Consider the following 57,671-nt stretch of genomic DNA (forward strand, 5'->3'; position numbering starts at 1 on the left):
GGAACTTTCATTGAAAAAAACGTCAGAATATCTGTCGAGTTTTGAAAGTTCAAATGCGATTCCGTTTGATGAATATGAAGATATTGAAGGTGAGCTGAAATTGATGCTGATTGAGAATTACCGTCTGGAAAACAGTGCTTTCATCAAAATAAAAACCATCACGGAGCAGATCGGAAGATTACAAAAGTTCTTCCCTACCATGCCGGAAACATTCCCTACATTATTGGAAGAAGTTTCTGTATTGGAATTCAAAAAGGAGATCATCGATAAGGTGGATAAGGTATTCAACCGTTTTGGTGAGGTAAAAAACGAGGCTTCTCCTGCTTTAAAAGGGATAAGAACTGAGATCCAGCATGCTAAAAAAGCGATTCAGGAAAACTTCAACCGAGCTTTGACTACGTATGGACAGAGTGACTTTTTGGATGATATACGAGAAACAATTATTGATGACCAAAGGGTTTTAGCTGTAAAATCTGGTTTTAAGAAAAGAGTTCCGGGAAGAACCCTGGGAATTTCAAAAACCGGTTCTATCACCTATATCCAACCAGACAGTGTAGTAAAACATTACTTTAAGCTTCGTGAAAACGAGGAGGAAGAGAAAAAAGAGATTGATAAAGTCCTTAGAAAACTTACTGCAGAATTGGCAGAATTTCAACCTCAGCTTTGGAGGTATCAGATCTATATTTTTGATCTTGATCTGGTAAGAGCTAAAGCTAAATTTGCAGAACTCATCAATGGAGTACTTCCTAAGATCAACCATCATAAAACATTAAGGCTAAAAGATGCTTTTCATCCTTTGCTATGGTTGAGAAATAAGGTTGAGAACAAAATCATTCACCCACAGACCCTGACTTTAACGGATCATAACAGAATCATCTGTATTTCCGGGCCTAATGCTGGTGGTAAATCGATTACCTTAAAAACAGTTGGATTGCTGCAACTCATGATCCAGAGTGGTATTCTTGTACCTGTGCATCCGAAATCTGAGATGTTTTTCTTTGAAAAGATCATGACTGATATTGGTGACAATCAATCCATTGAAAATCATCTATCCACTTATTCTTCGAGATTAAAGAAAATGTCAGGAATCATCCGCGAGGCTGATGCCAATACGCTTTTACTGATTGATGAGTTTGGAACAGGTTCTGATCCTGAACTGGGAGGTGCTTTGGCTGAAAGTTTTATGGAGTTTTTCTATGATAAAAAGAGTTTTGCGATTATTACGACGCATTACACCAATATTAAATTGGTTATAGAACAGCTTCCGAATGCTCAGAATGCAGCAATGCTTTTCAATGAAGAAACTCTGGAGCCAATGTATAAACTGGAAGTAGGACAGGCAGGAAGTTCATTTACTTTTGAAGTGGCTGAAAAGAATAAAATTCCAAGATTTATCATTCATTCCGCTAAGAAAAAAGTGGAACATGATATTGTGAATCTGGACAAAACGATTGTAAAACTGCAGCAGGAGAAATATGAGGTTGAAAAACTAAAAACTGATCTGGCCGAAAGAAAAGAATCTGTAGAAGACAAACGTGATAATCTTCAGAAACTGAATGATCAGCTTCAACAGAAGTTATTCAATTTTCAGAAGTTATATGAAGAGGAACACCGTAAACTTCAGTTCGGAAACAAGATTGAAGCTTTCATAGACAGCTATACGAAAGGAAAATCCAGAAAAGATGTGGTAAAAGATTTTGTGAAGCTTCTTGAACAGGAAAAATTCAGAAAACTTGGTGCCGATAAGGATGAGTCTAAGCGTCTTCAGGTTGTTAAAAGAAAAATCACACAACAGCTTAAAAAAGAGGATGTGATTGAGAAGATCGCGGAAACCAACGAAAAACTGGAAGAAAAACGCAAGAGTGACCGTGCAATCTGGATGAAGATTGGCCAACGTGTTCGTATTACAGGAAGTACCAGTGTAGGTACCATTGAAAAAATCTCCAGAAATAAGGTGATTGTGAACTACGGGACTTTCAAAACGACGATTGATGCGGATGAATTAGAGAGAATCTAATCAATTTGAAAATGTATTAATTTGAGAATTTGAAAACAAATTGTGAATACAATAAGGGAAGAGAGTGTCTGCGGATACTCTCTTTTCTTTTGTGCATTATCAATATAATTTTTCTTACTTTTAACCAAAACAATAATTTATGAAACCATTAAAAGTATTATCTGATCTTATTCCGATACCAAGTTATACCGTTATTATACTATGTTTTTTCTTTCCTTTTTTCCTGATAAAATGTGGTGATACCACTTTGATGTCTATTAAAGGAACAGATCTCGTAACCGGTGTTTCCAAACAAACGATGAATGACCGCATGAAGGAAAGTTTGAAAAAAAGTTCTCCTTTTGGTTCGGCTTTCGGAAATGATTCCAATGATCAATCCGCCAATTCTGACAGTGAGTACTCGCCACTGAATGACTCCAATAATAAAAATGACAAAGAGAATATTCCTCCAAGTCCGTTTATTATCATTGCTTTTCTTGCAGCTATTGCAGGAATTATTATTCATGTGATAAAAAGTATTAAGAAAAAATATATCTGGCATATTACTATTTCCCTGATAGGCGTTATTTCTTTGTTAACTTTTTATCTTACTTTTCAATCCAAGATGGAAGGCCTTGGAAATAATAAAGTTGGAATGGGATTAGGAGGCGGAGTGACCATCAGCTATGGTTTTGGAACGGCTTTTTATATATGTGGAGCATTATTTCTGCTTGTACTATTATTTTTCGGAGTATTTTCTTATTACCTTAAAAATGATCCAAAAGCTATTTATGACTCGTCTAATCAGAGATCAGAATCTTAGTACAAGATTTGTAGATAAATAACTATTCTGATATGTACAAAATATATCGGTCAGTATTTTTAATTGGAATTTCCAGTATTTCGCTTTTTGTAAATGCACAGCATAAAACACCAAATCCGGAACACAAATTCAATACGATAAAAATCGATGATATTTCAAAGGAAAACCTAATTATACCTACTTATGAGACCCTGGTTTCCTATGCCAAACAAAAGCAGCCAGTCAATGGAATATTTTACAACGTAGTATATAGTCCTTACACCAATAAACATATTGCTGAGTTGAAAGACAAAGCTGACAGCATTATTCCGCTAACTACTTATGAGTTCAAGGACGGAATAATCAGCTTTATTATGACTGGTAAAAGAGATACACAAAAGTACACAAGAACAACTGAAAATACAGGATATACCCAACAGTTTTCTAACTCATTTCAGACCCAAATTGACTTTTACAAAAATGGTTCAATTCATACTATAAGACATTTTGGATATGGAGTAAAAGCTGCCGGTTATCCTGTAGGAATATGGTATGCTTATTCTGAAGACGGAACATTGCTACAGAAAATAGATCATGACTCTCATTTCAGAATGAATTTTTATGAGGTTCTGGCTATAGCGGATTCATATGGATCTCCCTTTATAGGTATTGACAGATCTTTTAATGATATTCATTCCTATTGGTATATTTTACTTTCTCCGCATCCGGAAGACAGAACAACAAAAGTGATAAGGAAATTGGTAGATGATAAAACAGGGCAAATAATATACAGTATCGTCGATGAACAACAAAAATATTTAAAAACCAAGGCCTATGACAGTCTAAATCTTAGCAAAGAATCCCTGGAATGGTTACAGGAGAATGACAAGCATCAGGTTCCCGATGAAGAACTTTATAAGTTATTCAGGGGATATTGATAATTTCAATAAATACATTTTTATTTTCCTCATCCAAAAAGCATTTAATTTATATATTTGGGAATCTAAAATTTGTTAAGATGATTTCAGTAAACAAAGCATTGTACCTATCTGCTTTCAGTATTTTTTCTTTAGCCTTCGTTAAGGGTCAAAATAAAGTTCCTTTTGGTGTTGTAAAAGCTGAAGAGGGATATGCCAATGTGCGTGTTCATAAAGACAACTACAGAAAAATTGTAGATAAGATCAGAATGCGTAAAGGTGATGTATTTGTTTTTGTAAAGCCTGCTCCGGGAGAAACGGAGTGGATCTGGATCAAATATCCTGAAAAGCAGGATGAAGACAAACCATTTGTACGATATGAAACTCTTGACAAAGAAGGAATGGTTAACAAAGAACGTATTGCCTTTGTGGATCAACTTCCCGCTTATACTCCTTCTAAATCTAAAAACGGAAGATCATTGATCTTCACTGATAATTCTGATCCCAAAATTCCTACTGCACAAAGGAGCAAAGTTGTCATTGATGTATATCCTTCTAATGCCGGTTACCGTAAAAAAGAAAAGGATGCGGAAGGAAAGCTTCTTACCATTGATAAAGTTAAACCTTGGGGAATTGGCAACGAACTTCCTGAAGGGATGACTGAGATCAAATCTATCAGACTTCAGCAACCCGGAAGAGGTTCTGTTTTTGTAAGAGAAGCCATCAAAAATATGTTCCAGCCTACCATGGATTTCAATAATGTAGGAGTAACTGCATTGGACAATGACAACATTTTCCTTTATATGATCAATGGTTCGGGAGAATATAGATATACCACTTTATGGACGATCAAAAAGGGAAGAGTAATCAGTCAGATTATTTATCATAATCCGGAATAAATTCATTAATTTTGCAGCCGAAAAAGTTTTAACGCTTATTCATCATAGAAACTGGTTCTGTATAACCACAGATTAAAAGGGAACCGTGTGAAAATCACGGACTGTCGCGCAACTGTAAGTAACTGTAATCTTTATCAAAGATCCACTGTGCGAGGCATGGGAAGGAGATAAAAGATGTTACAAGTCAGGAGACCTGCCACTTTCTTAAACAAGAAACTTTCGCGATTTGAAGTTTTATTGATCTGATGGATTGTTTCAGGAATTTCCAACGTTCCTGTCATTATTCTGTTGTTTTGATACTATTTCATTTCGCCTTAATTAATAATGAAATATGACTACAGAAGAAAGAATTGAAGCTGCCGAAACCAGAATCTTTAAAGCGGTTTTCCCTAACACAACCAATCATTACGATACTCTTTTCGGAGGTACTGCCATGCAGCTTATGGATGAAGTAGCCTTTATTGCTGCAACCCGTTTCGCAAGAAAAAGAGTGGTAACAGTAAGCAGTGACAAAATTGATTTTAAAAAACCTATTCCTGCAGGAACTATTGTAGAATTAATCGGAAAAGTTTCATACGTTGGAAAAACAAGTATGAAAGTAAATGTTGAAATTTACACTGAGCAGATGTATTCTTACGAAAGAGAAAAAGCAATCGTAGGTGATTTTACTTTTGTAGCGATTGATGAATTCAAGAAACCAATCCAGATACTATAAATAGAAAAGTTTCGGGCGGCCTTTGGCCGCCCGAAACTTTTTATGATATATGTTTTATTCTAAACTCCGAATAAAATATTTCCGTTTTTGCGAATGATGGAAAAGCTAAACGAATGGCTCCCAAATATATTATAGAGTAACAATAACGCCTAGCCTCCCTCTTCCAGCTTCCTCACTTAGATTATTTCAAAACTTTTTCTGTTTCAAGACTCTTGCTTAACAACAGTTCAAAGGCCTCTCCCATCTCGTCTGACGCTCTTGTAATAGCATTTTCAAGCATATTCCTGATCTGTTTCTCCGTTACACCAGCTTCCGTCCAGCTCTTTCCCGAAGTATAAGAATTCAGAATAAAAGGCATTATTCGATCGATAGAACAGGCAAAAACAGCATCCGGAGTAGCCTCTTCTTCAAACTCAAGCCATAGATTGAAAAATTCTGTACGTAAAGGTTCATCCAGAATTCCAAAGATCTTCTGTGCGGAAATCTTTTCTCTTTCAAACTTTCCTACCATAGCTGCTTCATCAAAAAGAAAAGTATCTCCTGCTTCAATTTCCACAAGATCGTGAATGGATAGCATTCTTATGACTCTCAATAAGTCAATATCCGCACGGTTTTTCGCATAAGGATAAAGGATTTGTGCCAGAATAATGATCTGCCAGGAGTGCTCTGCCGTATTTTCTCTTCTGGAATCATCCGCATTGTAATTTCTTCTCTGTACATTTTTCAAGGCATCTACAGCCAGGATAAAATCGATTTCTTTCTGGATTTTCATTTTACTTTTCTCTATTATATTGATCTGATGGATATACCTTAGTTCTGGTCGTCCACTTATTATTCTTTTTTTCTTTGATGATAACTTTCACATAGCCATCTTCGCTTTCGTCTTCTTGTTTTTCAAGCACTTTATCGAGTCCTTTATTCGGAATGACTTCATATTCTGTAGTAAAAAAATTACAGCATCCGGATTTTCCAAAGGCAATAAGGCGTTTACGAACCGGATCTGTTTCAAAAAAATCAAAATTATCTGATCCCAACTCTGTAAGTTCTTTACTTTTTACAAACGACATTCTGGTACTATTGAATACGTATACATCATAAGACGCTGAACTGTAATTCCCCATATTACCATTTCTTATCGCCAGATCATCGGTTCCATCAAAATTAAAATCACCAAAAATCAAAGGGCTTTGCTCTTTCGCTAATGGGATTATTTTCCCGCGTTCCAATCTCTGTCCCTTTCCAAGATATAACACCAGATTATCTGATGTAAAGGTTTGTACTTTGCTGTTCTTATTATCAAATAATTCCACTGTTCCTTTATCCATACATTGATCATCAAAACAATTATTGATGGTAATAATGGCATCATAATTTTTTGAAGCATCTTTTACCTCAAACTGATATTGCCCAAAACATAAAGGGCCTAATAATATAAAAGCAGATAAACTCTTGTAATAATTTAAAATATTCATGTTCATAGTAATATAGGATTCAACTGTTTTGTAAACGTTCAAACAAAAATACGAATCATAGTTCCTATTTCAAAACTCAAATGTGGTGAGACAAGTAATAAACTATGAGTCAACAGAAGCTGAAGTTATAAGCAAGGCTCTTGATTTAGATACCAACTATACAAATGCTTTTCACAAATAGCACAATAATCTGAGGAAATTAATAAAGTAGAACCATACAATGTTGTCTAATACTATTTTCACTCCTGCTTTGTCTAAATCTATCCCAGATCCCCCTTAATCTTTCTGCTATTTCCACCTTAGATTTTACAAACTTCAACAATTATTTACACTTTTTTAAAGACTTTTTCTCGAAAAAAACAAAATTCATAAAATTGATCAAAAATTTATTACATTGATTATCAATATTTTAATCATTTTATTTTCAAAATTTCACTACTTTGTATTGCATAATACCATTTTATTTACATATCTTTGTAATGTAAAATTAGAAAAGGCTCAACTAGCTAGGGGCATTTTTCTAAAAATATAACCTAATTAACAAAACTTATCAAAGATGAATACTGAAAATACCAAAGCGCAAATGCGAAAAGGAATTCTGGAATTCTGTATTCTAAGTCTCATCAATCAGCGTGAAATGTATGTTTCTGATCTTATTGATGAACTGAAAAAAGGAAAACTGGATGTCGTGGAAGGAACCCTCTACCCTCTTCTCACAAGACTTAAAAACGGAGAGTTTCTCTCTTACAGATGGGAAGAATCTACAGGTGGGCCACCCAGAAAATATTATCAGATCACAGAAAAAGGCAAACTTTTTCTGGATGAACTTCAAAATACGTGGAATGAGCTTACCGCCTCAGTAAACCAAATCACTCAACAACATTAAAAAACAAAGCTATGAACAAGACACTCTCAATAGGACTCGCAGGTTTTTCTTTTACTATAGAAGAACACGCATATATAAAGCTCAGCGATTACCTGAACGCTCTTAGAAGCTCACTAGATGCTTCAGAAGCTGATGAGGTAATGCATGACATAGAAATAAGAATGGTGGAGATCTTCAGAGATTCTCTAGGAAAACGTGAAGTAATAAACGATACCGATGTAGAAAAGGTAATCGCACAGATCGGAACTCCTGAGAAAATTGAAGAGCAGGAAGAGGCTTATTTTTCTGAAAAAAATACAAATAAAAAAACCAATACAGGAACTAATTACTCAGATAAAAAACAATTGTTCCGTGATCCTGAAAAACAAAAAGTTGCAGGTGTTTGTGCTGGTTTAGCTCAGTATGTAGGAATGGATATTACAGCAATGAGAGCAATCTGGCTTGGAGTTTTCGTATTAGGAATCTTCACAGCAGCCATCTCCTCTTCATTGATTGGACTTCTTTATGTAATTCTTTGGGCCGTACTTCCAAAAGCCGAAACAGCAGCAGATTTCCTGAAAATGCAGGGAAAGCCTATGAACTTCGACAATCTTAAGAATGAGTCTAATAAATTGGTACAATTTGCCAATGAATCTACTCAGAGGGTCGGAGAGATCTACAACGAAAATAAACCGTACATCAACAATGCCGGGAGCGGAATCTGGAATGTACTGAAATACATTGTAGGCGGAATCTTTGTCCTACTGGCTGTAAGCAGTATCATAGGAGTCTTTGTTATCTTTGGACTTTTCGGAACAGGAGTAGACTTTCCTGGAGCGAATAAAATAGAATTTTACATGGGCGAAAATGGCCTTGATAAAGTTTTAGTTGCAATAATGGTTCTTGGAAGTTTAATTCCGGCAATTATTTTCAGTTTATTAGGAATTAAGATCTTTTCACCTAAGACAAAACTAAGAAATATCGGATGGGTACTAGGAGGAATATTCCTTTTACTTCTTGGATTAGGAGCTTATTTTGGAGTAAGCATGGCTAAGAAAAATCTAATCTACAAAGGCAGCAAAGAAGATATAGAAAATGTAGCCATCAATACGACTTCAGATACTGTTTATGTAGATATTAAGCAGGTAACTATTCCTCAAAACTTTAAAGCTTATGACGATGACATCTATTCCGATAAGAGAAGTGTGTATGAAGAAGACTATATTTCAGTAGATGTGATAAGAAAAACAGACATTAAAACACCTTATCTGATTATCAAAAAAGAAGGAGACGGATATAATATCCCTGTTCAATTAACAGTTCCGGTAGAAATAGTGAACAACAAAGTAATGCTTCCTAATTTCATCAAATATCCTTATGACCAAAGGTTTAGAGATTACAGAGTAAATTATGAACTTGTAGTTCCTCAGAAAACCATTGTAATTCCTGTGAAGAAAGACCACATCCATTTTGATGGAGACCTGAATGGAGATGGAATGGATGATAATGACCAGGATGAGTATGACAACCATAACGGAATCAGAATCGAAAAAAATAAGATTACGGTAAATGGTTCCAGCATAGAATACAACTCTGATGATAAAGACAGCATTATCATTAATGGTAAAAAAGTTCCTAACAACCAGGCTAAGAAAGTTATTGATTCCGTAGCATCTGATATTAAAAAAATCAACAAAGATGTGGACATCAAAATAAAGGACGGAAAAAACGAAATATCCATACAAACTAAATAATTAACTACAGAGAGTGGTAGAAGGTGTGGATGGAAAGCAACCGTTTGAAATTCACACCATTCTTCTCTCAGAAATGTGAAAAAAACTAATTTTTAGTTCTCTATGTGAAAAAATTGTTTTAATTTCGTATAGCAAAAATTTAATAACCAACAAACACTAAAAAACACTCTTATTATGATACAATTTGCAATGGAATTCGTAATGAAAATCGTAGATTTAATCAACGGTTTATTTTAAGAGCAATAATATTTCAATATATTTGTAAAAGTATAACCAAATTGGTTATACTTTTTTGTTTTTAATCCCAAGAATCTATGAAAAAGCTGATAGGCAAACTGATGTTAAAATTATTAGGATGGAAAGTCGTTCTGCAAGGCGATGTTAACGTCCTGAACCGATGTATCCTGGTGGTAGCCCCACATACCCACAATATGGAATACATTTTAGGAAACTTTGCCTATTGGTCTCTGAATAAACCTTTAAAAATCATTATTAAGGACGCTCATACCAAAGCATGGTACGGAAGTGTTGTAAAAGGACTTGGAGGTATTGGTATCGACAGAAGCCAAAAGAATGATCTTGTAAATTTCGTGGCCAACCAGTTTGCCAAAGAGGATTTCAGTCTTGTTATTACTCCGGAAGGAACAAGAAGCTGGGTACCAAAATGGAGAAAAGGATTCTATCACATGGCTATGGCAGCAAAAGTTCCTATTGTACTGGCTGCAGGAGATTTTAAGAGAAATATTGTATACCTGGGCTACACTATCCCTTATGAAAGAATTGCATCCGTTCCTTTTTCTGAGATCATGCAGGAAATTCAGGATTATTACGTGAAAAACGATATCGTGCCTAAAGTTCCTGAGAACTGGAATCCTAATATTATGGGAACTGGAGAATAATCAATTATCATCTATCAATCATCATTTATCTTTATAAAAATGAAAGGTCAGACTAAAGAAGAAATATTAGCATTCATTAATGACTGGGGAGGTGAAACCCTGGCTAAAGCAATGGAAATAAAATTCATTGATATCGATCTCGAAAATGAAACCCTTACCGCTACGATGCCCGTACTGCCAAGAACGCATCAGCCTTTCGGAATCATGCATGGAGGAGCAAGCTGTGTACTGGCTGAAACATTAGGTTCAAGCCTGTCCAATATCTTCATTGATGGTGATAAATATTACGGTGTAGGAACCAATATTAATTCCAATCATCTTAGAAGTAAAAAAGATGGCATTGTAACCGCTACTGCACGTTTCATCAGAAAAGGGAAAACAATGCACGTTTCTGAGATTGAGATCAGGGACGAAAAAGGAACTCTTATCAACCATACTACAATGACGAATAACATCATTCATAGATAAGTTGAATAAACATAGAATTAAAAGCTCAAAAAAATTTGGGCTTTTTTTATATCCTTACTGCAACCTTTTTATTTTTTTGCATCTTATAAGAAACTAACAACCATGAAAATTCAAATTTTAGCTTTTTTAGCGGCTTTCTTATTCTGTATCTCCTGTAATAATGACGATTCAACTCTTCAGGAAAAAACAGCATCTTACGACGTTTATCTTGGCGGTGTAGATGAGTTCAAAGCATGTTATTGGAAGAACGGACAACAGACTTTTGTGCAGGGCGGAGAAAATCTGATGGGAACCAAAATTATCGTAGACAATAATGATGTTTATCTTTTCGGTACAAATGTAGACAAGATAGATCCGAAACCAGCATGGTATTTCTGGAAAAATGGAGTAAAACATAATGTAGCAGAGTATTTAAACGCAGGAGCTGATGATGAATTTGCGATCTACTCTGACATGATCGTTCATAATGGCGATATCTATTTTCTGGGAAAAGCTACTAATCCTTCTTCTACGTCTTCACAGGATAAGTACCAGTATTGTTATTGGAAAAATGGGATAAAAACGGTTTTAGAAACTTACGGATCAGGAAGTTCAGTAAGGCTAAGCGGAGGGATAGAGGTTTTTAATAATATCGTATATACTTCAATTCGTAAAAATATTGATTTATCTAATTATCCCACCGTAACATGGGATTTAGGATATTACAATAACAATACTTATTATACATTGTTTAATACGGATAAGCTCTTACCTCATAAATTTATTAATGATCCATCCAATCCTTCCCAAATTTATATGATCACTAAAACTAATGCTTATACTCTTAGTATTTCATCTATTAAGAATATTACCTCCGGAAATGATATACAGATTCCGGCAAATATTGCTCAAAATGGAATCAGCCAGGTCTATTTTGAGGGATCTGATAAATATTACATCGGTAAAGATTTCTATTACAAGAACAATACTTTAGTTTCGATAAATAATGCTAATGGATTTAATGATATTGGGCAATTCACTGTAAAAGATCAAAATATCTATACCACCAGATACAATCCCAATCAGACCTCTGTAAAGTTTTATATCAATGATGTAGAAACACAAAGTCTGCCTAATATAATGAGAGGTTGCTTCAATTCAATCTTTGTTGTAAAAAAATAACACAATTGATGATAAAGATGAAGGATTGAGAAATCTGCAAGGTATATTCCCCAAAATTTTTTGGGGATATACTGTTTTTTATTATCCTTATTACTTTAACATCTAATAAAATAACACTTATAGAAATAACTTTACTTTCAGGAAATAAATAATCATAAGACTCATGTTAGAGGTAAGATCATCCCTATCATGACCAGCTAAAATTAATACGATTGATAGTAAAAACCAACGACTGGCAAAAAATCTACAGTATACATTCCCCTAAACTTCTGGGGATTTGCCGTAGATATGTACAAGATCTTCATACAGCGGAAGATATTCTTCAGGACAGCTTTATAGCTGCCATCCAAAATATTCATCAGCTTAAAGATGAGAAAATGCTTTTTGCCTGGTTAAAAAAAATTGTAGTCAATAATGCATTACAACATCTACGAAAAAGCAGTAAAGAAACTTTTATTACGGATGAGTTACCAGAAATCTCTGAAACATCATTGGCCATGAGCAACAGTGAAGAAAAAGACTATGTTCTTGCTTATGATTTCACACAGGAAGAGCTTCTTTCTTCTATTGATATCCTTCCCCACCATCATAAATCAGTTTTCAATTTATATTGTATTGAAAACTATTCCCATGCAGAAATAGCCCGTGAACTAGGAATCACAGTCAATACCTCGAAATCACACCTTTTAAGAGCAAAAAAGGCGATACAAAACCATTTGCTTAATACAGTACAACCGAGTACTCCAAGAAAGAGAAAAAAGCTTACTCAACTATTGATTTTCCTTGGTTTTGGTGGTTTATTATGGGCACAAACCTTCAGAAATAAATTTTCAGATTTTTCAATACCAACATCAAAAATATTAGAAATACCAGAAAATTCATTTCCCCAGAAGTATACAATTCCTACAGGTATAGGATTTATTTCAAAAAAAATGGGACTGCTCACAGCAGGCGGTACTCTTTGTATCATCACCTTTGTATCAATACTTCTGTTCAAACCTATAAGCAATGGTACATACGGAAATTACATAACTCCTGAAACAATAGAAAAAATAACACAATCAGAAATTGAAGCTAAAGATCTTCAACATTCAAATCCCAATGCTGATCAACACCAAAATAATGAACAGACAAACATTGGAATAGAAAAAACATTCATTCCGGAAGAAAAAGCAAGCAATATAAATGCTAAGGGGCATCAAATAACAATAAAGGACAGTACCCACGAAGATATCCCTAAAAAAATCATTGTTGTAAAGAAAATCATACAAAGAGACACCATATATGTTGAAAGATAAACTAATACCTACCATGTTTTTAAGAAAATTAATTTTTATCCTGTTACTTGCTCTTGTACAAATCCTCAATGCCCAAAGAAAAAAAGCAGACACTCTGTATGTTTATGAAAAAGTTATCATTTATGATACTATTTATCTTGAAAAAGCAATAAGAATACAACCCAAGGGACTTTCTCTTCATTCATCACCAATAATAACAGGGAAAGAACTTCTCGATATGGGGTCTTTTAAAGATGAAACAAAAGGAGTACCTGTTTACGTTAGAAAAAAATTTCAGTTTGGAGCAGAGATTGGAAGTGGTTTAAAAAATAGCAGCTGGGCTAAAGATCCTAACAAAAGTAATTCTCAATTTGGAGTGAATATCGGATTATGGGCTTCAAGGCCAATCATTCATAATTTCTCATTAATGCTGTCTGCTCATGTATATCATTGGAGTTCTACTTTTGATCTGGATGCCAATAAAGAAGACACATGGCTAAATGGATATTATTTTACAAAGGATTCTCAGCCTTTGCTTTTTCAAAGATTCAATAATAAACATTTTGAATATGCTTTGCAGCTGAAATTATTATACGAATGGAAAAACTTCCATCCATTTATCGGTCTTTTAGCCAATAAGAACAGTTATAAAATGCAGTTTCTAGCACCCGAAAACCATATTTTGAACAAACAAGAGGATTTTACCTCCAATCAGTTCAATTTCGGATATGCTATGGGAATTCGGTATAAAGCACTGAAGAAATGGATATTGTCTTTAGAATATCAGGAATATAAAATGGACAATGTTTCCTTAAAAAACAGCTCATATAATTTTGACATCTTTAAGACTAATAATACCTTTGCAGAAAGGAAAATCAACTTCGGGATTTCCTATATTATTTCCGGTTGATGATTTTCAAAATCTGTTCATAACTAATGATTTATTTCAAATTTCCCTTCAACGAAGGATTGCATACTGTAGAGGAAACAACCGATAAAAACGCTGTCAACTTTTATTCTTATAACAGCCTTCATCAAATCAACTTTAATGGAAACATCATCAAAGTTGATGTTTCAAGTTTGAATGATCTTTCGATTACCAATGAATCCTTAACAAAGGATGCTACGGGTTTTATAGCAGAAACTAAAGAAGAATACTGCAATACTTTACAACAGGTCATTGAAGTTATTAAAGAAAATGATCTTCCCAAACTGGTTTACTCAAGGAGAAAGATCTTTACTGATTTTAATACGATTGATTATAAGGCAAGTTTTGATAATTTATGTCAAACCTATCCCAATGCCTTCAGATATCTGTTTAATGATGGTGAAAATGCCTGGATGGGAGCCTTTTCAGAAGTATTGGGTAAGTTCAACAAAACGACTCATGAGTTTGAGACCATGGCATTGGCAGGAACCCTTCCGACCTCTGAAGAATGGACAGTAAAAGAGATTGAAGAACAAAAACCGGTTACCACTTATATTCAGAATATTCTTAAAAACTATTCGGGTCAGATTCAGCAATCTGAAACGTATGATCATGTTTCCGGAAATATCAAACACCTGCGTACAGATTTTAAAACCACAATAAAGCCCAATGATCTTGACAGCCTTATTCAGGATCTCCACCCTACTCCGGCAGTTTGTGGGATTCCTAAAGATTTTTGCAATGAAAATATCCGAAAATATGAGAAATTCCCCCGTGAATTCTATGCAGGTTATATCAAAGTGGAAACTGAAGAAAGCATTCTTTATTTCGTGAATCTTCGATGTGCAAGACTTTACAAAGATTCTGTACATGTTTTTGTAGGGGGGGGAATTACAGCTCAGAGCAATCCGGAAAAAGAATGGACTGAAACAGAACTGAAATCTGAAGCTATTTTAAAGAATCTGGCTGTTTCTTAACAGAAAGGATTCTATTCTTTTACCATAGATTTTTTGATATTATACACAAAATAGCGAGAGGATAAAAAGTAGTTTAGATTCTTTCAGAATGGCAAATTGCATGGTTATCAAATCTGCTTTTAATCTTTGTTGCATTCGTGAAACTATTTGTGTTTTAATATTAGGTTTTGGCTAAAGCCGATGAATTGGTTTATTTGGTTTATTGAGCGGCCAGGCTAAAGCCCGCCCCTATTGATGTTGATATCCTCATGCATATGTACACAGATAAAAGTTGTTTAACGACAAGATCTTTTATCTTTTATCTTTTATCTTTTATCTTTTATCTTTTATCTTTTATCTTTTACCCATAAAAAAACCTCCTTCGAAACGAAAGAGGCTATATCTATATAAATATTTCATTTACTTTTTCACACCGATTCGGCTCCAGGTATCCATTACGAAAAGCAGGATAAGACCTATTGCAGCGGCAGATGCAGAAAATACAAACTTAATGTTATCTTCATCAGCGATAAGGTCATTCTGCCAGTTGATAGCATACAAATTAATAGCGATGAAAACGATGAACAGTATTAAAAATACTTTATAAAACTTCTTCATAATTTTTAAAAATTAACATAATTCAGCACCAGTTGGGCAAAATTAGCAGTGAATAATTTAATTGAAATCGCTAAAAGAATAATACCGAAAACTTTCTGAAGAATCATCAAAGTAGCATCTCCAATTTTCTGCTCCAACCATTTCGCTGATTTCAGCACCAAATATACGAAAATTGTATTAAGAATGATTCCGCAAATAATATTAATATCATGAAATTCAGCTCTGAGGGAAAGTGCTGTTGTTAAAGTTCCGGCACCTGCAACTAATGGAAATGCGATGGGCACGATAGATGCTGCCTTTGCTTCAGTTGTTTTATTGATCTCAATTCCTAAAATCATTTCCAGAGCTATGACAAAAATCACAAAAGCTCCGGCGATGGCAAAGGAATTTACATCCACACCAATCAGTTTTAGAATTTTGTTTCCTACAAATAGGAAAACAATCATAATTGCTCCGGCAGTAATCGCAGCTTTTCCAGCTTCAATCTTTCCAAACTTCTGCTGTAAGCTTACTATAATAGGAACAGAGCCGATAATATCGATAACGGCAAAAAGAACCATAAAGCTGGTAACGATCTCTTTAAAAGAGAAACCCTCAAAAATTTCCATCTCTTTGTAATTAAAAATTTCGCAAAAATATGAAAATAAACTGATTATTTGCTAATTTGTGAATATAAATTAACAATTGTTTTCAAAAGTTCCTCTATACCATCATGAGATTTCACAGGAGAATATTTCTCCATCTGAATTTTCTGCTGCAATTTTCCATATTCTTCAGCAATTGAAGAACCTTTGTGCTTTTCAAGAAAAGTCTTAAACTCAGCAATAGAGCCTTGGAAATACTGGTTTCTTACTTCCTGATCCAATTCTTCCAATGTCGTAAAGAACTTTTCATACTCACCATTATCTTTAAGGTTTTCAAGATACCCAAAATAATCGTTGATATCCGTTTTCAGCAACTCTCTGATTTCTTTTTCCGTTTCCGCCACAGAACCCAAAGGTTTTTGAGATACAGTTTCTCTAACTAATGTACGTTTTTTTTGCCAAGTCTTAAATAACAGATATACAACAAATAAGCCTAAAAGGATGGCGATATTGGTTAAAAGAATATTCCAGTGAAATTTACTTTTCTCTTTTACCTGAAACGAAGTCGTTTTTAAAACTGGTGTATTAACAGTCTCTAAAAGGTTATTGGTATACTCATTTACCTTTTCTACCGTAGAACGGGATTCCATTACCTGATCGTGGGAAAGAGCATTTACATTCAATGTCTTTTGCCCCAGATCTATATATTCCCTATTTTCAGGATCAAAGAATGCAAACTGCTCTGTTTTGATAGAAATAGCTCCTGATTTATTAGGAACAACTACATAACTGGCAGAAATTTCACCTTTCATACCTGAAGATCCCGGAGAAACTTTTGAAGTGATTTTTGGTGCAAAAACTTCATAATCTGGAGAGGAAGCAATTTTTGGAAGTACCATATCAGGTAAATTACCTTCTCCTGTTACTTTCACTACCACATTCAGTGGTTTTTTAGCTTCTGGTTTCTCTTTGCTGGCATTGTAAACGTTTACCTTAAAATTACCTACTGCATTATTAAAATATTCGGGAGCTCCTTCAGGAAGCTTTCTTACATTAATCTTTACCTTATTGGAAACAATTTTATTTTTATTCGAGTAGGTGCTTACTGATGCTGATACTCCTGGCACTTCAACATATCCAGCCTCATTCGGAAATACCATAAACATGGCCAGAATCTGGGAGGCCATATTTCCGTTACCGGATGGGTCGATTTCAGATTTTGTAAAGTTAATAGGATGTACATTGATGTTATCTTGCTGAGGAAGACGTATATTTTTCACCTTTCTAAGGTTATCCATATTCCTGGAATACACTTTCAGAACAGCAATGGTAGGCTGATCCTGATACACATCCCTGTCTTCAATCTCCATATTCAGATACACTTCATTGGAAGTATTACTGGCTAAAGATTTCTTTTCAACAATATCCCGGATATTGACGTCGAAAGGTTCGGTTTTGTAGATTTTATTATTAACGGTAACCAGTACGGATCCGATTTTAATCTTTCCTTTTTTCTTAGGCTCAAGAGCAATTCTGGAAACTTTTTGAGTAATAAGTGTATTAGTAGCTGGGTCAATCACCGTATTGGTTACAGATCCGCTGCCTATAATGTTGAATTTTGAAAGATCCGGAAGCTGAAAACCTGTCTGTTGAACAAGGTCGCTTCCGTTAAGTTCAAGGATGATAGTAAGGTTTACGATATCCTTTCCGCCGTACTCGGCTTTATCTGCATCAAGAGATAGATTTACCTGTCCGTAAGTAATTACGGATGCTAAAGTAAGCAATATGTAAATCAATCTGTGTTTCATCACCAATCTTTCTCGTTGCTGGTAGGCATCGAATAAGAATTTTTGTTTAAAATTCTTCTGGCGGTTTCTTTTTCTTTTTCGTTAATTTTATCTAAGAGCTGATTTTCAAGATTTTTTGGCATTCTATCCTCGTTGTTCTTATTCTGCTGAGGATTGCCCTGGTCACTTTTACCTTCGTTTTGCTGGCCATTTCCCTGGTCTTGCCTTTGGTCTTTATTATCGCCTTTCTGATCTTCCCCTTTATTCTGGTCATTACCGCCACCGCCTTTTCCAGAGTTATTCTGCTGGCTTTTATTTTGTTGCTTTTCTTTTTCCTTCAGCTTAGCAATCTCATAATTTTTACGGGTTGCTTCGCTATAAGGGTTTTGTTTAAGCGATTTTTTATAGTAATCTGCCGCTTTTTCCGGCTGATTCATCTGCATATAGGTATTTCCTAAATTATGAAGGGCAGCCGCCTTATCGGGAAGAGTCTGTGAAAGCTGCTGAGCCTTTTCAAATTCTGCTTTTGCTTCCTCATACTTTTTGCTTTTGTACAAAGCATTTCCCATATTGTAATGAGCGGTAAAATCTTTATCATTGGATTTCACTGCATCCATATATTTGGAAGAGGCTCCATCATAATCTTTACCGTCAAATTTTTGATTGCCTTCATGTACCAAAGTTCGGTAGTTTTCCTGCCCAAACAAAAAGCCTGAGAACGAGAAAGCAACTATAAACGATAAAAATATGATTTTAGTATTCATTACTTGCAAAAGTATTCCTTTATATGTTAAGAAACAGAGTTTTATTTGTTAAAGTTCGGTTAAAGTAGCCACTATCATCCATATCAATAATAAGAGGAACTACAGATTAAAATCATTTTTGGGATTAAAAATATAAATTAAAAAGAAAAACAGAATAGATACTGCTAAAAAATATTGATAATAGTGGTTTGCATTCTGTGATTTCACCAATGTTTCCGAGCCGGAAGACTTTTTATTGATCGCATCTATAATCCTGTCCGGAGCTTCATTGATATTATTTCCTTCGATATATGTTCCTCCTGTAGAGCCGGCAATTTTGTTTAAGGCTTCGGTTTGTCTTTTGGAAATAACTGTATTTCCGTTTACATCCGTTTTATATCCCATCAATTGTCCATCATTGTATACAGGAACCGGTGCTCCTTCATCTGTTCCTATTCCTACAGATGTAATGGTTATCCCTTCTTTATTAGCAAGTCTTATGGCTGCATTATCATTCCCTTCATTATCCTCACCATCACTCAGCAATATAATTTTTCGGGATCCTTTGCTTACATTTTTAAATTTCTCTGTTGCAGCCTGTATCCCTTTCAGAAAATCTGTCCCTTGAACCTTCATAGACGTAGTTTCAACGCCACTGATATAGGTTTCGGCAGAATTGTAATCTGTGGTTAATGGCATGATAGACATTGCCTGCCCGGCAAAAATGACAATTCCAATCTTATCATTCTTCATTTTAGCCATCGTTTGTATCATCAGATTTTTTGCTTCTGTGAGACGGCTGGGCTCAATATCTTCTGCATTCATGGAGTTGGAAACATCCAACATAAAAATCACATTATTCAATCTCTGATTACTTTTCACTTCTTCGGAACCATTCAGAAGATCAATGATTGAAAAGATCAGGAATAATGTACCCAATAAATATAATGCAGGAAAAAATTTTGTAAATCCTGAACTTTTTTCAAATAAACTATCGTGAAACTGACTGGCCGCAAAAATTTCTCTCTTTTTCTTTCTCCATTTTAAAAAACGAATCAAGAAAGAAGCTAACAGCGGCAGAAGCAACAGCAAAAATAAATACCAAAAATTTCCTAAAGACCAACTCATCAGCTTAAAATTTTATAAAACACCCATCTCAATAATGCATCCAACACCAACATTGCTAATGTAATCCACAAGAAGATCTTGAAATACTCCTCATAGTTGTACAGCTTCGATACCTTTACATCTGTTTTTTCCAATTGATTGATCTCGTCATATACTTCTTCAAGACTACTGTTGGAAGTAGCTCTAAAGTATTTCCCACCTGTAGTTTGGGCAATTTCTCTTAATGTATTTTCATCAATGGTTACCTGAGCTTCGGTAAAAACAAGATCCCCAAAGAAATCTACAGCTGTTGGCATCAGTGCATATCCGTTTGTTCCAATTCCAATGGTATATACCTTTATATTATTACTTTTCGCCAATTCTGCCGCAAGTTGTGGCGGAATTGCATTTTCAATATTACTTACCCCATCGGTCATCAAAATAATCACTTTACTCTTTGCTTTGCTTTTGGTAAGGTGGTTCACCGCTACAGAAAGTCCTTCTCCAATGGCTGTTCCAGGTTCAAGGCCGTTAGAATTAAGGTTTTTAATTTCATCAATCACTACCTGATGATCGGAAGTAACCGGAACTTTGGTAAATGCTTCTGCAGCATAAGCTACAACTCCTATCCTATCATTGGGACGTTTCTGAACAAATTTAACGGCAATCTCTTTAAGAGCAGTAATACGATCAGGATTCAAATCTTTCGCAAGCATACTGAGTGAAACATCAATAGAAAGCATAATATCTACTCCTTTGGTATCATCTCTGTCCTGTGAAACCGTAAAGGTTCTCGGCCTCGCCATAGCTATGATGAGCGCTGAAAGAATGATATACTTTGATATCTTTAGTAAAAAAAGAACCCCCTGTATTCCATTGCTGGGGTTCATATTATTTATGGTAGGAACTTTTATGCCTTTTCTTTTCTTTTTACCCGCATCTTTTATCAAAAGGGGAATAAATAGCAAAAAAAGCAGTAAAAACCACGGACTGTAAAACTCAAAATCAAACATCCTTTCTCAAGTTTTCGAATTCTAAATCTTTGGATGATCTCTTTACAAAATCTCTGATATTTGCAAAATCCTTTTCCATCATTGTCTGATCCGGGAATGTCTTGGCAAATTTCACCAAATCCCCTCTCAGAAATACTTCTTCTATAATTTTCTCATTATCCTGAGAAATGGTATTGTTCTTCTTCATGACATCAATAAGATCATCTGTTAAAAGAACATCCGCAGGAAGGTGATACTGTTTGGTAATAAAATTTCTTGATATTTCGATCAATTCCACATAAAATGAACGGAAATTACCCCCTTCGATATATTTTTTCTTCTTTAGAGAGTCTAACTCTTTCAAGGTTTGATTGGTGGCTACTACCGGAGAACTTTTTGCTTTTCTGCCCCATTTTACAATCATAATAATCGCAACGATAAGAGCAATCACGGCCAATGCCGCTAAGATATAAAACTTGTATAATTCCCAATAGTCTTTAGCATCAAGCTTCACTTCTTTATTCTTCATGATATCATTGATCTGATCAGCTTTTTGAGCTGTATTAATGACATCTATTTCATAAGGGATTGTTTTAAGAATCTTACCTCCTACTTTAAATTCCAGTTCCGGAATGGTAAATTTTCCTTCTTCAAAAACAGCAAATTCTATATTTCTTTCATAGAAATTAGCATTTTGACCAATACTGTCTTTGGTTTCTTCAAAGTGAAATGGTAATAACTCGTTTTTGGGCGCAGAACTTACCTGCTCATTATTAAGATTATCAATCTTGATAACAAGATGATTGGTTTCTCCCAGAGCAATGGTTTTCTTCTCTACATTGGAGGACAACACCTGTGAAAAAGCATTTACACAGAATAGAAAAGATAATATTAAAAGTATTTTTTTCAATGTTAAATAATAAAGGCTAACACCTTATGTTTTATTGACGGGCAAAACCCGAGGTTATTTTTTCTGAAAATAATTATACAACAATTTTGAATAATCTGAACCAGTATTTACATTCATAAAGCTGGCCGAACTATTGGAAAAATCTTCTTCTAATGCTCTTAGTTTTTGTTTCTGAGCCTCCGCAAAAGTATATCGCCATCTTGCACTGGAAGTATTTGCCCATATCTGTTTCCCTGTTTCAGCATCATATAATAATGTATACCCTACATCAGGAATTTCATTGTCTTTTTCATCGTAAATTCTCAATCCCAATAACTGATGTTTTTTGGAAGCGACTCTCAGCATTTTGGAATCATATTCATCCTGAAAATCTGAAAATAAAAACACCAGAGATTTCCTTTTAAAGATTCCCATCATATATTCCAGGGCTTTATCTATTTTAGATTCTGCCGGAACATAGTCTGCAGTAAGAATATTACTGATAATAGAAAGGATATGTTTTCTTCCTTTCTGAGGCGGAATTACTTTATATACTTTATCTGCAAACAGGATCAATCCTACCTTATCATTATTTCCGGCTGCTGAAAACCCCAACCTGGCAGCAATTTCTGCTACATATTCTCTTTTCAACTGGGCTTTTGTTCCATAATCCATAGAAGCAGAAATATCTACCACCAGCATCATGGTCAGTTCTCTTTCTTCTTCCATCACCTTTACAAAAGGCTCACGGAAACGAGCTGTCTTATTCCAGTCGATTCTTCTGATTTCATCACCAAACTGGTAGGGACGAACTTCTGAGAAAGTCATTCCCTGGCCTTTAAAGGCACTGTGATATTGCCCCATCAAAGCAGCCTCCGTCTTTTTTCTGGTACGGATTTCTATCTGCTTTACTTTTTTTACAATATCTTTTATCTGCATAGAGGGTTTTTACGTTTAAAGTTGTAAGTTTTTGGGTTTAAGGTTTACCGGGATTCGAGGTACGAGTTTCGGGATTTTCAATATACTTCTAAATATATGATTATAGCCTCTAACTCCCTTCTTCTGATTATTACTTAAACTCAATAGATACATTCAACCATTCGTCATCAAACTTTGGACTGTATTTTTTATAAAAATTGATGGCCGGTTCATTCCAGTTTAGTACCTGGAAAACCATTCCACTATAGGCATTCGATTTTCCATATTCTACTGTAGCATCAAACAAAAGTTTTCCGATCTGTTTTCCTCTCATTTTTTCTGTTACCACCAAGTCCTCAAGATACAATCTTCTTCCCTTCCAGGTTGAATAGCGATCATAATATAATGAGATCCCTACAACGTCACCGTTCAATTCTGCTACGAAAGCTCCCCAAACCGGAGATGTACCAAATCCATCTTCAGTAAACTCATCCAAAGTAACCGTTACTTCATGTAACGCTTTTTCATATTCGGCAAGTTCTTTAATTAGCTCCAACATGGAAGCACAGTCCTCCTGAACTGCTTTTCTAATGATAATGTCACTCATTATGGTGCTTGGATTTTTGCTAAAATTCTATTAATGATTTCTTCAGTTGAGATCTCTTCTGCTTCTGCTTCAAAGGTTAAGCCCATTCTGTGTCTCAATACATCTTTGGCTAGCGCTTTTACGTCTTCAGGAATCACAAATGCTCTTCCTTTTAAGAATGCATATGCTCTTGAAGCAATAGCAAGGTTGATAGATGCTCTTGGAGAAGCCCCAAAACTGATATAGTTTTTCAATTCGGATAATCCATAGTTTTCCGGATAACGTGTTGCAAATACCATATCCAGAATATATTTTTCTATTTTTTCATCCAGATAGATCTGATTAATCAATTCTTTTGCATCTACAATATCCTGAAGTGAAATAACGGGCTTTACCGTTGGCTGATGAGAAGTAGAAACCATTCTCATCACCTGTCTCTCATCTTCAAAAGCAGGATAATCTATGGTGCATTTCAGCATAAAACGGTCACTTTGTGCTTCCGGCAACAGATAGGTTCCTTCCTGATCAATCGGGTTCTGAGTAGCCAATACCAAAAATGGTTTTGGAAGCTTCATCGTTTCATCCCCAATTGTCACCTGTTTTTCCTGCATTACTTCTAACAGTGCTGACTGTACTTTTGCAGGAGCACGGTTGATCTCATCTGCAAGAACAAAGTTCGCGAACACAGGGCCTTTTTTGATAGAGAAATCATTGTCTTTGATATTGAAAATCATAGTTCCTACAACATCTGCAGGAAGAAGATCCGGTGTAAACTGAATTCTTGAAAACTCACCATGAACAGCATCTGCCAGGGTTTTGATGGCTAAGGTTTTTGCCAGTCCCGGAACTCCTTCCAAAAGAACGTGGCCATTTCCTAAAAGCCCTACCAATAGACGGTCTACCATGTATTCCTGTCCAATAATCACCTTGTTGATTTCCTGTCTTAGAAGAGAAAATAAGTAGTTTTTTTCTTTTACTTTTTCCGTCAACTGACGGATATCCTCGGCTTGATATGTATCTGACATAGCTTGATTTAAAATAAGTGGTAAATTTCTGATAAATACTTGCATTAATCAACATAATCAATGCCATATTTGAGTTAAAGTTTGTTAAATATTCCGGGTTTAACAAGTTATTTTGAATTCATTATAAATTTTATTACGATAATTCTATCCTCATATTTTAATCTTTTATATTCTTATTCAATCTATTATAAAAAATGTTGTGACAAATAATTGCCACAACACTTTAATATTCATTTACATTTATTCTAAAAGGAAAACCTTAATAGTAAGATTATAATTTCGTAATATTTATGGTAAATGCACCCTCAGGCTTATCTACTGAATCTTCGTAAGATCCTATATTGATAAAATATTCAGTTCCTGCTACTGTTGTAATCGTCATTGTTTCAGCAGAGCCGCCACCGCCATTATCCATTGTTCCTACACAAGTCAAACTACTGCAAGTTCCGCTATACACTCCAATTTTAGGGTCAAAAGAGGCCGCCGAAGGAGTAGCTTTAATTGTATACTGACCACCATCTCCTATCAGTTTAAACCATAGCCCATCATTCATTCCATCATTAGCACAAGCCAATATAAAGCCATTGTTATTTGTGGAAGACATCCCATCAGCCTGTACATATGTATAAGGAAATGCAGAAGCAAGTAAAGCACCAGAACAAGCATCATTTACTGGTATGGGAGGAATGGTCTTGAATGTATATTCTGTACAACCTGCCGATTCTCCGTTAGCAGACACAGCTGTTACTTTTAAATAATAAGTAGTATCACGATTAAGAACAATAGACGGAGAAAGATTATATCCCGCTCCATTTACAGTCTGATGATTAATAACATCCGTTCCTCCAGGAGTTGTACCTAAAGACAACCTGTAAGAGTTGGCACCCATCACTGATTGCCAGGTAATCACAGGTGACAATGTTACAAATTGAGCATTATTAACTGGGGAAATCACAAAAGGACAACCTGGAGTAAGATTAGCCGTTAAACCTGAAATTGTTATTGCAGATTTATAATCTACTCTAATACCTCCTGGTGGCGATGCCGGATCAACAACAGCACGATCCCCTTTGTAAATTAGAGTTGAGTTTTGCAAATAAGGGTAAACACGAAAGGCTTCATCAAAATTATTAATGTCAATACTTGGCGAATTTTCTTTTGCAGCCACCACCAAATTATCAATATTATTATATGCGAATGGCGTTGTGAAAACTACTTCTACCTTATTCCCATTCTTATTAACTGTACCTGTAAATACTTGAGTTAATTCAGCTGCAGGAACCCAATCAGTACCGGATGCAAACGATACTTTGGGGGTATGACCAAGATAAACAGTCCAATTGGAAGAATCATTAATCGTTGCAGTAGGATCAAGATAAAAGGTAAGACCTGTAATATTTCCGGCAGCAGTGGCATTCACCTCTTGCTTGGGAAAAATCTGCTGAACATAAGAATACGAAAAAAAGCTGCTTATTGGTGCAGCCCCTACACTTCCACTTCCGATATTGATATTGATCTGAGCATTAACAGTAAACACTGCAAAGAACAGAGATAAAAGTAAAATTCTTTTCATCATTAATAATATTACTATTGAATACAATGCTAATTTAACAATAAAATATTGATTCTTGTAATAAAAAAAATTATTCAATCGTATCTATTAATTAATATGAATACTTTCAGCACAAATATCGCCATTCAGTTAAAGTATTTAAACATTTAACAACAAAACAATTGTAAATCCAAAAACAAAAACAAACAATCATTATTTTTAATACATATTTTAATATATTTACATTAAATATCAACGATATGTATAAAAGACTATTTTTTGCAAGTCTATTCCTTACAGGCTTATTCAAATCACAGACAACCACCATGACAAATCTGATTTCAGATGCTGTATATTATGATGGCTATGCTGCAACGGTAACCACACCGGTTCCCACCGACCTGATCAGACTTGGAAATACCAGATACGCAAGGAAACTTACAGATACAGAACTAGATTCCTTTAAAGCAAAAATTGCCATGAGAGTAACCATTGGAGCTCTATGTGATAATTATGACCGATTGGGAGAAGTTTTTCTTGCTCTGGTTCCTAAAAACCAGTCAACTTATACCATGAATGATGCGAATGTAAAAAGAATTGAAGCTGCCCGATATATTACTCCGTTCATGAACAAAAACCGTTCTCCAATAGAAGTTCCTTACACCTACGATATCAGCAACCTGTACAGCGTGTTCCATAATACGGAATTGCGAAATGCTTACGACATGTATATGGAGCTTGATGTTTTTGGAGTACCTTATGCTGCACAAACACAAGTTGCAGGATGTACAGGCAGAATTGATGTTTTTTCAGGGAATCTAACTTTCTTTTCAACAGATATTGGAGCCAACCCTACCGATTATAATACATTGACTCCCATATTAACCTATAATAAACTCAATAACTATAATAGTACTGACACCACTGGAGAAACGGTAAGACTTGTCACTTTCAACCTTCCCGCCGCTGTTACCAATGCTAATTTTGTGGTAATCTCTACACCTCACGGTGCCAATGCAGGCGGTGAAGAATATATAAGAAGACAAAACTACACCTATATAGATGATGTACAGGTACTCACCTATACCCCAGGAGGAATATCATGTGAACCTTTTAGAGTATACAATACACAAGGTAACGGAATCTATGGAACTGTACCCAAATCTTTTGAAGACTGGACCTCATGGAACAACTGGTGTCCTGGAAATGCTGTTCCTATCCGTGGGTTTACTTTAACAAACATGACTGCAGGAAATCACACCCTAAAACATACTATCCCTACTGCTGTTTTTAACGGACAACAAGGAGAAGTATACTTATCTGTTTATATGCAGGGAAAAAGTAATGCAACATTAAATGTAAAAGATGTAAAAACCATAGATGTTAGCATTTACCCCAACCCGACAACTGATTTTGTGACTATAAAATCGAAGGAAGATGTGGCTTCTATGACTCTTTTCAGCATAGATGGAAAGAAACTGACTGAAGTTCATAAAGAAAATAGGATCAACCTTTCATCATATAGTACAGGAGTTTACTTTTTAAATATTGTTCTGAAAGACGGAACTACTTTCAAGCATAAAATCATAAAAAAATAATCACTTATTAAACTCATAAAACAGTTAATAAAATAATAAAAAACCCTTCTTTGACAAAAATCATTGAAGGGTTTTTAGCATCATAAAAATTGATAAATATTTAAAAAGGAGAAGTTAAATTTTCTGAAACCCATTATGATCCTTTCAAAATTCCATGTAAAAAGAAAATAATAAATAATGTGTTTTTATGGCATTATGGAACTTTTACTTTAATCCTTTATCCAAAAAATTGTCATTTCCAGTTTATTAAACTATTTTTGGTGATTAAAATTTCTGCAAAATGAATTATCATTTTCAAGCACATAGACAGGTGAGAAGAAACCTTTTAGATATCCTGCAAAACACGTCCCACGAGGATCTTCTGCTGATTCCGGATGGCTTCAACAACAATATTTACTGGAATATTGCTCATACAGTTGCCACTCAACAGCTTTTGCATTATTATCTGAGCGGAAATCCTTTCCGAATTGATAAATATTGGATTGAAACTTACAAAAAGGGAACTTTACCTAATTTAAATGTTCAAAAATCGGAGGTAGAAGACCTGGAGTTTTTACTCACAGAAACCTCGAAGATTTTAATGAAGGATTATGACAGTGATTTCTTTTCAGATTACACTCCCTACACCACAAGTTTCGGGATGGATTTGAAAAGCATTCAGGATGCCATTATCTTTAACAACATGCATGAAAGCCTGCATTATGGATATGCAATGGCGCAGAAAAGAGCAATTTTAGGAGAAAAATATTAGTAGGAAGCGGGAAGAAAGGAAGCAGGAAATTTGAAGTGGAAATTATCCACGAATCACCTACCCCGAATCCCGATAACCTTAAACATAAAATTTTAGACAAATCAATGAAAGACGATTTTATTTTCGGGCTACGTCCCGTGATTGAAGCAATTGAAGCGGGAAAAACGATTGACAAGATCTTTGTGCAAAATGCACTTCAGGGTCCTATTTATGCTGAACTGAAAGCCATTTTAGCGAAAAATAAAATCCGTCCCAATTATGTTCCGGTTGAAAAACTGAACCGTTTTACAAGAAAAAACCACCAAGGTGTGGTTGCTTTTATTTCGGATGTTCCGTTTCATAAAGTGGAGGATCTTGTACCACAATTATTCGAGGAGGGTAAAACTCCTTTCCTACTGATTCTGGACAGACTTACAGATGTAAGAAACTTTGGTGCCATCTGCAGAACAGCAGAATGTGTAGGAATAGATGCTGTTATCATTCCTGAAAAAGGAGCAGCACCTATTAATTCTGATGCAATTAAAACTTCTGCAGGAGCTATTTATAACATGAAGATCTGTAAAGAAAATAATCTTGCTCATGTTGTAGATTTTCTTCAACAAAGTGGGATTACTGTATTTTCAGCATCTGAAAAGGCTCAAAAATTAATCTACGATGTAAACTTCACAGAGCCATGCGCTATCGTAATGGGAAATGAGGAAACAGGTATTTCTAAAGAAGTATTGCACCATTCTGACGAAAAAATAAAACTTCCTATTGAAGGAAAAACTCAATCTTTAAATGTTTCTGTAGCATGTGGAGCCATTCTATATGAAGCGGTAAGACAGAAGAGTTTGAAAATAAATTAATTCGATACCACAACACTTAAAAAAATTAGAAAATGAAAAACATAGCAGCAATAGCGCTATTATCATCTATAGCACTTGTATCTTGTAAAAAAGAGACGGCAAAAATCACGAAAGTAGATCCAAAAACAGGAAAAACAGTTACTGTAGAAGTTCCTGCTGATTCTGTAGCAAAAGTTGCAGAAAACCCAGCAATCAGAGACTCTGCGGGAATTGTTACACAGACTTTCAAACTTGAAAAAGGAAAAACTTACCCTCTTACTACTTACCAAAGAGATGTAAAGACAATGACCGATCCTCAAGGAAAAACGATTACAGCTACTACAGAATCTACAGATGAGATGAATTTTACTGTAAACGATATCAAAGGAAATGTTTACGAAATGACGCTTAATCTTGTTTCCAAAAGAAGCTCTCAGTCTGCACAAGGTAAAACCGTTGTAGTGGATACTAAGCTGGCTATTCCAAAGGAAGACGAACTTAAAATGATCTGGAATGTCAATAAGGCACTTACGAGTAACAAACTTGATATGAAAATGGATACTAAAGGAAATGTACTTTCTATTACAGGTTTTGATGCCGTGTATACTAAAGTTGCCACTGCAGTAGGTACTCTTATTAAGGATGCTAATGAAAAAGCAAGTGTTGTAGCAAGTCTTAAAGAATCTTTTAATGAAAAAGTATTAAAAGATCAATTCAATAAAAACCTTGTTATCATTCCTAAAAAAGGGGTAAAAGTAGGTGAAAAATGGACAACTTCTGAAAATGCAGATCCAAGCGGAAGCATCAAGGTAACTTCAAACTATGTATTAAAGAGCCTAGGAAACGGAACTGCTGAAATTGCTGTAACCGGAGGTATTCCTAAGAAAACTGAAAAGAAAAATCAAGGGCCTATTACTCATAGCATGAGCAGTGAACTTGTTCAGACAGGAACCATTAAGTTTGACGAAAATTCAGGATGGATTACCAACCAAAATATTAATGTAAAAGCTACGCAGGTAGAAACTATTTCAGACGGAAAACAATCCCAGTCTATGAAAAGTGTTTCTAATTCTTCTGTAATGGTAAATCCTTCTGCAAAGTAATTGATATAATCTAAAAAAAAAACTAATAACCAATAATGAAAAACCTTTTTTACGCCGCTTTATTTTTATTCCCATCTTTAATGTATAGTCAGATAAATTTTGAAAGGGGATACATCATTAATGAAAACGGCGAAAAAATAAATGTCTTAATCAAAAACAATGATTGGAACAATAATCCAAATGTTATTGAATATAAAACAAATGAGAATGAAAAAGTAAATCAGTTACAAACGAAGAATTTAAAGGAATTTTCTGTCGGAAATGTTAAATACCTGAAGGCGAAAGTAATGATAGATCGCTCTTCTTCAAACTTAAATAATTTATCTGATACCAGAGAGCTTAAAAATAATGAAGAGACTCTCTTGTTGAAATCTTTGGTGGAAGGCAAGATCAATCTGTATCGATATAATGATGGAGCAGTGAGTCGCTTTTTTTACAAAAAAGAAAATGAGGATACTTTTCATCAATTAGAATACAAAGAATATTTAAATTCAAATAGAATAGAGAAGAACGAAACCTATAAAGAACAATTAAAAAAGGAGTTTTCTGATAACGGAACAATCACAGGTAACGATATTGAAAGACTAGTATATACAGAAAATAAGCTTAAGAAAATCTTCGTTCTTTATGATGGTTTGAGTACTGTAGATACAAAAGATAACAGTAAAATTAACTTTCATATCTACTTAAAACCCGGAGTTGGATTTTCAAATTACATTATACGAGCACCTGAGGGAATGACCAACGTAGGAGAATATAAAAAGAATGGTATTGCCTATCGTTTTGGAGTAGAACTTGAATATGTTTTGAACTTTAATAAAGGAAAATGGGCCATCATTTCAGAACCTGCTTTCCAAACAGCAAATTTTAAAGTGAATGATTACAACAGAAGAAATTTTGAAATAAAATATTCTGCTCTACAAATACCATTAGGATTTAAACACAATATGTTTTTGAATCAGAAATCAAAAATTTATATAGCAGGACTTTTAAATTTTGATTTGATATTAAACAATGATGTATACAATGTAGATAATGTCTCTATATCAGCAAACGGAAGAGTTGCTCCAACATTTGCTGCAGGCTATAATTATGATAAGTTCGGAGTTGAAGTAAAATGGGGATCTGTACCTTCTTTTTCTTCCCAATATTATGGGCAACCTGAAAAACTAAATATGAATGGATTTAACGTATCCTTATCATATAAGCTATTTTAAAAAAATAAAATTATGAAGTATATTCTTGAGTTAGTACTCTCTGCAATTATTATTTTCTTTGTCTGGAATATTCTGAAAAGAATTTTCTTTAAGACATTTTATGGTTATCGTTTCAACAATAACAATCAACAGGCAAATAAGCATGAGGATATACACAACTCGAATAAGAATAATAAAAATCTTAAATGGGATGCAGAAACCGTAGACTATGAAGAGGTAAAAGAGAATAATGAGAAAAGGTAACAAAAATTCAAGAAATAAAAGATAATAACCAGCATGGCAAAAAATAAAAACTTAATTTATATTGCAGCTTCATTAGTAGTATTTATAGTTTTAGCATTTTTATATTCCACTCCTGTATTTTCAGGAAAACAGCTTTTCCAGCATGATATTGTACAGTATAGAGGAGGAGCAAAAGAACTTCTAGACTATAGAGCTAGCACAGGAAATGAAACGTATTGGAGTGACTCCATGTTTGGGGGAATGCCGACTTATCAGATGGGTAGCCAATTTAAAGGCGATATCATCAAAAAAATTGACAGCAACCTGAACTTCCTGCCAAGACCGGTCAATTATCTGTTCCTGCTTTTTGCAGGTTTTTTCCTTTTGGGAATGGTAGTCGTTAGAAACTGGAAATATGCTCTATTAGGAGCAACCTTCTTTGGGCTTTCCACCTATTTCTATATCATTATTGCTGCGGGACACAATGGAAAGGTAAATACCATTGAATATTTTGCCCCTCTTTTAGCCGGAATACTACTGGTTTACATCCGAAAACAATACATCTGGGGATTCATTGTGACTACCCTTTTTATGGGGCTTCAGATTGCAGCGAACCACCCACAGATGACTTATTATCTGTTTCTTGCCCTAGGATTCCTTTTCCTTTCTGAGTTGATCAGAGCAATCCAGAAAAAGACTCCTATGAAACATTTCCTTATTTCTTCAGGAATCATCGCAGCATCTTGTATTATTGGAGTGGGAATGAACTCTCAAAGAATAATGGCTAATTCTGAATATGTAAAGGAAACCGTTCGTGGAAAACAAATCTTAACCAATGACAGCCATACTTCAGGAAAATCCGGAATGGATAAAGAAAGTATGCTCATGTGGAGCTATGGGCAACTGGAAACATTAAACCTTTTCATTCCAAGATTAATGGGTGGTGGAAGCCAGGAACCGGAAGCCAAGGAAATGATGAGTAAAGTACAGGAACTTGTGCAGGAAAATGTAGGCTCACAAGCTGAAATGGACAGGATTTCAAAAGGATTCAGTGGAATGACATACTGGGGAGATCAACCAGGAACTTCAGGCCCTGCTTATCAAGGAGCAATTGTATGCTTCCTTGCGGTATTAGGATTCTTCTTTGCATGGAAAAAATACCGTTACTGGATTTTGGGAGCTTCTATCCTAACTATTTTATTAGCTTGGGGAAGTAACTTTATGCCACTTTCTGATTTCTTTATTGATTACGTTCCGTTTTACAATAAATTCAGAGCTCCATCGTCTATTCTTGTCGTAGTAGAATTGTTATTTCCTTTAATCGCTATTTTAGGATTATACAGATTCTTCACGGACGAAAAACTAACAGAAGAATACAAACAAAAGATACTGACCTATGTAAGTGCAGGAACATTAGGACTATTATTAATTCTTTTAGTCTTTGGTAAATCATTGCTAGGATTTTCGACAGCAGGTGAAAAAACATATTTCCCTCCTTTCCTTCTTGATTATCTAGTAGATGAAAGATATAAACTATTTAAAATAGATGCTATAAAGGCATTCATCTATGTAGCAATTACTGCTGTGGCTTTATTCCTTAGCTTAAAGAAAAAACTGAATTCCAATATTGCATTGGTCGTTATTGGGGTAATAAGTTTATTTGATCTATGGACAGTCAACAAACGTTATCTAAATGATGACAACTATGTAGACAAAATCTTTGCTGAAAATCCGTTCCAGACTGAAAGCTCAGATCTATTAGCTGAAAAGGTACAAGGGAATCCAAATCTTGAATCTATTTTATCGACAGTAAATGTCAACAAGACCCTAGAAACAATTGCTGATAAGGATAAAGCTCACTACAGAATTTACAACCAAACGTTGGGAGTCACCAGTGAAACCAATACCTCTTACTTCAAGGCTTCTATCGGTGGATACCATGCCGTAAAACTGAGAAGATATGATGATGTATTGAATGCTTATATCAACAGTATCGATAGCGTAAAAACACCAAAAGTACTCAACCTACTGAATGCAAAATATATGGTTTTTGGAGGACCGGATCAGCCTCAGGTTGTTCCCAATCCTAAAGCCAATGGAAATGCATGGTTTGTAAGCGATCTTAAATTTGTAGATACTCCAAACGAAGAAATTAAATATATTGGGGAAGTTGACAATAAGAAAACGGCTGTCATTGCATCTTCTGACAAAGCTTATTTTAGTAATAAACCTGTTCAGGCAGATTCTACGGCATTCATCAATTTAACGAAATACCAGCCTAATGAGCTAGAATTCAAATCTCAGTCGAAAACACCTCAATTGGCCGTTTTCTCTGAAGTGTACTACCCTCATGGATGGAAGGTTCTTGTAGATGAAAAAGAAGTACCTTATATCAAAGCAGATTATTTACTTCGTGCAGTACATGTTCCTGCAGGAAGCCATCATATCAGAATGGTATTTGAGCCGGAAGTGATTGAAAAAGGAAAATGGATCTCTCTTCTAAGCTTCGGACTATTTATCGCTTTGGCTGCTTTTGGAATTTTCTGGATGAATAAGAATAAGAAAAAAGAAGTCCTGATCGAACCGACTGCCTAATCTTAAACATTGTACTTTGTCATTCCGAATGGAGCAAAGCGCAATGAAGAATCTCAAATTAAAATGGAATGAAGAGCTATAGTGAGATTCTTCACTACGTTCAGAATGACAAATGAATTATAGACGATTCATAAAAAATGGAACAAAAGAAAATATTAATTATCACCTATTACTGGCCTCCTGCGGGAGGCCCTGGTGTTCAAAGATGGTTGAAGTTTGCTAAATATCTGCCTGATTTTGGATGGGCACCTGTTATCTATACCCCAGAAAATCCGAGTTATCCATTGGTGGATGACACTCTAATGAAGGATGTTCCGAAAGATCTTGAAATTGTCAGAACAAAAATCTGGGAACCGTATCAATTGGCTGAAAAACTTAATAAAAGCAATAAGAAATTCAAAGCAGGTCAATTTGATGTAGGAAAAAATCAAAGCTGGAAATCTAAACTTTCCATATGGGTAAGAGGAAATTTTTTTATTCCTGACGCACGAGTTTTCTGGGTAAAACCCTCTATTCAGTTTTTGGAAAAATACCTGAAAGAAAATAATATTGACACCATCGTAACTTCAGGGCCACCTCACTCCCTTCACTTGATTGGATTAGGTTTAAAAGATAAATTACCCCATCTTAAATGGATAGCAGACTTTCGTGATCCATGGACGGAAATCTCTTATTACAAACATCTGAAGCTCACCAAAAGTTCAGATAAAAAGCATCGTCAACTGGAAAGTGCAGTCTTCAAAAATGCAGATATTACCCTGGCAACAAGTTATACAGATGCTGAAAACTTCAGGAAAGCCGGAGCTAATGCAATTTGTATTACAAATGGTTTTGATGAAAGTGATTCAGGCGAAAAAGCAAAAAAACAAAACACATCCAATAAGACCTTTGTTCTAAGTTATATTGGAGTTCTGGAACAGCTTAGAAACCCTGACAATCTTTGGAAAGCATTGGATGAATTGGTAACGGAGAATACAGAATTTGCTAACCATTTCAGCTTAAAATTTGTAGGACGAATTGATGATAAAATTCTTCAATCTCTAGAAAGTTCAAGTCTGAAAAATCATATTCTGAATCTGGGATATCTGTCCCACGGCAAAGCGGTAGAAGAAATGCAGACTTCAGAAATGCTGTTGATTACAAACTTCCCCAATGAATCTTCAAAAGGAATTATTCCCGGAAAAATATTTGAATACTTGGCATCCGGAAAACAGATCCTTTCATTTGGTCCGGGTCAGGCAGATGTTGCTAAAATTCTGGAAGAAACTCATGCAGGAAAACATTTCAGCTATAATGATTCTGAAACCGTTAAAAAATTCATTCTTGAGAAATTTGAGCTTTGGAAAAACGGATCCCTTTCTGAAAACACTCAAAAAATTGAACAATTTTCCAGAAAGAATCTAACCCAACAACTCGTTGGAATTTTATAAAGAAAGGAAGCTGGAGGTAGGAAGTTATAAAATGACAAAATCTATTTTATAACTGAAAAAAACTTCCAGCTTCTAAGCTTTTATATTGTCCATTGGTCATTCACCACGGCAATCAGATAGTATTTTCCTTGAAATTCTTCAAATACCAAGCGAAGTGTTTTCCAATCCATTTCGCCATTCTTTTCCGTTCCTTTGATATAGTTTTCCGTAAAGTCTTTCTTAGGATAGATTTTCTCAAGGTTATTCAGAGAATTTCCACCCGCTATAAATTTATTCAGAGCGTACTGAGAAGTCGTAAAATCAGCAGCGAAAACCCACTTTCCAAGATAATCATTGACTGTGGTTTTATAAGGATCTCCGGAACCGTCATGAGCTCCCCAGGTAAAAAGTGTTTTTGTAGGTTGATATTTTTCAAATTCTTCTTTAGAAAAATGCTTGTCCGCTTTTGGATCTATAAAAGCATACATGGAAAAACTAATTCCTTTTTCAGGATGAATAAATGAAGCAAAAGTTTTATAATCTTTCGCTTTTAAAGCCTGTAAAACCTCATCATTTACCTTTTTAAGCTCTCCTTCTTTCTTAATTTTTTCTTTAGCAATTGTTGCACTATCCTGTGGCTTTACCCGAGTGATCGTATCAATCTCACTGGGAACCGGTTTACCAGCCTCTTTCTTACAAGCGACCACTAAACTTAGCACAACCATTGAAACAAGTAGTTTTTTCATATCTTCTATTTTTAAGTGAGTATAAAAACACCAAAACTGATGCCAATGCGAAGTGAGAGATACGAGGTGCGAGGTGCGGAAAGCGAGTTTACCATGTTCACTGTTTATTGATAATCTTCATTATTTCAATAAATATTTTCTCTCAATTACGTTGTATCTTTGAGGTATGGAAATTTTGGATATTCTCATTATCGGAGCAGGGCCAATTGGTATCAACTGTGCCATTGAAGCTCAGAAAAATAATTTGACTCATTTAATTATAGAAAAAGGAACCATTGTCAACTCACTTTACAATTATCCTTTATATATGCGATTCTTTTCAACTGCTGAGAAATTGGAAATTGATGGTGTCCCATTTATTTCCACCGCACCGAAACCGGGAAGACAGGATGCTTTAGAATATTATCAGGGAATTGCCCGACAAAAGAATCTGAATATTCATCTTTATGAAAAAGTGCTGAAAGTATCCAAAACACTTGATATATTTGATATTGAAACAACCAAAGGAAAGTATAAAGCCAAAAATGTAGTGATTGCCACTGGATTCTATGATATTCCTAATCTTATGAATATTCCTGGTGAAGAGCTTTCAAAGGTTAAACACTATTATACAGAACCTTATCCTTATGCAAAACAGAAAATTGTTGTGGTAGGATCCAGCAATTCAGCAGTAGATGCAGCTCTTGAAACCTATAGAAAAGGAGCCGAAGTAACAATGATCGTTCGTCATTCCGAGATTTCAAAAAGTGTAAAATATTGGGTAAAGCCAGATGTTGAAAACAGAATAGCAGAAGGAAGTATCAAAGCCTACTTTAATGCAGAAATGGTAGAAGTTCGAGAAAATTCTGTGATTTTCAGGGATGAAAATAACAATAAGCACGAAATTGAAAATGATTTCGTATTGGCTATGACTGGTTATCTTCCCGATTTTGAATTTCTGAAAAACTCCGGAATTGAGCTCAATGGAGACTGCCTAAACCCATTCTACAATCTTAAAACAATGGAAACAAATGTTCCGGATCTCTATCTTGCAGGGGTTGTCTGTGGTGGAAAGGATACTCATCTTTGGTTTATCGAAAATTCCAGAGCCCATGCAGCATTGATTGTTAAGAATATAAAGAATGGAGCAGATAACTTACATTAAGTTATTCCCAAAAAGCTTTTCTTAGTGGAGTAAATCTAAAACATTTCTACATTTTAAATAAAATCTGGATCATCAATTTTTTTAATATTAATGAAAATAAAAACATCAATCATTATCTGTTTATTATCTGGCCTTTTCAATGCACAGAAAAACAATTTATCACCATCAAAACCTGCTACAGATATCTACTTTGGAACTGAAATAGTGGATGAATATCGAAATTTAGAAAATTTGGATGACCCGGAGACTCTTCGTTGGATGAAGTCACAAACAGCCTATACCACTTCTGTTCTTGATCTTATCCCTAAAAGAAACTATTACCTTGAAAAAAGAACAGAGCTTGATAAAAGACAGGGATATTCTGTTTCAAATCTAAATATTACAGATAATAATCAATATTTTTATCTAAAGAAAAAGGGTGATGAAAAAGTTGCTAAGCTGTATTACCGGGACGGGTTTTCAGGAGAAGAAAAACTACTTTACAATCCTGTTGATTACAAAAGCAGTGAACAAAATCACAGTTTTGTCATCAATTATATAAGCCCAAGCCGGGATGGTAATACCATTGTTATTTCTATGTCTGAAAAAGGAAATGAATTAGCAGATGTCATTATTATGGATGTGAAAACAAAATATATTCATCCCCAGATTATTACCAATGCATCACCTTCTACCTTTGACGGAATAAAATGGATTGATAATAATAGATTTTTCTATGTTGCTTTTTCCACAACTGATCCGAAATCTCAGGACTTTTATAAAAATACACGAACAGTTCTTTATAAAGTAGGAACAGACCCAAAAGACATAATTGAGGTTTTCTCAGCTAAAAACAATCCGGATTTACAGATCACCCCAAGCCAATTTCCAATGATTTTGAATTTTGGCAGTGATGATCAATATTACATTGGAATGATCGTAGATTATCAGACTTATAGAAAGACATTCATCATTCCTAAACAAGACTTACTGGAAGGTAAGAAAAATTGGAGCCCACTTTACGATTCGAGTGATAAGGCAAAAAACTTCCGTCTATTGAATGATAAAGCTATTTTTCTATCAGCGTATAACGCAACTTCTAATAAACTCTGTAAAACAAGCATTGACAATCTGAATTTTAAAGATCCGGAAGTGCTGGTTCCGGAAAAAAAAGATGAAATTATTAAAGGTTACCAAGCAACAAAAGATGGTATTTACTATACCACCACTAAAAACGGAGTGGAAGCTAAGTTATATCTTTATAAAGACGGAAAAGATATTGCTATTCAACTTCCATATCCTTCAGGAAATATTAACTTAGAAAATATAGGGAACAATTTTTCTGATATCTGGATAACATGTTCCGGATGGGCTAATGAGGAGCAGCGTTTTAAATATGATGTAAAAACCAATACCTTCAAAGCTGAAAATCTTACTCCTGTTACAGAATATCCTGAATTTACCGATGTAGTGGTTAAAGAAATCACCATAAAAGCAAGGGATGGAGAAGAGGTTCCGGTTTCTTTGATTTATAATAAAAATCTCAAGAAAAATGGTAAAAACATGACCCTCATCGACAGTTATGGATCTTATGGGGTATCCACTTCCCCATTTTTTGCGAAAACGTATTTATTGTGGGTTAATCAGGGGGGAATGGTTGCAGTAGCTCATGTAAGAGGAGGCAGTGAAAAAGGTGAAAAATGGCGTTTAGCAGGCCAGAAGGAAACCAAACCTAATACCTGGAAGGATTTAATTGACTGTACAGAATATTTAATAAAAGAAAAATATACATCAAAAGATAAAGTTGCCATTTGGGGAGGCAGCGCGGGAGGTATAGCTGTAGGCAGAGCAATGACAGAAAGACCTGATCTGTTTAAGGCTGTTATTGCAGAAGTAGGCTCACTAAACACTATTAGACAAGAGGTTACACCTAATGGACAGCCCAAAGAATTTGGAAGTGTGAAGGATCCAAAAGAATTTAAATCGGTATTAGAAATGGATTCATTTCATCATATTAAAAAGGGAGTAAAATATCCAGCAACATTTGTTACAGGTGGTATCAATGACCAAAGAGTTATTGTATGGGAACCTACAAAATTTGCGGCCAAACTAATGGCTAACAATACATCTGATCATCCTGTATTATTAAAAATAGACTTTGAAGGAGGGCATGCAGCCAATGTTCCAATCACACAGCGATATGCTACTCTGGGAGACCTGTTCACTTTTGCGTTCTGGCAATTGGGGCACCCTGATTATCAGCTAAAAGACAATTCAAAAAAGTAAAATTATTTGCTTTTTGATGAATCATGTAGCACCACCAGCATGATTATCAAACCTATTCTGTCTAAATATTCTAACCATAATTGGTGAATAGATATAAAAGAATTTAAAAACCCAGCCGAAAATTTTTCAGCTGGGTTTTATATATTGTAATGGAAAATATTTTTTACGCTAAATCATCTTCCACTTCCTTCTTATCCTTAAGCATCCATGGAATCACAAAGTAAAGAGCAGTTGCTATTCCCATTGCCAATACTCCGGTTCCAATCCATAAAATATTAAAACCTAATTTATCAGCAATCATAGTTCCTATATAAGGGGTAATGATAAACGCTATGGAAAATGACATCCCGTTCAGTCCCATATAAGCTCCCTTATTATTCGCACCGGAGCGTAATGCAGTGATAGTTGACATAAAAGGTAACGTCCAGATTTCACCCACACAAAGTAGTGTCATAGAAACCAATAAAGTAATCATACTATAGTCAAAAGCCAGCATTGCATAGGAAAATCCACAAATAAGAGTTCCTATAAGCATTGTAAATGCAAGACTAAAATACTTTTCGGCAACCTGTACCAATCCCATTTCCAGCAAAACAATCAGGAATCCGCTATAGCCGAGAATATACCCGATATTTTGCTGACTTAAATGTGCAGTATCCTTATAAAAAATAGTCAATGTACTGAATAACTGGAAAAAACAGATAGAAAACAGCATACAAAGCACACAATAAATCAAAAACTTACCATCCTGATAAGGTGAATTTTCTTTTTTAATCTCAATGATCTCTTTTACTTTCTTCGCTTCCTGTTTATCCAGTTTTGCACGACCTTTAAAGAACCATATATACATTAAACCAGCCAGTAAAGCAGCCAAAGCATTGCTGTAAAACAGGAATTCATAGGAAATAGCAGACAGGATTCCTCCTAGCGCAGGACCTATAGAAAATCCTAAATTAACCGCCATACGGTTCAGAGAAAAAGCTCTGGTTATGTTTTCAGGCTTTGCATACTTGGTAATGGCTACAGAGTTTGCCGGACGGAAAGTCTCACTTACAATACTCTGAGCAAGGATAATGGCTGCTAAACCTACTTCTGTTTTAAATAAGGGAATCATACAGAACAAAGGCACACTGAGCAGTAAGCTCAAGCTCTGTACTCTGTATTCACCAATCTTATCAGTGATCATTCCACCAAACCAAGAACCAATAACGGAACCGATTCCGAAAAAGCTCAAAACAATTCCTGAGTTTTCAATACTAAAATGTAAATGATTGGTCATATACACTCCCAAAAAAGGAAGTACCATAGAACCGGCTCTGTTGATGAGCATTACCAACGCCAGCATCCAACTCTCTTGCGAGAGTCCTTTGAAAGAACTCGTATAAATGTTTATTAATTTCACAATAATATTTTGGGGAAAATTTGAAAATGCAAAGTTAGATAAAAATGCATGTAAAAGCCTCTATTTTAAGGCTTTTTTATAAATAATATTAATAAAAATAATCGATCAGCTGTATCAGGATAAAAACTAATATTTTAGATACATAAGGTTTAAAAACATTTATAAAATTCGTAAATTGCAGTAACAACAGGATTTTATACTAAAATTTCATAAAAACACACATTAATTTCAACCAACACGTAAGAATGGTAACCTACGAAAACTTACATGACACCCTTTCTTTTTACAGTATTGACTGTCGCCAATCCTACTATATCTCCTCTGGAAACCCAATCTTTGAATTTCCAAAAGTTCCTTTCAGAATGGATTATTATGCGCTCTGTATATGCACCGCCGGAGAAGTAACTGTTGAAATAGACCATCATCAGTATAAAGCAGATGCTCATAGTATTCTGGTTGCAGCACCGTCTACGATTGTAAAATTCATGAATACCAGTCAGGATTTTATGATGAAATTACTCTTCTTTGATAAAAATTTTCTGATCAAAAATATTTCGAATCCCTTTATCATTGAAAAAATGAATTTGTTTTCCAAAGGCTCCTATAGTCTTGTCAAAACGACTCCCAAGAATTCTATAGTATTGCAAAACCTTCTGAATTATCTCAAAAAGAAATCCAGAAAACAAGGAAAATTCACTGAGGAAATTGTTCGCACCATCATTTTTAATCTTTTACTGGAAACTGCTGAAATTATCGAAGCAAAACATTCTGCAAACCCTGATAAGGAAGATGGAAAAAAAGATCTTTACCTCAAATTCAGCCAACTGATTCGGGAAAACATCAGGCAGCACAGAACTGTCCAATTCTACGCTGATCAGCTTTGTGTTTCTAATAAATACCTTATTGAAATCATTAAAAAAGCCAGTGGAAAAACGCCTCATGAAGTCATTGATGAAACCCTGCTAAAAGAAGCTTATGTGATGCTGGGAAATCCGGATATCACAATATCAGAAATTGCCTTTGAACTTCAATTCAACTCCACCTCTGCATTTGGACGTTTTTTCAAAAAACACACTTCTATTTCTCCTTCTGAATATAGGATAGCAGAAAATATACAGTCGTAGGAATTTCGGGACACTAATTCTGACATTAGGGATATACATTGCTTTTTGATTAGAGGTACCTTTATAATGTTCAAAAAAACAAAATAAAATGAGTACGATCAATTCAAAATTCGACAAAGTTTTAAATGCCTCTGACCAATTTGGAAAAGTAAACCACGAACCGGATTCAAGCAAGGAAGTTCAGATTAATACTCCTGAAAAGACAATGTCTTTTTCAGACCAGATCGGAAACTATCAAAGAAATAAAGGGATTCCTTTACAATCCTATGAAAACAGTAAAATCTATATTGTCGGAAGTGGAATTGCAGGAATGTCTGCAGCATATTATTTCATCCGTGACGGGCATGTTCCCGGCAAAAATATTATTTTCCTAGATCAACTTGCTATTGAAGGAGGTTCATTAGATGGAGCCGGAAATGCAAAAGACGGTTATATCATCCGTGGTGGACGTGAGATGGATATGACGTATGAAAATCTTTGGGATATATTTCAGGATATTCCTGCTCTGGAACTGCCTGCACCTTACAGTGTATTGGATGAATACCGCCTGATTAATGATAATGATCCCAATTATTCAAAAGCAAGATTAATTCACAATCAGGGACAAATTCAGGATTTCAGTAAATTCGGATTAGAGAAAAAAGACCAATTGGCCATTGTTAAGCTTTTATTAAAGAAAAAAGAAGAGCTTGATGATCTTAGTATTGAAGATTATTTTGCTGAATCATTCCTGAAGAGTAATTTCTGGTTCTTCTGGCGCTCTATGTTTGCCTTTGAAAACTGGCACAGCTTGTTGGAACTGAAACTGTATATGCACAGATTCCTTCACGCTATTGACGGAATGAAAGACTTCTCATGCCTGGTATTCCCTAAATATAACCAGTATGATACCTTTGTTACTCCATTAAAAAACTTCCTGGTAGAAAAAGGAGTACAAATTCAGTTTGACACGTTGGTAAAAGATCTTGATGTTCATATCAATACGGAAGGAAAAACGGTAGAAGGGATCATTACGGAACAAAATGGAGAGGAAGTAAGAATACCAATCGGTAAAGACGATTATGTGATTGTGACCACAGGATCTATGACAGAAAGTACTTTCTATGGAAATAATACAACTGTGCCCGAAGTAACAATAGACAACAGCAGTGCCGGGCAAAGCGCGGGATGGAAATTATGGAAAAATCTTGCTGCTAAATCTGAAGTCTTCGGGAAACCTGAAAAATTCTGTAGTCATATTGAAAAGTCTTCATGGGAATCTGCAACATTAACATGTCGTCCGTCTGCATTTACTGAAAAATTAAAAGAATTATGTGTAAATGATCCTTATTCCGGGAAAACTGCTACAGGAGGTATTATCACCATTACTGATTCTAATTGGGTGATGAGTTTTACCTGCAACAGACAACCTCACTACCCTACCCAGCCGGATGATGTTCTCGTAGTATGGGTATATGCTCTACTGATGGATAAAGAAGGTAATTACATCAAAAAAACGATGCCTGAATGTACAGGAAATGAAATTCTTGCCGAATTATGCCATCATCTAGGAATAGCAGATCAGCTTGATAACGTGGTTGAAAACACGATTGTTCGTACTGCATTTATGCCTTACATTACTTCTATGTTCATGCCAAGAGCAAAAGGAGACCGTCCGAGAGTAGTGCCTGAAGGGTGTACCAATTTAGGATTAGTAGGACAGTTTGTAGAAACCAATAATGATGTGGTATTTACGATGGAAAGTTCTGTAAGAACAGCCAGAATAGCGGTATATAATCTTCTCAACCTCAACAAACAGGTTCCGGATATTAATCCTTTACAGTATGACATTCGACACTTATTAAAAGCTACTCAGGCATTAAACGACTATAAACCGTTCCTGGGAGAAGGAATTTTAAGAAAGATCCTGAAAAATACTTATTTTGAACATATATTGGTTGACCGTCCTGAAGAAAAAGAGGAACATGAGTCTTTCTTTATGGAACAGGTTGGTAAATTCCAGGAGTGGATTAAAAGAGTGAAAGGTTAGAAAATTTTGAATACCGGATAACAAAGATTTTTATCGCCACGAATACACCAATTATTTTATGTATTTATGGTAAAAAATAAAAAATCAGGACTTATTTCTAAGTCCTGATTTTGTTTATTAATTATTCCCGAAAATTATTCAGGTTTATAAGAGTCTTTTAAAGTTACGGTACGGTTGAATACCAATGCATCATCTGTAGAATCCTGATCCTTTGTAAAGTATCCAATTCTTTGGAACTGAAGTGGTTCACCTACAGCAACATCCTTCAAACTTGGTTCAGCAAAACCTTGAACTGTCGTTACAGATTCAGGATTGATGAAGTTTAAGAAGTCTACATCTTTTTCAGCATCCGGCTGTTCTACCGTAAACAATTGGTTGTAAATTCTTACCTCAACAGGGATCGCATGTTTAGCAGATACCCAGTGAAGTGTTCCTTTTACTTTTCTTAAACTCTCTTCTGTTCCACTTCCGGATTTACTTTTTTCATCGTAAGTAGCATAGATCGTTGTGATTTCTCCATTTTCATCCTTCTCTACTCTTTCAGCTTTGATGATGTATGCTGATTTCAAACGAACTTCTCCACCTAATTTCAGCCTGAAGAATTTATTGTTTGCTTCTTCTTTGAAATCTTCACGTTCGATATACAGTTCTCTAGAGAAAGGAATTTCTCTGGTTCCTGCATTCTCCTGTTCTGGATTGTTTTCTGTTTCTACCCATTCTTCTTTGTCTTCAGGATAGTTTTCGATCACTAGTTTTACAGGGTCTACAACCGTCATTACACGTTTAGCCACCTTATTCAGATCTTCACGTACACAGAAATCAAGCAATTGGATCTCGATCAGGTTTTCTCTTTTCGCAACCCCTACTTTATCAATAAAGTTTCTGATAGCCGTTGGGGTGAAACCTTTTCTTCTCATTCCTGAAATGGTAGGCATTCTTGGGTCATCCCATCCTGTTACTACTCCTTCAGCAACTAGTCTCTGTAGCTTTCTTTTAGAAGTAATCATATAGGAAACGTTCATTCTTGCAAATTCTCTTTGCTTGTTTTTCACCTTTCCCTCTTCGTAAACCTGATCTAAATACCAGTTGTACAAAGGTCTGTGATTTTCAAACTCCAAAGAACAAAGCGAGTGTGAAATCTGTTCTATATAGTCGGATTCACCATGAGCCCAATCGTACATTGGATAGATTTTCCAAGCTGTACCCGTTCTGTGGTGAGGCTTATTCAAAATTCTGTACATCACAGGGTCACGCATATTCATGTTGGGTGAAACCATGTCAATTTTTGCACGAAGAGACATTGAACCGCTTTCGAATTCTCCGTTTTTCATTCTTTCGAATAAATCTAAAGACTCTTCAACAGGACGATTTCTGTATGGAGATTCAATTCCCGGTTCTGCAGGATTTTTTCTTTGCTCGGTAATCACTTCAGAAGGCTGCTCATCTACGTAAGCTTTTCCTTCTTTAATTAATTGTACGGCCCAATCGTAAAGCTGCTGGAAGTAATCGGATGCGTACAAAACTTTATCCCATTTGAAACCTAACCATTCAACGTCTTTCATGATAGAATCTACGAATTCCTGTTCTTCTTTTTCAGGGTTCGTATCGTCGAAACGAAGGTTTACGGGAGCGTTGTATTTTTCACCCAGCCCAAAGTTGATGCAGATGGCTTTTGTATGCCCTACGTGCAGGTAACCATTAGGTTCAGGCGGAAAACGGAAACGGATTTGATCCTTGTTCAAACCGTTTGCCAGATCATCTTCAATAATTTGCTCAATAAAATTGAGTGATTTTTTTTCTTCTTCCATTAAATTAGCTTTTGTTTATAGCAAAAAAAGTGGTACAAAGTTACGGAAAATTTGGGGTTCAGAAAACTCTATTTTTTTACGTCTTTTTTATCAGGTTTAGGCTTAGGTACTTGATCAACCCATATTTCAAGCTTCCCTTCAAGAACAGCATATTTAAAATTATTGTAATTAAAATATCTAGTCTCCAAAATAATACCTTTTTTACGGAATTCTTCACAAAGCATGTTCGCTATATCTTCATCTCCTTTATGGAAATATCTTATTTGGTTGATATCAAAAGAAGGTATATTTTGTACTCCCTGAACACGAAACATATATCTTTTCTGCGAGTCTTTAGAATTGGCAATAATAACTTCATTACTAATATAGTTTTCAAGATTTTTGATTAGTTTTGGATTTGTCTTATTAGCATTATTAGAGTAGTGAATGTAGACCATAGAAACACTTGCCCCATTATTCACTTTTGAAATTTTTGTATTTCTAGCAGAATCAGCTTTTTTCAATGCCTCAATAATAGCCCCAGCCCCCTCCTTCTCATTGTCCTTCCTATATACAAACATTTTATTAATCGTCTTCTTACTGATTAATCTTGTAGTGGCAAATTCTTCTGAATTAACAATATTCAAAAATTTATCAGTCTCCTCATCTCTATTATCTTTTTTATATTGGAGATTATTGCTTTTTACTTCGCTATCTAGAGCACCTAAAGCATCTTTAGCATGTCCGTTAATAGGTGTCTTATAAGTCTGAGCAATGGTATAACGCAACATAGAATTTTTTAAAAAATCAAATGAACCATCATCTTTTTTTGAACTAGGTGCTGAAATAAAATTAACAAGTGTAAACCGGATCTTTCTTTTAGGGTTTTCATTTACTAACAAATGTTCCTTATAATATTTTTTTAGCCTTTTATATATCGCCAGCGTAGTAGATGTTCCTGTATTCTCATAAAAACCACCATCTCCAAGATGACCTGTTCCAGGAACTTCATTATAGGTACTTAACATTGGAAATGCCTGACTTTGAGCAACCGCAGCAGAAATTGGAATATAATATCCTTTATTCTCATCTTTGCTTGCAAATTCTTTAACAATATCTCTTGCACGTAACTCTAAATCATCAGGCCGTACAGGGGAAAATATAGCTTTTTCCCCTTTTTCCATCAGGGTAGTATTGATGAAAAACAATGGGTTTAACTGCTTTTGAGCTCCAGCTTTGTCACCATACCAAAGATCAAGATAATTTTGATCAAAATAATCTTCAACGGATTTTAAATACTTTGAATTTACAGTATAACTTGCCGCCACCATTGCATTCTTTTCTTCTTGTTGTAAAATATAATTCCTGTCAATATTCTTATTCCTTATTGATGCTGCAATAGGGTTTATAAAATAATCAGAAAACATAAGCCCTAAAAAATTACTGCTAAAATAGTTAGTTGTATAAAGCTCACTAACAAACTTATACCGATCATCCATAAATTCCTTATCGCCATTTAAAGGTAAAATATTATTGGTTTTTATAGCAAAATAAAAGTTTGCCCCATTGGATGATCCGGATACTGTGGAAATACTAAAAAGGTTATTATAAAATTGAGGATTGGCAGCTTCTACATTTAATAGATTGGATAATAACCAACTTCCCGCAGTAGAGCCTCCTCCTTCTCCCGAAATAAGATAAACATCAATAGGTTCAGTATTTTCAAGATCATTATACTGATGATTATTATTCAACCATTTAAAAAAATAGTCTTCCAGTTTATCCCTTCCATCATTACAAGTAGTAATCAATTTTTCACGGGAAGTATTTTTATTTTCCAACATATAGATTGTTTTATCCGGTTGAATAGCAAGTATGATCCCAACCAAAATTATTACTCCATAAAAAATATATCGTTGTTTATCGTATTTCCCCTCAAGTTTACCCGTTTTATAATGCTCAATGATAATAATTATTCTAGGTATTGTATACAATAATTCAAAACCAAGTATAAACACTGTTGAAATAATGATCAATATGACAGTTGGGGAGATCCATATCAGCTTTGAATTTAAACTGAATATGGAAAAAATTAATAGAAGTGAAATGCTAATAAAAATTGTTGAACGATGAAGTATTTTACTGAAATTATATTTTGATTCCACATTACCAGGTTCTTTCTCTTTATAAAGCAAAAATAAAAAGGTAGCCAAAATACAAATAACATTATAGATAATCAGTAAAATCAAAAATATATTATAACCTAGGCTACTGCTTGGTTCAAGATATGGAACCCGGAAAGAAATCAAAAAAATAACAAGGGGAAGCACTGCTACTATAAAGAATACTAATATAAAACTATCAAGTAACCTTTTGCGAGTTTTATTTTTAGTAAAAAAATTATAGAATACATTAAACTTTTTGTTTAAAAAATTTAAAATATAGAATGAAATAAATAACAGACATAAGAAAATAACCCACACAGATTCTATAGCAAAAATCGATTTTATTAAACATACTCCTAAAGTAACAGTATAGGTAACCCACGGTAAAATAGCAATATACTTTACAGGAATCTGATTTCTTTTTTCATTTTTTTTCCCATTATAAATATCTTCAAAGCCTTGATAATAAAACAACACTTCTTCATTGGAAATATTACGACCTAAAAATACTTTTAGAAAAGATGCAGGAATTACCCATAAAGAAAGTGCAAGCAGAGTAAATGCTAAAGCAATAAAAAAAACATTAGAAACATTTTCTTTATCACTCAGTGCATAAATAAAATCATCACTAACATCTGAAACTACGAATAGTAGAAAGACAAAGAAAACAGACAAAAAGATATAAATTCCATTCGCTTTAATAGTATTATAAAGCTTTTCTAAATAATAGATTACAGTTTTCATGGTATTAGTTTTAGTAGTATTAAAATTAACTAAACCAGAAGTTTTAACAAATCACCCGAAAGGGGTATTTTGATTCATTATTTTTATTAACTTTATAAAAAACTAATCATGGCCGTTTACATCTTAAGCAATCGGAAAATCGTCCGTCATAAGGGGGAAAAAGTAGATTCATTTTCCAACGACGAATATTCAATTCCTAATTTCAGGATTGCCAAATGTGATTTTGATAATTATAAGGAACCAACTGCTGCGGCCAAAAAGAAAAAAGAGTATACCAATAGAAACATCCTGAATTACAAACTGTTTTCTGAACCTGAAAAGCAGGGTTATGAAGAGGTTCTGGAAGTTTTATTGAAAGAAAAAGGAATCAAAGAATCTCCACTTACAGCCAATAATCTTGGCGGAACCCAAAAGCTCTTCTACGAGCTGTACAAAAATATGTCTGCCACTAAGGACAGAAGTGATGTACTGATATTCATCCATGGTTATCTGTATGATTTTGATGATGAATTAAAGGCAATTCTTGATCTAAAAAAAATATTCATTGACAATCCTGCTTCTCCTGTTGAACATATTCTATTTGTGAGCTGGCCAGCTTCTGGCAGTATTATTCCTTTGAGTTATTTTGATGACAAGGCATCCAGCATCAACTCCGGAACATCATTGCTGAGACTCTTCTATTTTTACACTCAGTTTTTAAAGGATATTTTTTCAAACCGTGATCTGATCCCATGCAACCAGAGAATTCATATTATGGCCCATTCTATGGGAAACAGAGTTCTTCAAAGTATGTTATACAGTTTAAAAAGGGAAAATATTCTTAGAGTAATTGATCAAGTCATTCTTCTGAATGCCGATGTTTCTTATAAAGTATTTGAAGATTCTGAAGATTCATTTAATAAATTACCCCTGCTTGCCAACCGGATTTCTATTTATCTGAACAGACAGGATCTGATTCTCGGAGTCTCACAGTTTACTAAAAATATTCTTACTCCACGATTGGGTAAAAATGGGCCAAGTGATATAAGTCCTTATAAAGATATTGTTTCTATCATCGATTGTACTTTCGTAAAAGACGATCTGCTGAACAGCATCAAATTTGAAGTTGGAAACCACTGGGGATATCTTTCCAGTTCACAGGTACAAAATGATATTTTTCAGAATTTATATGGAGTAGATAGAAATCTTATCAGCAATAGAACTAAGAATAACGAAAATATTTTCACAATTATTTCTTAATGATTAATTAAAAAAACACTATAAAATCACCCCCTATGTTAAAGTCACCACAGTCCTAACAAATGGCATGATGATTGCCAATTCAAATAGTAGAGAATTACAATTTTTTTATCATGAAAAAGATTAAAAAAAGGTTTTCATATATCTTAACTTATATAAAGAAAGCCATCTTCGTAAAAGATGTGATTTAATTGAAAACAACAACCCATAAACAACAGATTATTCGACCCTACAATTACTTTATCCTTTAAGCACCTCCGATCTCACCTTATAATTCCTACATATCCTTGCAGGGATTTTTCTTCATGATTTATCATTTATAAATTGTCATTAATGAATAATATACCCCAACTTTCATTTTTACGATATTGATATAAAATTTCTATTATTCTGTTAAAAATCAATAAAATAATTCACCACATGTTGTATAATATAAAATGATTTTGGATATTTACTCATCAAACAAATTAAAATATTTACAATGAAAAATCTAAGAAAATTAAACAAAGGAGAATTAAAGAAAATTAAAGGAGGAAGACCTCCACTAGGTTGTAACAGTTGGAATCCTACAGCAGGCTGCTGCAGAGCATGGGCAGACGGCTATTGTGGCGAGGCTACATGTCCAAACTCACCCCCTCCGTTTTGCTAGACTTTACATTTTGAATCATAGCAACTCATTTTAGATGATGCCTTGAATTCAAAATTACGATGTATAAAGATCCAATGTCTAAACTTTGTGGCATTGGACTTTTAATTACATTCAAAATCAAATCTAATTCTAAAAGTATCCGATTATGAAAAATCTAAGAAAACTAGAAAGAGTAACTTTAAAGACAATTAAAGGAGGCTATATTCCTATGGGCTGTATGGAATGGGATGGAAGAAACAGATGTTGTATAGCATGGGAAGCAGAGTATTGTCACAATCCCAATTGCCCGGATGCACCACCTCCATTCTGTTAGTTAATTTCATTCTATCCTATTTTGAAAAAAGCTTCAATGCTGACACATCATGTATTAGGCTTTATTAAATAGTTCAAAAGATGACCATCTAATTAACCAAACATTAAAAATAGAAACCATGAAAAATCTAAGAAAACTAGAAAAAAAGATATTAAAAACGATCAATGGAGGAAATATTCCTGTAGTACCCATAGGGTGCAACATCTGGGATTCTAGAGCCAGATGTTGCAAAGAATGGGATTGGGAACATTCGGGTAACCCGACTTGTTAATTCATCTTTTATATTTTGAACCATAGCAACTCATTTCTGAGATCTAAACTGGATTCAAAATTATTTGTAAATAAAGCTCCAGTGCCTAAACCTTGCGGCATTGGGCTTTTTTTGGTGAAAGTATACTGAGCAATAGCATTCAAACCTATATTGCTTTCCAATGCAGAGGTAATCCACCAGCCAATATTGAGCTCATCAGAAAGAGAAATCCACTCATCAGAACCCGCAAAACCTCCAACCAAAGCCGGTTTCAAAATGATATACTGTGGTTTTATCGCTTCTAAAAGCTTTCTCTTCTCTTTTGGATCTGTAATTCCGATCAATTCTTCATCCAAGGCAATAGGTGTAGGTGTGTGAGCACACAATTCGGCCATATCCTTCCAGTTTCCTGCTTTGATAGGCTGTTCAATAGAATGAATATGCAAATCTGCCAACTGCTGCAAAACAATGATAGCCTCTTCTTTTGTAAATCCACCATTGGCATCTACACGAAGTTCCAGTTGTTCTTTGGAGAATTTCTCTCTCAATTTTTGAAGAATAATATGCTCTGATTTCCAGTCGACCCCAATTTTCAACTTGATACAATGAAATCCTTTTTCCAATTTATCCTGGATTTGCTCTTCCATATATCCTACATCTCCCATCCAGATCAACCCATTGATGGTAATGGCCGATTTTCCTTCCGTGAACTCACTTGGAAAATAAATATTCGACCCAAACTGTAAATTCCGAATAGCCTGCTCATATCCAAACCATAGGGATGGAAATTCTTTTAGCTCTTCTTTTAAAAAGTCCGGATTTTGATTAATGTTTTCACATAGCCATTTCAGCTTATCTTCATAATCGGGTCTGTCGTCAAAACTCAGTCCTCTGAAGATGGCACACTCTCCTATTCCTTTCTTTCCATTGTCTGAAACTTCAAGAATAAAGGTCTCCTTATCAAGCAAAACGCCACGAGATGTTCCACTCGGGCGTTTGAATTCTAATAAATATTTAAAATATGATGCTTCCATTTATTTTACGCTGTCAATACGCATAAATTCTTCAGCTTTTTCCACCATATCAATACTTCCACAGAAAAACGGAATTCTCTGGTGAAGTTCTGTAGGCTCTACTTCCAGAATTCTTCTGAATCCGTCTGTAGCTTTCCCACCTGCCTGTTCTGCAAGGAATGCCATTGGATTACATTCATATAGCAATCTTAATTTACCATTAGGTGCCTGGGAATAAGACGGATAAATATAAATTCCGCCTTTCAGCATATTTCTATGGAAATCTGCTACCAAAGAACCAATATATCTGGAAGTGTAAGGACGATCTCCTTCTTCCATCTGACAATATTTAAGATAATTCTTTACTCCCTGAGGGAATTTGATATAGTTTCCTTCGTTGATAGAATAAATCTTTCCTGTTTTAGGGAAAGTCATGTTTGGATGAGAAAGGTAATATGTTCCTAAAGAAGGATCCAATGTAAATCCGTTCACTCCATTTCCTGTTGTATAAACGATCATCGTAGAAGAACCATAGATGACGTATCCTGCTGCAATCTGATTCACTCCTTTTTGTAAGAAGTCTTCAAGTTGTACCGGAGTTCCAGGCTCTGTAACTCTTCTGTAAATAGAGAAAATGGTTCCTACAGAAACATTCACATCAATGTTTGAAGATCCATCCAACGGATCAATCAATACTACATATTTACTTAAATGGCCGTTTTCACCACATTTAATATCAATGAAATCATCATTTTCCTCAGAAGCAATACCACAAACAACCTCTCTTTGAGACAAAGCCGTAATAAAAATTTCATTAGCAATGACATCCAATTTCTGCTGTTCTTCACCTTGAACGTTTTGATTTCCTGCAGCTCCTGTAATATCTACAATTCCGGCTTTATTTACTTCTCTATTAACCACTTTCGAAGCCAATCTTATTGCACTTAGAAGACGAGAAAATTCACCTGTTGAATACTGAAAATCGTCCTGTTTATCGATAAGAAATTCTCCTAAAGTCTGTAATGGCTGATTTGACATATTTTTTCTTTTTACTTTTCCCCCAAATTTCGGAAAATTTATTGCATTAAGAAAATTTAATTACAAAAGAGATTACAACCTGTATATCAAGACGATACAATCACAACAAAACATAATATTAAATATCAGCTTAGTGCGTTCCCTCCATTTCGTTATCCCAAACCAATGAAAAATTCAGATTATTTATTTTTATGTAAGATCTTGAAAGATTCAAATAGAAAAATGGAAAAAAGTACCTCCTATTATTGATCTTATTCTTAGGTTTTGGCTAAAGCCAATTGAATTTTTATTTTTTATTTAAATGGGCTAAAGCCCATTTGTATTGAAACTCTCATATTTGAGATTAAAACCTTCCGTTCCGATGTTTGAAAAAGAAATATCAAATAAATGTATGGAATAAATAAGATTCTTAATTCTTCTTAATTCGCTCTATACCTGCATTCAACCTTTATTAAATCTCATTTTCAGGGCGATTTTAATAAAATCTTAATTCCATCACATGAGCAGCCTATTTCATATCTCGCTGTAAATTTATAATTTTGTCGTCCGTAAAAAACTCATGTAATTTTTATCTAACAAATTTATTTTTAACAATTTAATGAAAATTTTCAAGTTTGGTGGCGCGTCTGTGAAAGATGCCGACAGTGTAAAAAATGTGTCCATGGTTCTACAAAGCCAAGGATTTGCCAAATGTTTGCTGGTAATTTCAGCGATGGGCAAGACAACAAATGAATTGGAAAAAGTTGTAGAACTTTATTTCAAGAAGGCTAACTATCAAACTGAGATTGAAAAGATAAAACGAAAACACATTGAGATTGCGGAGGGTCTTTTTCCTGAAAATCATGCGGTTTTTGCTGAAATCAATCTCTTTTTTGACGATATTGATTCTTTTTTAAGAAGAAATAAATCTCCTAATTACAACTTTGTGTATGATCAGGTGGTAAGCTGTGGGGAAATGATTTCTACCAAAATCGTAAGTGAGTACCTGAATGAGATCCAATTCACCAATCAATGGCTGGATGCGAGAGATTATGTAAAAACAGATAACTCTTATAGAGAAGGGGTTGTAGACTGGACAAAAACCGAAGAGTTTATTTCCAATTTAAATCCTGAGATCTGCTATGTAACACAAGGATTCATTGGTTCAGACGAAAATAATTTTACAGTAACACTAGGAAGAGAAGGTTCTGACTACTCAGGAGCTATTTTTGCTTACTGTTTAAATGCTGAAGCAATGACGATCTGGAAGGATGTACCGGGAGTAATGACCGGAGATCCAAGAAAATTCGATGATGTCTCTCTTCTTTCCAATATCTCTTATGAAGAGGCTATTGAAATGGCTTATTATGGAGCAAGCGTGATTCACCCGAAGACGTTGCAGCCATTACAGCAAAAAAACATTCCTTTTTATGTAAAATCCTTTATAGATCCTACCAAAGAAGGAACTAAGATAGGTGCTTCAGACAAAAATCAGCAGGAGGAATCTTATATTCTAAAAGAAAATCAGGATCTTTTGAAAATCTCAACAAGAGACTTCTCTTTTATTGCGGAAGATCATATGAGCCTGATATTCGGACTCTTGTCTAAATATAAAATTAAGGTTTCCCTGATGCAGAATTCTGCCATTTCATTGGCGTTATGTCTGGAGGATAAATTTAATCATCTTGAAGAGCTTAATGAAGAGCTTCAAAAAATTTTTAAAACCGAAGCAATTAAAAATGTATCTTTATTCACAGTAAGAAATGCGAAGATGGATCACATTGATAGATTTTACCACGAAAAAAATGTATTATTGGAACAAATTTCCAAAAATACCCTTCAAATGGTAACACAATAATATTAATTGCGACTAAACACACATGAGTTTAATTTCGAAAAACGATCTGATCAAAGCTTCCGGCTTAAGTAAAATTGGGTTTCTAAAGAATCCAGTAGCATCTGCTGTGATGAGCATTGCTAAAATAAATGAAGTAAATAAATTATACGACAAATTAAAAGATAAGGAAGGCAAGGACTTTTTCGACTCATTTGTAAGAGAAAGAAACTTAAGCTATGTGGCTTTTGAAGAGGATTTGGCAAAAATTCCGAAGACCGGGCCGTTTGTTCTGGTTTCCAATCACCCGCTGGGTGCTATTGACGGGATTTTGATGTGCAAGATCTTATCAGAGGTTCGTCCGGATTTTAAGGTAATGGGAAATTTCCTTTTGGAAAAGATCAAACCTATGGAACCGTATGTAATCGCTGTAAATCCTTTTGAAAACAGAAAAGAAGCTTATAGCAGCTCTTCCGGAATGCGAGAGACCCTCAAGCATTTACAAGACGGAGGCTGTGTAGGTATTTTTCCGGCGGGAGAAGTTTCTAATAAGAACAATCCTTATGGAGAAATTTTAGATAAAGAATGGGAAAAAACGGCACTCAAGCTTATTAGAATGGCTAAAGTGCCTGTTGTTCCTATGTATTTCCATGCAAAGAACAGCCGACTTTTTTATCAGGTAGCTAAACTTCATCCAAGTTTACAAACTCTTATGCTTCCTGCAGAAATGATGAATGATAGAGAAAAACCTATCAGAATCAGAATTGGGAAACCTATCTCTGTAAAAGCAATGGATGAGATGGAAACTATTGAAGAATTGGGAGAATTTTTGAAGCGTAAGGTGTATATGATGAAATCTTACTACGAAAAAAGAAAATCTCTTGCTCAAAGCATCAACCTTCAGAACCTGTCTGTTAAATTTCCTTTGTTGAAGGAGGAAAATATTGTTCAGAATATCATTGATGAAACTCCTGTTGAAGACATTATGAAAGATGTTGACAAACTTAGGGGTACAGACAAGATGTTATTCAGCAATGGAAACTACGAAATCTATTTTACCACTTACGAAGAAATCCCTTCAATTATGAGGGAAATCGGTAGACAGAGAGAATTAACATTCCGTGCAGTAGGAGAAGGAAGTAATCTTCCATTTGACCTTGATGAGTATGACAAGCATTACCACCATTTATTCCTTTGGGATAATGCAGAGAAAAAGCTAGCCGGAGCCTATAGAATGGCATTGGGTAGAGAGGTGATGAAGAAATATGGTATCAAAGGCTTTTATACAAGTTCTTTATTTGAGTTTGAGCAGGACATTCATCCTTTCTTTAAAAAAGTCATTGAAATGGGACGTGCTTACATTTGTCAGGAATATCAGCAGAAACCACTTCCACTTTTCCTTTTATGGAGAGGCATTGTGCATGTTTGCTTGAGAAATCCTGATCATAAATTTCTGATGGGAGGAGTAAGTATTTCCAACAAGTTCTCTGAGTTTTCCAAATCTTTGATGATTGAGTTTATGCGTTCTAATTATTTTGATTCTGCAGTAGCTCAGTATATCACACCGAGAAATGAGTACAAGGTAAAACTTCGTGACCGGGATAAAAGTCTTTTCTTTGAGGAAATGGAGTCTGATCTAAACAAGCTGGATAAGATTATTGACGATCTTGAACCGGAATTGAGACTTCCTGTCCTGATTAAAAAATACATCAAGCAAAATGCAAAAGTAATTGCTTTCAACGTTGACCCCAACTTTAATGATGCGATTGACGGATTGATGTATATCAGAATCAGTGATCTTCCTGAAAGTACGATTAAACCAGTACTTGAAGAGATGAGTGAGCAAATCAGAAAAGAACAGGAAAATAATCCGACTGATAATCAATAGGTTTTTAGTTTTAATCAAAAAAAGTACGATGAATACTTGCTTTGTATACTAAAACTTACTACTTTTGCATCACTTTAAAACAACGAAGTAAGTCAAACAAAAATATAATGGTTTCTTAGCTCAGTTGGTAGAGCAATGGATTGAAAATCCATGTGTCCCTGGTTCGATTCCTGGAGAAACCACAACAATTACATGTAAAAGTAGTTAAAGCCCCTTAAATAGGGGCTTTTTTGTTATCCGTAACTGATTGTTTGTAGTATTCTGAAGTATTCTTTTCTCCAAACCTTTCCCCCTATAGCAACCCCCTCCAAAAGCAAAGGGGAAATTTTGAATATAATTTCCAGTTTTGAGTCAAATATGACATGAAGGTAAAACTTGAAAACTGAAAATTATTATACTAACTCATGAATTACCATTTCAGAATTTTCAA

General features: G+C 34.8%; 50 protein-coding genes, 1 tRNA gene and 1 riboswitch (1 of these 52 only partly in view). Of the genes, 32 read left to right on the forward strand and 19 right to left on the reverse strand.

The window, feature by feature from the left end:
- From GTR01_RS19310 to GTR01_RS19330, 5 genes are all read left to right on the forward strand, one after another.
- A protein-coding gene (locus GTR01_RS19310) for an endonuclease MutS2 (protein WP_160139397.1) crosses the window boundary here: on the forward strand, positions 1-2,017 show its 3' portion. Its footprint begins 131 nt before the window's first position; the window shows 2,017 of its 2,148 coding nt (coding positions 132-2,148); the start codon falls outside the window, past its left edge; it ends in the stop codon at positions 2,015-2,017.
- A 139-nt stretch (positions 2,018-2,156) separates the two neighbouring features.
- Positions 2,157-2,819, forward strand: a complete 663-nt coding sequence (locus GTR01_RS19315; protein ID WP_160139398.1) for a hypothetical protein — start codon at positions 2,157-2,159, stop codon at positions 2,817-2,819.
- A 32-nt stretch (positions 2,820-2,851) separates the two neighbouring features.
- Positions 2,852-3,736: a hypothetical protein gene (locus GTR01_RS19320; RefSeq protein ID WP_160139399.1), complete on the forward strand. Its 885-nt coding sequence runs from the start codon at positions 2,852-2,854 to the stop codon at positions 3,734-3,736.
- Positions 3,737-3,816: 80 nt separating this feature from the next.
- Positions 3,817-4,614, forward strand: a complete 798-nt coding sequence (locus tag GTR01_RS19325) for a hypothetical protein (RefSeq protein ID WP_160139400.1) — start codon at positions 3,817-3,819, stop codon at positions 4,612-4,614.
- A 35-nt stretch (positions 4,615-4,649) separates the two neighbouring features.
- Positions 4,650-4,830: riboswitch (cobalamin riboswitch) on the forward strand.
- A 115-nt stretch (positions 4,831-4,945) separates the two neighbouring features.
- Entirely contained in the window at positions 4,946-5,329 is a 384-nt protein-coding gene (locus tag GTR01_RS19330) for an acyl-CoA thioesterase (RefSeq protein ID WP_045499671.1), read from the forward strand.
- 181 nt (positions 5,330-5,510) lie between these two features.
- Here GTR01_RS19330 and GTR01_RS19335 read toward each other — a convergent pair whose 3' ends face one another.
- A complete protein-coding gene (locus GTR01_RS19335) occupies positions 5,511-6,101 on the reverse strand; it encodes an HD domain-containing protein (RefSeq protein ID WP_160139401.1) in 591 nt (196 codons plus the stop codon).
- Position 6,102: 1 nt separating this feature from the next.
- Entirely contained in the window at positions 6,103-6,801 is a 699-nt protein-coding gene (locus GTR01_RS19340; RefSeq protein ID WP_160139402.1) for an XAC2610-related protein, read from the reverse strand.
- Between the two features lie 556 nt (positions 6,802-7,357).
- Here GTR01_RS19340 and GTR01_RS19345 point away from each other — a divergent pair.
- The 8 genes from GTR01_RS19345 to GTR01_RS19380 all read left to right on the forward strand — a co-directional run bounded on the left by GTR01_RS19345 (position 7,358) and on the right by GTR01_RS19380 (position 15,130).
- Positions 7,358-7,687, forward strand: a complete 330-nt coding sequence (locus GTR01_RS19345; protein ID WP_160139403.1) for a PadR family transcriptional regulator — start codon at positions 7,358-7,360, stop codon at positions 7,685-7,687.
- An 11-nt stretch (positions 7,688-7,698) separates the two neighbouring features.
- On the forward strand, positions 7,699-9,420 hold the full coding sequence (locus tag GTR01_RS19350) for a PspC domain-containing protein (protein WP_160139404.1): 1,722 nt from the start codon (positions 7,699-7,701) through the stop codon (positions 9,418-9,420).
- 314 nt (positions 9,421-9,734) lie between these two features.
- Positions 9,735-10,319 carry a 1-acyl-sn-glycerol-3-phosphate acyltransferase gene (locus tag GTR01_RS19355; RefSeq protein ID WP_129055399.1) on the forward strand — a complete coding sequence of 195 codons (585 nt, stop codon included), beginning with the start codon at positions 9,735-9,737 and terminating at the stop codon, positions 10,317-10,319.
- Positions 10,320-10,358: 39 nt separating this feature from the next.
- Entirely contained in the window at positions 10,359-10,787 is a 429-nt protein-coding gene (locus GTR01_RS19360) for a PaaI family thioesterase (RefSeq protein ID WP_160139405.1), read from the forward strand.
- Positions 10,788-10,889: 102 nt separating this feature from the next.
- Positions 10,890-11,948 carry a hypothetical protein gene (locus tag GTR01_RS19365; RefSeq protein WP_160139406.1) on the forward strand — a complete coding sequence of 353 codons (1,059 nt, stop codon included), beginning with the start codon at positions 10,890-10,892 and terminating at the stop codon, positions 11,946-11,948.
- 212 nt (positions 11,949-12,160) lie between these two features.
- A complete protein-coding gene (locus GTR01_RS19370; RefSeq protein ID WP_160139407.1) occupies positions 12,161-13,246 on the forward strand; it encodes an RNA polymerase sigma factor in 1,086 nt (361 codons plus the stop codon).
- Between the two features lie 13 nt (positions 13,247-13,259).
- Entirely contained in the window at positions 13,260-14,135 is an 876-nt protein-coding gene (locus GTR01_RS19375; protein WP_160139408.1) for a hypothetical protein, read from the forward strand.
- Between the two features lie 26 nt (positions 14,136-14,161).
- Positions 14,162-15,130: a chorismate-binding protein gene (locus GTR01_RS19380; protein WP_160139409.1), complete on the forward strand. Its 969-nt coding sequence runs from the start codon at positions 14,162-14,164 to the stop codon at positions 15,128-15,130.
- A gap of 399 nt (positions 15,131-15,529) precedes the next feature.
- Here GTR01_RS19380 and GTR01_RS19385 read toward each other — a convergent pair whose 3' ends face one another.
- The 11 genes from GTR01_RS19385 to GTR01_RS19435 form a co-directional block, all read right to left on the reverse strand.
- On the reverse strand, positions 15,530-15,727 hold the full coding sequence (locus tag GTR01_RS19385; protein ID WP_123318294.1) for a hypothetical protein: 198 nt from the start codon (positions 15,725-15,727) through the stop codon (positions 15,530-15,532).
- Between the two features lie 5 nt (positions 15,728-15,732).
- Positions 15,733-16,335 (reverse strand): MarC family protein, encoded by a 603-nt coding sequence (locus tag GTR01_RS19390; RefSeq protein ID WP_160139410.1) that lies wholly within the window; start codon positions 16,333-16,335, stop codon positions 15,733-15,735.
- Between the two features lie 44 nt (positions 16,336-16,379).
- Positions 16,380-18,119, reverse strand: a complete 1,740-nt coding sequence (locus GTR01_RS19395) for a BatD family protein (RefSeq protein ID WP_160139411.1) — start codon at positions 18,117-18,119, stop codon at positions 16,380-16,382.
- A complete protein-coding gene (locus GTR01_RS19400; protein ID WP_160139412.1) occupies positions 18,119-18,862 on the reverse strand; it encodes a tetratricopeptide repeat protein in 744 nt (247 codons plus the stop codon). Before GTR01_RS19400 ends, GTR01_RS19395 begins: the two co-directional genes overlap by 1 nt.
- A gap of 99 nt (positions 18,863-18,961) precedes the next feature.
- On the reverse strand, positions 18,962-19,969 hold the full coding sequence (locus GTR01_RS19405; RefSeq protein WP_160139413.1) for a vWA domain-containing protein: 1,008 nt from the start codon (positions 19,967-19,969) through the stop codon (positions 18,962-18,964).
- Positions 19,969-20,961 carry a VWA domain-containing protein gene (locus tag GTR01_RS19410; protein WP_160139414.1) on the reverse strand — a complete coding sequence of 331 codons (993 nt, stop codon included), beginning with the start codon at positions 20,959-20,961 and terminating at the stop codon, positions 19,969-19,971. Before GTR01_RS19410 ends, GTR01_RS19405 begins: the two co-directional genes overlap by 1 nt.
- Complete coding sequence (locus tag GTR01_RS19415; RefSeq protein ID WP_160139415.1) at positions 20,954-21,850, reverse strand: BatD family protein; 897 nt, start codon at positions 21,848-21,850, stop codon at positions 20,954-20,956. Before GTR01_RS19415 ends, GTR01_RS19410 begins: the two co-directional genes overlap by 8 nt.
- A 54-nt stretch (positions 21,851-21,904) precedes the next feature.
- Positions 21,905-22,768, reverse strand: coding sequence for a DUF58 domain-containing protein (locus GTR01_RS19420; RefSeq protein WP_160139416.1), 864 nt, complete (start codon positions 22,766-22,768; stop codon positions 21,905-21,907).
- Between the two features lie 130 nt (positions 22,769-22,898).
- Positions 22,899-23,354 (reverse strand): GNAT family N-acetyltransferase, encoded by a 456-nt coding sequence (locus GTR01_RS19425; protein ID WP_160139417.1) that lies wholly within the window; start codon positions 23,352-23,354, stop codon positions 22,899-22,901.
- Positions 23,354-24,358: an AAA family ATPase gene (locus GTR01_RS19430; protein ID WP_066694641.1), complete on the reverse strand. Its 1,005-nt coding sequence runs from the start codon at positions 24,356-24,358 to the stop codon at positions 23,354-23,356. The genes GTR01_RS19425 and GTR01_RS19430 overlap by 1 nt, the downstream gene beginning before the upstream one ends.
- A 271-nt stretch (positions 24,359-24,629) precedes the next feature.
- On the reverse strand, positions 24,630-25,931 hold the full coding sequence (locus GTR01_RS19435; RefSeq protein ID WP_160139418.1) for a hypothetical protein: 1,302 nt from the start codon (positions 25,929-25,931) through the stop codon (positions 24,630-24,632).
- 239 nt (positions 25,932-26,170) lie between these two features.
- On the opposite strand from GTR01_RS19435, the gene GTR01_RS19440 reads away from it, so the two are divergent.
- From GTR01_RS19440 to GTR01_RS19475, 8 genes are all read left to right on the forward strand, one after another.
- Positions 26,171-27,508 (forward strand): peptide-N-glycosidase F-related protein, encoded by a 1,338-nt coding sequence (locus tag GTR01_RS19440; protein ID WP_160139419.1) that lies wholly within the window; start codon positions 26,171-26,173, stop codon positions 27,506-27,508.
- 280 nt (positions 27,509-27,788) lie between these two features.
- Positions 27,789-28,259, forward strand: a complete 471-nt coding sequence (locus tag GTR01_RS19445) for a DinB family protein (RefSeq protein ID WP_047487264.1) — start codon at positions 27,789-27,791, stop codon at positions 28,257-28,259.
- A 104-nt stretch (positions 28,260-28,363) separates the two neighbouring features.
- Complete coding sequence (rlmB, locus tag GTR01_RS19450) at positions 28,364-29,107, forward strand: 23S rRNA (guanosine(2251)-2'-O)-methyltransferase RlmB (protein WP_160139420.1); 744 nt, start codon at positions 28,364-28,366, stop codon at positions 29,105-29,107.
- 32 nt (positions 29,108-29,139) lie between these two features.
- The gene (locus GTR01_RS19455; protein ID WP_160139421.1) at positions 29,140-30,189 is read left to right on the forward strand and encodes a DUF6263 family protein; all 1,050 of its coding nucleotides are present in this window, start codon (positions 29,140-29,142) and stop codon (positions 30,187-30,189) included.
- A gap of 35 nt (positions 30,190-30,224) precedes the next feature.
- Positions 30,225-31,406 carry a hypothetical protein gene (locus GTR01_RS19460; RefSeq protein WP_160139422.1) on the forward strand — a complete coding sequence of 394 codons (1,182 nt, stop codon included), beginning with the start codon at positions 30,225-30,227 and terminating at the stop codon, positions 31,404-31,406.
- Positions 31,407-31,418: 12 nt separating this feature from the next.
- Positions 31,419-31,649, forward strand: a complete 231-nt coding sequence (locus tag GTR01_RS19465) for a hypothetical protein (protein ID WP_160139423.1) — start codon at positions 31,419-31,421, stop codon at positions 31,647-31,649.
- 33 nt (positions 31,650-31,682) lie between these two features.
- Positions 31,683-34,223 carry a YfhO family protein gene (locus GTR01_RS19470; RefSeq protein ID WP_160139424.1) on the forward strand — a complete coding sequence of 847 codons (2,541 nt, stop codon included), beginning with the start codon at positions 31,683-31,685 and terminating at the stop codon, positions 34,221-34,223.
- A gap of 137 nt (positions 34,224-34,360) precedes the next feature.
- Positions 34,361-35,653: a glycosyl transferase family 1 gene (locus tag GTR01_RS19475; RefSeq protein WP_160139425.1), complete on the forward strand. Its 1,293-nt coding sequence runs from the start codon at positions 34,361-34,363 to the stop codon at positions 35,651-35,653.
- A gap of 80 nt (positions 35,654-35,733) precedes the next feature.
- Here the strand turns inward: GTR01_RS19475 and GTR01_RS19480 are convergent, their stop codons facing one another.
- Positions 35,734-36,378, reverse strand: a complete 645-nt coding sequence (locus GTR01_RS19480) for a hypothetical protein (protein ID WP_160139426.1) — start codon at positions 36,376-36,378, stop codon at positions 35,734-35,736.
- Between the two features lie 166 nt (positions 36,379-36,544).
- On the opposite strand from GTR01_RS19480, the gene GTR01_RS19485 reads away from it, so the two are divergent.
- Together GTR01_RS19485 and GTR01_RS19490 are read left to right on the forward strand one after the other, a co-directional pair.
- Positions 36,545-37,522 carry a YpdA family putative bacillithiol disulfide reductase gene (locus GTR01_RS19485; protein ID WP_160139427.1) on the forward strand — a complete coding sequence of 326 codons (978 nt, stop codon included), beginning with the start codon at positions 36,545-36,547 and terminating at the stop codon, positions 37,520-37,522.
- A 90-nt stretch (positions 37,523-37,612) separates the two neighbouring features.
- Positions 37,613-39,787, forward strand: a complete 2,175-nt coding sequence (locus tag GTR01_RS19490) for a prolyl oligopeptidase family serine peptidase (RefSeq protein WP_160139428.1) — start codon at positions 37,613-37,615, stop codon at positions 39,785-39,787.
- 163 nt (positions 39,788-39,950) lie between these two features.
- Here the strand turns inward: GTR01_RS19490 and GTR01_RS19495 are convergent, their stop codons facing one another.
- On the reverse strand, positions 39,951-41,132 hold the full coding sequence (locus GTR01_RS19495) for an MFS transporter (RefSeq protein WP_160139449.1): 1,182 nt from the start codon (positions 41,130-41,132) through the stop codon (positions 39,951-39,953).
- A gap of 302 nt (positions 41,133-41,434) precedes the next feature.
- Between GTR01_RS19495 and GTR01_RS19500 the strand changes: the two genes are divergently transcribed.
- Together GTR01_RS19500 and GTR01_RS19505 are read left to right on the forward strand one after the other, a co-directional pair.
- Positions 41,435-42,313, forward strand: a complete 879-nt coding sequence (locus GTR01_RS19500; RefSeq protein WP_160139429.1) for a helix-turn-helix domain-containing protein — start codon at positions 41,435-41,437, stop codon at positions 42,311-42,313.
- An 88-nt stretch (positions 42,314-42,401) separates the two neighbouring features.
- Positions 42,402-44,342 carry an oleate hydratase gene (locus GTR01_RS19505; protein WP_160139430.1) on the forward strand — a complete coding sequence of 647 codons (1,941 nt, stop codon included), beginning with the start codon at positions 42,402-42,404 and terminating at the stop codon, positions 44,340-44,342.
- A 134-nt stretch (positions 44,343-44,476) separates the two neighbouring features.
- On the opposite strand, the gene GTR01_RS19510 is transcribed toward GTR01_RS19505, so the two are convergent.
- Together GTR01_RS19510 and GTR01_RS19515 are read right to left on the reverse strand one after the other, a co-directional pair.
- Positions 44,477-46,150, reverse strand: coding sequence for a glutamine--tRNA ligase/YqeY domain fusion protein (locus tag GTR01_RS19510; protein ID WP_160139431.1), 1,674 nt, complete (start codon positions 46,148-46,150; stop codon positions 44,477-44,479).
- 68 nt (positions 46,151-46,218) lie between these two features.
- Positions 46,219-49,038 (reverse strand): hypothetical protein, encoded by a 2,820-nt coding sequence (locus tag GTR01_RS19515; RefSeq protein WP_160139432.1) that lies wholly within the window; start codon positions 49,036-49,038, stop codon positions 46,219-46,221.
- Between the two features lie 108 nt (positions 49,039-49,146).
- Here GTR01_RS19515 and GTR01_RS19520 point away from each other — a divergent pair, with 108 nt between their 5' ends.
- From GTR01_RS19520 to GTR01_RS19535, 4 genes are all read left to right on the forward strand, one after another.
- A complete protein-coding gene (locus tag GTR01_RS19520; protein WP_160139433.1) occupies positions 49,147-50,277 on the forward strand; it encodes an alpha/beta hydrolase in 1,131 nt (376 codons plus the stop codon).
- Positions 50,278-50,758: 481 nt separating this feature from the next.
- Positions 50,759-50,926: a bacteriocin-like protein gene (locus GTR01_RS19525; protein ID WP_160139434.1), complete on the forward strand. Its 168-nt coding sequence runs from the start codon at positions 50,759-50,761 to the stop codon at positions 50,924-50,926.
- 145 nt (positions 50,927-51,071) lie between these two features.
- Positions 51,072-51,239 carry a bacteriocin-like protein gene (locus tag GTR01_RS19530; protein WP_160139435.1) on the forward strand — a complete coding sequence of 56 codons (168 nt, stop codon included), beginning with the start codon at positions 51,072-51,074 and terminating at the stop codon, positions 51,237-51,239.
- A 118-nt stretch (positions 51,240-51,357) separates the two neighbouring features.
- Positions 51,358-51,510: a hypothetical protein gene (locus GTR01_RS19535; RefSeq protein ID WP_160139436.1), complete on the forward strand. Its 153-nt coding sequence runs from the start codon at positions 51,358-51,360 to the stop codon at positions 51,508-51,510.
- Positions 51,511-51,518: 8 nt separating this feature from the next.
- Here the strand turns inward: GTR01_RS19535 and GTR01_RS19540 are convergent, their stop codons facing one another.
- Complete coding sequence (locus tag GTR01_RS19540) at positions 51,519-52,523, reverse strand: o-succinylbenzoate synthase (RefSeq protein WP_160139437.1); 1,005 nt, start codon at positions 52,521-52,523, stop codon at positions 51,519-51,521.
- Positions 52,524-53,540 (reverse strand): class 1 fructose-bisphosphatase, encoded by a 1,017-nt coding sequence (fbp, locus tag GTR01_RS19545; RefSeq protein WP_045499772.1) that lies wholly within the window; start codon positions 53,538-53,540, stop codon positions 52,524-52,526. It lies immediately after the preceding gene.
- A gap of 598 nt (positions 53,541-54,138) precedes the next feature.
- Here fbp and GTR01_RS19550 point away from each other — a divergent pair.
- From GTR01_RS19550 to GTR01_RS19560, 3 genes are all read left to right on the forward strand, one after another.
- Positions 54,139-55,377 carry an aspartate kinase gene (locus tag GTR01_RS19550; protein WP_160139438.1) on the forward strand — a complete coding sequence of 413 codons (1,239 nt, stop codon included), beginning with the start codon at positions 54,139-54,141 and terminating at the stop codon, positions 55,375-55,377.
- A gap of 22 nt (positions 55,378-55,399) precedes the next feature.
- Positions 55,400-57,241 (forward strand): lysophospholipid acyltransferase family protein, encoded by a 1,842-nt coding sequence (locus GTR01_RS19555; RefSeq protein ID WP_160139439.1) that lies wholly within the window; start codon positions 55,400-55,402, stop codon positions 57,239-57,241.
- Positions 57,242-57,350: 109 nt separating this feature from the next.
- Positions 57,351-57,423 (forward strand) — tRNA-Phe (locus tag GTR01_RS19560).
- Positions 57,424-57,671: the final 248 nt, after the last annotated feature.

The organism is Chryseobacterium sp. c4a, assembly GCF_009900745.1.
In the GTDB taxonomy this organism is placed as follows: Bacteria; Bacteroidota; Bacteroidia; order Flavobacteriales; family Weeksellaceae; genus Chryseobacterium.

Bases quoted from the DNA above. Each gene is read 5' to 3' on its own strand.
- GTR01_RS19475 (WP_160139425.1), top strand. From the start codon at position 34,361: ATGGAACAAAAGAAAATATTAATTATCACCTATTACTGGCCTCCTGCG.
- GTR01_RS19355 (WP_129055399.1), top strand. From the start codon at position 9,735: ATGAAAAAGCTGATAGGCAAACTGATGTTAAAATTATTAGGATGGAAA.
- GTR01_RS19325 (WP_160139400.1), top strand. From the start codon at position 3,817: ATGATTTCAGTAAACAAAGCATTGTACCTATCTGCTTTCAGTATTTTT.
- GTR01_RS19505 (WP_160139430.1), top strand. From the start codon at position 42,402: ATGAGTACGATCAATTCAAAATTCGACAAAGTTTTAAATGCCTCTGAC.
- GTR01_RS19525 (WP_160139434.1), top strand. From the start codon at position 50,759: ATGAAAAATCTAAGAAAATTAAACAAAGGAGAATTAAAGAAAATTAAA.
- GTR01_RS19395 (WP_160139411.1), bottom strand. From the start codon at position 18,119: ATGAAACACAGATTGATTTACATATTGCTTACTTTAGCATCCGTAATT.
- GTR01_RS19435 (WP_160139418.1), bottom strand. From the start codon at position 25,931: ATGAAAAGAATTTTACTTTTATCTCTGTTCTTTGCAGTGTTTACTGTT.
- GTR01_RS19485 (WP_160139427.1), top strand. From the start codon at position 36,545: ATGGAAATTTTGGATATTCTCATTATCGGAGCAGGGCCAATTGGTATC.
- GTR01_RS19425 (WP_160139417.1), bottom strand. From the start codon at position 23,354: ATGAGTGACATTATCATTAGAAAAGCAGTTCAGGAGGACTGTGCTTCC.
- GTR01_RS19365 (WP_160139406.1), top strand. From the start codon at position 10,890: ATGAAAATTCAAATTTTAGCTTTTTTAGCGGCTTTCTTATTCTGTATC.
- GTR01_RS19320 (WP_160139399.1), top strand. From the start codon at position 2,852: ATGTACAAAATATATCGGTCAGTATTTTTAATTGGAATTTCCAGTATT.
- GTR01_RS19555 (WP_160139439.1), top strand. From the start codon at position 55,400: ATGAGTTTAATTTCGAAAAACGATCTGATCAAAGCTTCCGGCTTAAGT.
- GTR01_RS19465 (WP_160139423.1), top strand. From the start codon at position 31,419: ATGAAGTATATTCTTGAGTTAGTACTCTCTGCAATTATTATTTTCTTT.
- GTR01_RS19535 (WP_160139436.1), top strand. From the start codon at position 51,358: ATGAAAAATCTAAGAAAACTAGAAAAAAAGATATTAAAAACGATCAAT.
- GTR01_RS19540 (WP_160139437.1), bottom strand. From the start codon at position 52,523: ATGGAAGCATCATATTTTAAATATTTATTAGAATTCAAACGCCCGAGT.
- GTR01_RS19430 (WP_066694641.1), bottom strand. From the start codon at position 24,358: ATGTCAGATACATATCAAGCCGAGGATATCCGTCAGTTGACGGAAAAA.
- GTR01_RS19515 (WP_160139432.1), bottom strand. From the start codon at position 49,038: ATGAAAACTGTAATCTATTATTTAGAAAAGCTTTATAATACTATTAAA.
- GTR01_RS19490 (WP_160139428.1), top strand. From the start codon at position 37,613: ATGAAAATAAAAACATCAATCATTATCTGTTTATTATCTGGCCTTTTC.
- GTR01_RS19385 (WP_123318294.1), bottom strand. From the start codon at position 15,727: ATGAAGAAGTTTTATAAAGTATTTTTAATACTGTTCATCGTTTTCATC.
- GTR01_RS19340 (WP_160139402.1), bottom strand. From the start codon at position 6,801: ATGAATATTTTAAATTATTACAAGAGTTTATCTGCTTTTATATTATTA.
- GTR01_RS19360 (WP_160139405.1), top strand. From the start codon at position 10,359: ATGAAAGGTCAGACTAAAGAAGAAATATTAGCATTCATTAATGACTGG.
- GTR01_RS19330 (WP_045499671.1), top strand. From the start codon at position 4,946: ATGACTACAGAAGAAAGAATTGAAGCTGCCGAAACCAGAATCTTTAAA.
- GTR01_RS19455 (WP_160139421.1), top strand. From the start codon at position 29,140: ATGAAAAACATAGCAGCAATAGCGCTATTATCATCTATAGCACTTGTA.
- GTR01_RS19420 (WP_160139416.1), bottom strand. From the start codon at position 22,768: ATGCAGATAAAAGATATTGTAAAAAAAGTAAAGCAGATAGAAATCCGT.
- GTR01_RS19390 (WP_160139410.1), bottom strand. From the start codon at position 16,335: ATGGAAATTTTTGAGGGTTTCTCTTTTAAAGAGATCGTTACCAGCTTT.
- GTR01_RS19350 (WP_160139404.1), top strand. From the start codon at position 7,699: ATGAACAAGACACTCTCAATAGGACTCGCAGGTTTTTCTTTTACTATA.
- GTR01_RS19495 (WP_160139449.1), bottom strand. From the start codon at position 41,132: ATGCTGGCGTTGGTAATGCTCATCAACAGAGCCGGTTCTATGGTACTT.
- GTR01_RS19315 (WP_160139398.1), top strand. From the start codon at position 2,157: ATGAAACCATTAAAAGTATTATCTGATCTTATTCCGATACCAAGTTAT.
- GTR01_RS19400 (WP_160139412.1), bottom strand. From the start codon at position 18,862: ATGAATACTAAAATCATATTTTTATCGTTTATAGTTGCTTTCTCGTTC.
- GTR01_RS19405 (WP_160139413.1), bottom strand. From the start codon at position 19,969: ATGAGTTGGTCTTTAGGAAATTTTTGGTATTTATTTTTGCTGTTGCTT.
- GTR01_RS19410 (WP_160139414.1), bottom strand. From the start codon at position 20,961: ATGTTTGATTTTGAGTTTTACAGTCCGTGGTTTTTACTGCTTTTTTTG.
- GTR01_RS19375 (WP_160139408.1), top strand. From the start codon at position 13,260: ATGTTTTTAAGAAAATTAATTTTTATCCTGTTACTTGCTCTTGTACAA.
- GTR01_RS19345 (WP_160139403.1), top strand. From the start codon at position 7,358: ATGAATACTGAAAATACCAAAGCGCAAATGCGAAAAGGAATTCTGGAA.
- GTR01_RS19480 (WP_160139426.1), bottom strand. From the start codon at position 36,378: ATGAAAAAACTACTTGTTTCAATGGTTGTGCTAAGTTTAGTGGTCGCT.
- GTR01_RS19460 (WP_160139422.1), top strand. From the start codon at position 30,225: ATGAAAAACCTTTTTTACGCCGCTTTATTTTTATTCCCATCTTTAATG.
- GTR01_RS19550 (WP_160139438.1), top strand. From the start codon at position 54,139: ATGAAAATTTTCAAGTTTGGTGGCGCGTCTGTGAAAGATGCCGACAGT.
- GTR01_RS19520 (WP_160139433.1), top strand. From the start codon at position 49,147: ATGGCCGTTTACATCTTAAGCAATCGGAAAATCGTCCGTCATAAGGGG.
- GTR01_RS19380 (WP_160139409.1), top strand. From the start codon at position 14,162: ATGATTTATTTCAAATTTCCCTTCAACGAAGGATTGCATACTGTAGAG.
- GTR01_RS19530 (WP_160139435.1), top strand. From the start codon at position 51,072: ATGAAAAATCTAAGAAAACTAGAAAGAGTAACTTTAAAGACAATTAAA.
- fbp (WP_045499772.1), bottom strand. From the start codon at position 53,540: ATGTCAAATCAGCCATTACAGACTTTAGGAGAATTTCTTATCGATAAA.
- rlmB (WP_160139420.1), top strand. From the start codon at position 28,364: ATGAAAGACGATTTTATTTTCGGGCTACGTCCCGTGATTGAAGCAATT.
- GTR01_RS19510 (WP_160139431.1), bottom strand. From the start codon at position 46,150: ATGGAAGAAGAAAAAAAATCACTCAATTTTATTGAGCAAATTATTGAA.
- GTR01_RS19445 (WP_047487264.1), top strand. From the start codon at position 27,789: ATGAATTATCATTTTCAAGCACATAGACAGGTGAGAAGAAACCTTTTA.
- GTR01_RS19440 (WP_160139419.1), top strand. From the start codon at position 26,171: ATGTATAAAAGACTATTTTTTGCAAGTCTATTCCTTACAGGCTTATTC.
- GTR01_RS19335 (WP_160139401.1), bottom strand. From the start codon at position 6,101: ATGAAAATCCAGAAAGAAATCGATTTTATCCTGGCTGTAGATGCCTTG.
- GTR01_RS19470 (WP_160139424.1), top strand. From the start codon at position 31,683: ATGGCAAAAAATAAAAACTTAATTTATATTGCAGCTTCATTAGTAGTA.
- GTR01_RS19500 (WP_160139429.1), top strand. From the start codon at position 41,435: ATGGTAACCTACGAAAACTTACATGACACCCTTTCTTTTTACAGTATT.